The sequence below is a fragment of the Kaistia geumhonensis genome, from assembly GCF_030815145.1.
Lineage (GTDB): Bacteria > Pseudomonadota > Alphaproteobacteria > Rhizobiales > Kaistiaceae > Kaistia > Kaistia geumhonensis.
Genome location: NZ_JAUSWJ010000001.1, coordinates 1,128,235 through 1,182,878, shown reverse-complemented (window position 1 = coordinate 1,182,878; position 54,644 = coordinate 1,128,235). Strand labels below are relative to the sequence as shown.

The window sequence follows — 54,644 nt, the reverse complement described above, 5'->3', positions numbered from 1 at the left end:
CATGCGCGAGCACCGAGAGCGCGGCGGCGCCATGGAGGGCGCTCGGCGTCTCGCGGTAGACGACGGCGACGATCTCGGCGATCGTCCGGTCGCCCTTCTCGATCCGGGCGAGGATCGCCGCTTCGCGCAGCCGCCGATGGGCCCGGAGCGCCCGCACGAAAGCGGGCGCATCGGCGATCGGCGCGCCGTGTCCGGGCAAATAGATCGTCTCCGGGCGGCCGCCGAGCCGCTCCAGCGAGGCCATGTAATCGGCCATCGAGCCGTCGGGCGGCGCGACGACGGTGGTCGACCAGCCCATGACGTGATCGCCCGAAAAGAGCATGTCGGTGCCCGAAAGGGCGAACGCCATGTGGTTGGCGGCGTGGCCGGGTGTCGCGACCGCTTCGAGCCGCCAGCCTTCGCCGGCGATGATGCCGCCGTCGGCAAGCGTGACATCCGGCGCGAAACGCTCGTCGGCGCCGGCGTCGAGCGTCGCGTTCTCGCCCGCGCGCGGCGGGCGGGCGAAACGGTGCGCGCCGCCGGCATGGACGGGCGCGCCCGTTGCCGCGACAAGTCGTGGAACGCCGGCCGAATGGTCGCGATGGGTGTGGGTGACGATGATCGCCTCGATCGTCTCGCCGGCGGTCGCCGCCAGCAGCGCCTCGATATGCGCCGGGTCGTCGGGGCCGGGGTCGATCAGCGCGACGCGGCCGTGGCCGACGATGTAGCTGTTGGTCCCGCGGAAGGTGAACGGGTTGGCATTGCCGGCCGTCACGCGGCGGACCAGCGGCCCGAGCGGCACGGCGCGGCCCGTCTGCGGGTCGAAGTCGCGATCGAAGCAGATATCTGACATGCGATGCAGTTAGCGGCGGCGGCCGGCCGCTTCAACCGCGCGAACGGCAAAAGGCCGCGCCGGAGAGCCGGCGCGGCCAAGAAATCTATCGGTTATCCAGCCGAAAGCGAGGCTGGATCAGGACGCCTGCTTGGCGGCGATCTTCGCGACATGGGCGCCCTGATAGCGGGCCGCCTCGAGCTCGATGGCCGAAGGCTGACGCGAGCCGTCGCCGCCGGTGATCGTGGAGGCGCCGTAAGGCGAGCCGCCCTTGATCTCCTCGACGCCCATCTGACCCTGAAACGCGTAGGGCAGGCCGACGACGATCATGCCGTGATGGAAGAAGGTCGGGATGAAGCCGAGAATGGTCGACTCCTGGCCGCCATGCTGCGTGGCCGAGGAGGTGAACACCGAGCCGACCTTGCCGGTCAGCTTGCCCTGCGCCCAGAGGCCGCCGGTCTGGTCCCAGAAATTGCGCATCTGCGAGGCGACCGTGCCGTAGCGCGTGCCGGCGCCGACGATGATCGCGTCATACTGGTCGAGCTCCGAGGGGCTCGCGACCGGGGCCGCCTGGTCCATCTTGTAGTAGGAAGCCTTGGCGACGTCGTCGGGCACCAGCTCGGGGACACGCTTGATCACGGCCTCGGCGCCAGCCGAGCGAACGCCCTCTGCGACGGCCTCGGCCATCTTCTCGATATGGCCATAAGCCGAATAGTAGAGCACCAGAACCTTGGTCATCAGTATCCCCTCGTGAAATGCGGTGCCGTCTACATCGTGCGAACGGCCGGCCGGGGAAAGCGCTGTTCGGGTGAACAGTCTGTCGTCGATTGTCGATGAACGCCTTATGACGGTGTTTCGCCGGCCTTCGGGCCTTGCGGGGGCGGGGCATTGTCCTATGCTCCGGCGCGGGAGCGAAGCGAGCCGGAGGAAACATGCTCGACAAGGATTTCGTGGTGCTGGACGAGCGGTTCCGCCGCTATGCGATGGGCAATGTCCATATCGAGAAGCTGTGGACGGGCAGCCGCTGGGCCGAGGGTCCGGCCTATTTCGCCGCCGGCAAGTATCTCATCTGGTCGGACATCCCGAACGACCGGCTGCTGCGCTATGACGAGACGGACGGCTCGGTCTCCGTCTTCCTCGCGCCCTGCAACAATCATAACGGCCACACCGTCGACCTCGAGGGCCGACTCATCTCCTGCGAGCATCGCGGCCGCGCGGTGACGCGCATCGAGCATGACGGCTCGCGCCGCATCCTCGCCGACCGCTTCGAGGGCAAGAAGCTCAATTCGCCCAACGACGTGGTCGTGAAGTCGGACGGTTCGATCTGGTTCACCGATCCCACCTACGGCATCGACGGCGAATATGAGGGCGACTTCGCCATCTCCGAGATCGGCGCCTGCAACGTCTATCGCATCGATCCGGTGAACGGCTCTGTCTCGGCGGTTATCACCGACATGGTCCGCCCCAACGGTCTCGCCTTCTCGCCGGATGAGAAGCTGCTTTACGTCGCCGACACCGGCCTCACGCACAAGGTCGGCTGCTCGCCCGATATCCGCGTCTATCCGGTGGCGTCCGACGGGCGCAGCGTGGGAGCGGGACGGCGCTTCGCGACCTGCGATGCCGGCCTGTTCGACGGCTTCCGCGTCGATATCCACGGCAATGTCTGGAGCTCTGCCGGCGATGGCGTTCATTGCTTCGCGCCGGACGGCACGCTGATCGGCAAGATCAGCATTCCCGAAGTGGTCGCGAATGTCTGCTTCGGCGGCCGCAAGCGCAACCGCCTGTATATCTGCGGCACGACCAGCCTCTATTCGGTCTATCTCAACACCCAGGGCGCGCTTCGCCCGAAGGTTTAAGGGCGGCGCTTCACTTGAGGGGCTGGAAGGCCCTCCTCTCCATCTCTCCCCCACAAGAGGGGGGAGAGGGCGGGCCTTGCGCTGCATCGACGGTGTCGCGCAAAGGCCTGGATGCGCTGCGTCTTTGAAAGCCGCGGCGCCGCCCTGTCCCCCCGAGGGACAGGGAAGCGGCTCCCTCCCGTCCGGCCCCGAACGCTCGCCCCTTCAGTGCGCCTCGTGCAGGCAGGCGGCGTGGTCGCCGAGCACCTCGATGACACGGCAATCGGCGACGCGGCCATGCGCGCCCTCGTCGACCATGCGCTTGACCTCGCTCCTGAGCGCGGTGAGGCGGGCGATCTTCTCGTCGATATCGGCAAGATGCAGCCGCGCGATGGAATCGACATCGCCGCAGGAGCGGTCGGGCTGGTCGGAGAGATCGATCAGCTGCCGGATCGCCTCGACCGAGAAGCCGAGATCGCGCGCATGGCGGATGAAGCGCAGCCGGCGCACCGTCGCCTGGTCATAAGATCGCCGGTTGCTCGCCGTGCGGTCGGCGGCCGGCAGCAGGCCGACTTCCTCATAGTAGCGGATCGTCGGAACCTTGACGCCGGTCGCCTTGGCGACGGCGCCGATCGAGATTGCGCGCATCGGTGATCTTCCCGCTTGATCCTCTAGTCGCTGGAGCATTTAGCCTCTCTGCCGACGAATGCAAGGGAAGCGAGGCTCGCGATGAACGCGCCGCTCACGACGGAAGAGCGCTACCGCATCGGTGGCATGGACTGCGCGGCCTGCGCCGCCAAGATCGACCGCGCCGTGCGGCGGATCGACGGCGTTGTGGAGGTCAGCGTCTCGGTGGCCGCCGGCACCATGACCGTGTCGCGGCGGACCGAGGCCGCCATCGCCCCGGCCGTGACGCGCGACGTCGCAGCGCTCGGCTACCGCGCGTCGCTGATCGGCGGGACCGAGCCGGCCCGGCGCGCTGCCGCGCACGACCATCACGATCACGATGATCATGATCATGCCGGCCACGACCGTGCGGATCACGACCATGCGGGGCACGATCACGCGGGTCACGATCACGCCGCTCCGGCCGCGGATGCCATGCCGGCCGGCCTGCACGGCCATGACGACGAGGACGAGGACGGCGTTGCCTGGTGGCACACGGGCAAGGCGCGGCTGACGATCGCCGCCGCGCTGGCCTTCGTGCTCGCCTGGGCCGTCGTCGCCGCCATGCCGCAGTTCGGCCACTGGCCCTTCGCGCTCGCCATGCTGGTCGGCCTTGTGCCGATCGCCCGCCGCGCCTTCATGGCGGCTCGGTTCGGCTCGCCCTTCTCGATCGAGACGCTGATGACGATCGCCGCCGTCGGCGCGGTCGCGATCGGCGCCAGCGAGGAGGCGGCGGTGGTCGTCGTCCTGTTCCTTATCGGCGAGATGCTGGAAGGGGCCGCCGCGCGACGCGCCCGCTCCAGCATCCGAGCCCTCTCCGAGCTCGTTCCCGAGACCGCGCTGGTCGAGGCTGATGGCGCAACGAAGAGCGTCGCCGCAGACAGCCTCTCCGTCGGCGCGCTGATCATGGTCCGGCCCGGCGACCGTGTCGCGGCCGATGGCGTCATTCTCACCGGCAGCAGCGCACTCGACGAGGCGACCGTCACCGGCGAGAGCGTGCCGAAGCGGAAGGGCGTCGGCGACACGGTCTATGCCGGGACGATCAATATCGACGGCGTGTTGCGCGTCGAGGTGACGGCGGCAGCCAGGGACAACACGATCGCGCGCATCGTCCGCCTCGTCGAGGAGGCGCAGGAGGCGAAGGCGCCGACCGAGCGCTTCATCGACCGCTTCTCGCGCATCTATACGCCGGCCGTTCTGCTGGTCGGCGCTCTGGTTGCGATCGTTCCGCCGCTGTTCTTCGGCGCCGGCTGGGATGAGTGGATCTACAAGGGGCTGGCGCTGCTGCTGATCGGCTGCCCCTGCGCCCTGGTGATCTCGACGCCGGCGGCGATCGCGGCCGGCCTCGCATCGGGCGCCCGGCAGGGCCTGCTCATGAAGGGCGGCGCCGTCCTCGAACAGCTCGCCCGCATCGATCGCGTCGCCTTCGACAAGACCGGAACGCTGACGCTCGGCCGTCCCGTGGTCAGCGAAATCGTGCCGCTCGGCAGCGAGGCCGAGGCCGATGTCCTCGCCCTCGCGGCGGCGCTTGAGGCCGGCTCCAGCCATCCGCTGGCAAAGGCGATCCTGACGCGTGCCGCGGAGGCAGGCGTCGCGATCCCCGAAGCGCTCTCGGTCACGGTCGTTGCGGGCCGCGGCGTCGAAGGCGTGGTCGCGGGCAGGCGCCTCTTCCTCGGCACGGCCGCCGCCGGCGAGGGCAGGGAGGCGCTCGACGCGTCCGCCCTCGCGAGAGCCGATACCCTCGCCGCGGCCGGCGACAGCGTCTCGGTGCTGGTCGCCGATGGCCGGGCGCTGGCGCTCGTCGCCGTGCGCGACGGCGCGCGGCCTGACGCGACCGAGGGCCTCGCGGCGCTGAAGACGCTCGGCGTCTCGGCGATCATGCTGACGGGCGACAATCTCCGGGCGGCGGAGCGGGTCGGCCGCGACATGGGCATCGAGGTGCGGGCCGAACTGCTCCCGGCCGACAAGCAGCGTATCGTCGCCGACTTGCGAGCCGCAGGCTTCCACGTCGCCAAGGTCGGCGACGGCATCAACGATGCGCCGGCGCTCGCCGCGGCGGATGTCGGCATCGCCATGGGCGGCGGCACAGATGTCGCGCTGGAGACCGCCGACGCGGCCATCCTCAACAGCCGCGTCGGAGACGTGGCGCGGCTCATCCGCCTCGCACGCCGCGTGATGCGCAAGATCCACGAGAACATTGCCATCGCGCTCGGCCTCAAGGTGGTGTTCCTGGTGACGACGCTGCTCGGCATCACGGGTCTCTGGCCGGCGATCCTCGCCGATACCGGAGCGACGGTCCTCGTCACCATCAACGCTCTGACGCTGCTCGGCCGCAGGCGGGAGGGCTGAGCCCCGCCCTTGCGCCGGCCGAGACGGTGGGGAGACTCGCGGCATGCAGCATCCTGTTCTTCCGATTCGTCTCCTGCCGGCCCTTCTCGCCGCCAGCCTCGTCGCGGCTTCCGGGGCGCTGCCGGCGCGGGCTCAGGATGCCGCCGCCCCGAAGCCCGGATGGGCCGCGAGCTGCGTTTCGGCCGCGCGCGCCGCGGCACCCGACTGCGAGGTGACGCAGCGCGCCGTGCTCTCGGGAAGCGGCCAGCTGGTGGCCTCTGTCACGGTCCGCGTTCCCGCCGACACGCGGCGGCCGGTCATCATGATCCGCCTGCCGCTCGGCCTTTCGCTCGAAGGCGGTGTCACGATCGATGTCGACGGAGCGGGCGGGCGGTCCCTGCCGCTCCAGACCTGCGATCCGGGCGGATGCTATGCGGGCGCGCCGTTGCCGTCCGACTTCGCCGCAGCCATGGTCGCGGGCAAGACGCTCGATCTCGTCTTCTCCGGCCTCGACAAGACGCCGGTCCGCGTCGCGCTTCCGCTCGGCGGGTTCGCATCTGCTTTCGACGCCATCAAGTAATTCTTAACCAAGATTACCGATTGTCGGGGGGTCGATTCACCCGGACCGCCCCCCGTGTCACGCATGAGCGACTCGTTTGACGAGCTTGAACCGCCGGATCCGCGCTCGACTCTCCACAGGGTCGTCGAGGGCTTGACGGTCGTCGCCCTCGTGGTGGCGGTCATCCTCTGGCAATCCGACGGCACGCTGATGGCGGCGCGCACCCTGCTCGGCATGGATGGCGATGCGCAAGCCGAGCCGTCGGCGACGCTGGTCGCGATGTCGGTCCAGCCACAGCCGATCCAGCCGCAATCGTCCGATATCCGCCTCGTGAAGCATGTCGCACCAGCCGTTTCGACACCGGATATCGATCCGGTGGCGACAGGCTCCGTCGCCGCCGCGACGGCGACACGGCCCGCCCGGCCGATCACGCCTCCCGATGTGCGGCCCTTCCCGGCGCAGCCGGCGCCGGATCCGGTCCGCCTCGTCACGCCCTCGGTGGCGCTGCCGCCGCCCCCGCTGACGCCGCGCGGCTGGACGGCCGCCTGCGACCGCCCGGAAGCGAGCTTCTGCACGGCCTCGCAGAGCCTCAGCCAGCCCGACGATCCGCTCGTCGAGACCTCCTGGACCATCGAGCACAGTGCTGGCGGGCTCTTTGCCATCTGGACCGCACCGACCGGCGTCATGGTCGACCGCGGCATGACGCTGATCATGGGCGACGGCCGGCCGAAGACCGTGCCCTTTACCGCCTGCGGGGCCCATTCCTGTGAAGTCCGCGCCCGGCTGGCCGGCGACTTCGTCTCGCTGCTCCGCCGCTCCAGCCGGATCTCGACCGAAATCGTTCTGAAGAACGGCAAGACCGTCAGCTTCGACTTCTCCCGCGAGGGCCTCGACGCGGCGCTGGCGAAACTCGGCGTCTGAACCATCGTATCCCGGTCACGTTGAACCTCCATGCTTACTGGGCATGAAACCCATGCTTCATGGAGGAGGATCAACCATGGCCGATCTCGAAGAACGCGTGCGTGAACGGGCCTATCATCTCTGGCTCGCCGCCGGCTCGCCCGAAGGCCGAGCGGAGGAGTTCTGGGCTGAGGCCGAGCAGATCGAAGGCGGCCATGTCGAGCCAGAGATGCCCCCCGCCGGACCGCATGCCCGTCCCGATCTCGTCAATCAGGATGCCACGATCGGCAGCGGCATGATGCCGGACGCCGAGGACGAGGACGGCAACCAGGGGCCGACCGGCTGACGGAAGCCGCCTCTCACTGGCACGAAATCTGCTTTCGACAATCCGGCGATCTATCGATGGATCGCCGGATTGCCGGGCTTTGTCGACAATAGCATGCCTGGCCGGACAGCCGAGCTTGTCGCGCGGCAGCGGAAGGATGCGTGACCGTGCCTCAATCTTCGTCGCTTGCCCATATCGATGTCGGCGCCATCCTGGCCAATCCCGGCAAGGGGGCGGCGAGCGGCCCTGCGCGGATCAGCATCGAGGACGGTCGCATCGCAGCCGTAACGCCGCTGGGAGGCGCCAAGACCGGGACCATGGCGATTGCCGCGCCCGTCAATGCCCATGACCATGGCCGCGGCTTGCGCACGCTCGCCTTCGGCGCCGTCGACGATGGCCTCGAAGCCTGGATTCCGACGCTGTCGCGCGAGCCGAAGCTCGATGCCTATCGCCGCGCGGCCGTCGCTTTCGCGCGCATGGCCGAGGGCGGAATTTGCGCCACCAACCACAGTCACGGCCCGCAGGACGAGAGCCGCATCCTCGAGGAATGCGAGGCGGTTTCACGCGCGGCCGCCGATGTCGGCATCCATGTCGCCTTCGCGGCGCCGTTCACCGATCGCAATCCGCTCGTCTATGGCGATCAGAAGACGTTTCTCGCCGCCGCCGACCCGGCGCTGCGGCCGCGGCTGGAAGCGCGCCTCGGGCCGCCGAAGGAGGTGAAGGCCTATCTCCGCCGCGTGGAGGAGATGGCAGCGTTCGAGCATGAGCGCTTCTCCATCCAGTATTGCCCGGTCGGCGCACAATGGGTGTCGGACGCCTCGCTCGCCGCGATCGCCGAGGCCTCGGCGGTGAACGGCCGGCGCATCCATATGCATCTGCTCGAGACCCGCTATCAGCGCGAATGGGCCGACCATGCCTATCCGGACGGCATCGTCCGCCAGCTCGACGAGATCGGCCTGCTGTCGCCGCGCCTCTCGATCGCGCATGGCGTCTATCTGACCGCCGATGAAAGCGCGCTGCTCGCCGAGCGTGGCGTGATCGTCTCGGTGAACACGTCCTCCAATTTCCGCCTGCGCTCCGGCATCGCGCCGGTCGCGGACTTCATCGGGGCCGGCACGCGCTTCGGCGTCGGGCTGGATGCGCAACCGCTAGACGACGACGACGACATGCTGCGCGAAATGCGGCTCGTCTGGCTCAATCACCGCGGCTTCGGCCTCGACGACGTGCTGACGGCGGCGCGGCTGTTCGAAGGCGCGACCGTCGATGGCCGCCGGGCGGTGATCGGCGAGGACGGCGGCGGGCGGATCGCGCCGGGCGCGCCGGCCGATATCCTTGAACTCGACTATGCCGCCATGACGGCGGATGTGCTCGCGGCCGATGCCGATCCGACCAATGTCCTGCTGACGCGGGCGACGCGGAAACATATCCGCCGCCTGATCGTCGGCGGGCGCGTAATCGTCGCCGATGGCCGCTGCGTCACCGTCGATCGTCCCGCGCTGGAGGCCGAGCTGATCGGCGAGGCGAAGCGCTCATGGAACGCCGTGCCGCCCGACGACGCCGCCACGGCGGCGATGAAGCGCGCCGTCCGCCGCTACTACGGCTGCGGCTGCCATTTCGGCGCCGGCCTCCGCTGAGGGCAGGGCGCCGGGGCCCTATGCCTGGCCGACGAGGTCCGGCCGCAGCCGCGCCACGGCTGCTTCGAGATCGTCATAGTGGCTGATGACGATGTCCGGTCCGAGTTCCGTCACCGGCACGGGGGTGTAGCCGAAATCGACGGCCACCACGGGGATCGCGGCGGCCTTGGCCGTGTCGATATCCGTCCGCGAGTCGCCGACCATGATCGCCGCCTCGGCGACGCCGCCGGCGCGGCGGATGGTCTCGGTGAGGGCGATCGGGTCGGGCTTCCTCGCCAGAAACGTATCGGCGCCGCAGATGGCATCGAAGCGATCAGCAAGGCCGAGTTCAGAGAGCAGCTTCAGCGAGAGATGCTCGAGCTTGTTGGTGCAGACCGCGAGCAGCCAGCCGCGCGAAGCGAAGGCGTCGAGCGCCGCGACGACGCCGGGGAAAGGCCGGCTGCCGACGGCGATATTGGCCGCGTAATGCGCGATATAGTCGTCGAACATGCGGTCGATGAGCGCCGCCTCGCGGGTCGCGCCGTTGGCGGCGAGGCCGCGCTCGATCAGGACGCGCGCGCCGTGACCGACCATCGGCACAGCGTCGGCATAGGGCACCGCGGCGAGGCCCTCGCGCTCCAGGATGACGTTGAGCGTGGCGACGAGATCGGCGGCGGTGTCGACCAGCGTGCCGTCGAGATCGAAGACGAGAGTGGGGCGCATCGGGCGTCGGGTCCTTTCCGAAAGGAGCGCGAGCATAGCCGCGACCATCGCGGCGGCAAGGGCAGAGCGGAAGGGAGCGCGGACGTTGGCGCGGCCCGGACCCCGTGCTAACACACGGCTCCGGCACGCCGGGTGCGACGAGGCGGAGGCGAGGGCGAGGATGACCGACACCGACGATCTGAAGCGGCAGGCGGCGCTGGCGGCGCTCGAGCATGTCACGAACGGCATGAAGCTCGGCATCGGCACCGGCTCGACGGCCGTCCATCTCGTCCGCGGCCTCGGCGAGCGCGTGCGCGGCGGCCTCCATATCGTCGGCGTCCCGACATCGGAGCGCACCGCGAAGCTCGCCCGCGAGGAGGGCATTCCGCTGACGACGCTCGACGAGACGCCGCATCTCGATCTCACCATCGACGGCGCCGACGAGCTCGACCGTTCGCTGCAGCTCATCAAAGGCGGCGGCGGCGCGCTGCTGCGCGAGAAGATCGTCGCCGCGGCATCCGACCGCATGATCGTCATCGCCGATGGCTCGAAGCTCGTCGACCGGCTCGGCGCTTTCCCGCTGCCCATCGAGGTCAACCATTTCGGCTTCGGCGCGACCCTCCACGCCATCGAGGCGGCGGCGCATCGCCTCGGCCAGCAGGTGACGCTGAAACGGCGCCTCGCCGCCGACGGCGCCCCCTTCGTCACCGATGGCGGCCACGCCATCGTCGATGCATCTTTTGGCCTCATTCGCGAGCCAGAAGCCATGAGCCTTGCCCTGGCGGCGATTCCGGGGGTGGTCGAACATGGTCTCTTCATCGGCCTTGCGACTGCTGCCGTGATCGCCCGTCCCGATGGCGTCGTCTGGTTGGGCGCCTGAACTTCTTCGCCCCGAAGGGAGCCGGTTTCATGACTTTCATCCGCACGTCGTTCCGCGCCGCCGTGGTCGCGCTCGGCCTCATGGTCGGCTGCGTCGCCGCCGCGAACGCCCAGGAAGTGACCGAGTCGCATCTGAAGGCGGCCGTCGCGGCCGTCCAGGCTGCGAAGACCTCGAAGGGCTTCGACAATCTGCTGCCGCTGCTCTCGCAGCAGGTGCAGAACCGCCTGATCCGCCTGCGTCCCGACCAGCACCAGCTGATCGGCCAGGTCGTCGAGCAGGAGGCGCTCGACCTCGTGCCGCGCCGCAACGATCTCGACAACGACGTCGCGCGCATCTGGGCGAAGTACTTCACCGAGGACGAGCTCAACGCGATCACCGCCTTCTACAAGAGCCCGGCCGGCGCCAAGCTCGCCGATATCGGCCCGAAGGTCGTCGCCGAGACGCTGCAGTCCGTGAAGGGCTGGTCCGATCGCATCGGCGAGGAGCTCTACGAGAAGTCGCGCGAGGAGCTGAAGAAGAAGGGCGTCGATCTCTGATCGGCTGCGCAGTCTGAAAGCCTGAAGGGGCCCGCATGCCGATGACGGAATTCGACGTCGACCTGTTCGTGATCGGGGCGGGTTCGGGAGGCGTGCGCGCCGGCCGCATCGCCGCGCAGCACGGCGCGAAAGTGATGGTGGCCGAGGCGGACCGCGTCGGCGGCACCTGCGTCATCCGCGGCTGCGTGCCGAAGAAGCTGTTCGTCTATGCCTCGCGCTATGCCGAGGAGTTCGAGGACGCCGCCGGTTACGGCTGGACGATTCCCGAGGCGCCGCGCTTCGACTGGCCGACCCTCGTCGCCGGCAAGGACCGCCAGATCGACGCGCTCAATGCGGCCTATATCCGCAATCTCGGGCGCTCCGGCGCGGAGCTGGTCCAGACGCGCGCCACGCTCGAGGGGCCGCATGCGGTGCGCCTCGGCGACGGTCGCCTCGTGACGGCGAAGGTGATCCTCGTCGCGACCGGTTCGACGGCCTATCGCGATCCGGCGCTGAAAGGCCATGAACTGGCGATCACCTCCAACGAGGCGTTTCACCTGCCGAAGCTGCCGGAGAAGATCGTGATCGTCGGCGGCGGCTACATCGCCGTCGAGTTCGCCGGCATTTTCCACGGCCTCGGCGTCGAGACGACGCTCCTGCATCGCGGGGACAAGCTCCTGCGCGGCTTCGACGACGATCTTCGGACCGGTCTCGCCGAAGCGCTGGAGAAGAAGGGCATCCGCCTCGTGCTGGGCGACCAGCCGGTCGCGATCGAGAAGGACGGCGACGGCCTCGTCGTGCGCACGAAGGGCGGCCTCTCGCTCGAGGCGGGCGAAGTCATGCTCGCCACCGGCCGCAAGCCGAACACCGAGGGCCTCGGCCTCGACCGTGCCGGCGTCGAGACGGACGGCGCCGGGGCGATCACGGTCGACGAGCATTCGCAGTCGAACGTGCCGTCGATCTATGCCGTCGGCGACGTCACCAACCGCATCAACCTCACGCCGGTGGCCATCCGCGAGGGCCATGCCTTCGCCGATACGCTGTTCGGCGGCCGCGACGTGGTTGTCGATCATCTCGGCGTGCCGAAAGCGGTGTTCTCTCAGCCCGAACTCGGCAGCGTCGGCCTCACCGAGGCCGAGGCGCTCGACGAATTCCCGGCCGTCGACATCTACAAGACCAGCTTCAAGCCGCTGAAGAACGGCCTCTCGGGCCGCGACGAGCGGATGATGATGAAGCTCGTCGTCGACGGCACCAGTGGCCGCGTGCTCGGCTGCCACATCCTCGGCCATGACGCGGCCGAGATGATCCAGATGGTCGCGATCGCCGTGAAGCTCGGCGCGACCAAGGCGCAGTTCGACGCCACCATGGCGTTGCACCCCACCGCCGCCGAAGAACTCGTCACCATGCGCGAGCCCTCCGTCCGCCACCGCCGCTGAAGAGCCGCGGCGGTTCACTCTCCCATCGGGAGAGAGCGGACCAAAGGTCCGGGTGAGGAGATTGCCCTCACCGGATACGCCGTAATTCCCCATTGGCCGCGTTCGGCGCGCTGACCTCTCCCTGAGCAAGAGGTGAAGAACGGCGCTGCCTCGGATCGCGGCCGTAACGCTGCGGCGGATTTCCGCTTGTGAATCCCGCTCCGACGGATCAAAGAACGCCGATCCCCGAACGAGAACCGGCGCCAAGGCCGGGAGTGAAACAATCATGACTGCAGTTGCCGCCCCCGGCCGTCGCCTGCTCGACGGCCGCGACTACAAGACCCTCGCTTTGTCCGCCCTCGGCGGCGCGCTCGAATTCTACGACTTCATCATCTTCGTCTTCTTCGTGACCGTGCTCGGTCACCTGTTCTTCCCGCCGGAGATTCCGGAATGGGTGCAGCAGTTGCAGGCCTTTGGCATCTTCGCCGCCGGTTATCTGGCACGGCCACTCGGCGGGCTCGTGATGGCGCATTTCGGCGACAAGCTCGGCCGCAAGCGCATGTTCACGCTGTCGATCCTGCTGATGGCGCTTTCTACGCTCGGCATCGCCGTGCTGCCGACCTATGCCTCGATCGGCATCGCGGCGCCGATCCTCCTGCTCACCATGCGCGTGCTGCAGGGCGCGGCGATCGGCGGCGAGGTGCCCGGCGCCTGGACCTTCGTGTCCGAGCATGTCCCGGTCCATCGCATCGGCCTCGCCTGCGGCATCCTCACCTGCGGCCTCACCGCGGGCATTCTGCTCGGCTCGCTGATCGCGACCGCCGTCAATGTCGTGTTCACGCCCGACGAGGTGATGGCCTATGGCTGGCGCATCCCCTTCGCGCTCGGCGGTGTCTTCGGCCTCGTTGCCGTCTATCTCCGCCGCTGGCTCGACGAGACGCCGGTGTTCCGCGAGCTGAAGGCGGCGAAGGCGCTCTCGGCGGGCCTGCCGCTCGGCGAGGTGCTGCGCGCGCACAAGGGCGCCACGATCCTCTCGATGCTGCTGACCTGGATGCTGTCGGGAGCGATCGTCGTGGCGATCCTGATGACGCCGACGCTGTTGCAGACGCTCTACAAGATCCCGGCCGGCGAGGCGCTGACCGCCAATTCGATCGCGACCCTGTTCCTGACGGTCGGCTGCGTGCTTGCCGGCCTCACGGTCGACCGCATCGGCGCCGGCCGCTTCTTCACCTTCGGCAGCGTCTTCCTCGGCGCCGCGACCTTCTACTTCTATTCCTCGGTCGCAAGCGACGCGTCGAGCCTCTTCCTTCTCTCGGCGCTCGCCGGCTTCTCAGTCGGCGTCATCGGCGCGGTGCCCTATGTGCTGGTCAAGGCCTTCCCGCCGGCCGTGCGCTTCACCGGCGTCTCCTTCGCCTACAATATCGCCTACGCGATCTTCGGCGGGCTGACGCCGCTGCTCGTCACGGTGGCGCTCAAATCCGACCCCATGGCGCATGCCCACTACCTGGTCTTCCTCTCGGTAATGGGCGTCGGCATCGGCCTCTATCTCTGGGCGAAGGACCGCCACTGACCGCGCCAGGAAACGGGTGTTGCCGCGATCAACCTGGCGGCATCCTCCGCTGGGCGATCAGCGAGCGACGAGGCGAACGATGACGACGACGGTGGCGTTTCCGGCAGGGGCGCGGCTCTATGCAGTGGCGACGACCGGCATCTATTGCCGGCCGGATTGCGCGTCGCGGGCGCCGCTGCCGAAGAATGTCCGCTTCTTCTCCGATGCCGCCGGCGCCGAGGCGTCCGGCTATCGCGCGTGCCTCCGCTGCCGGCCGGACCGCGCGGCCTGATGGTCCGCGTCATGCCCTTGCCGCCCGACTACCGGGCGGCGGAGGTCCTCGCCTATCACGGCCGCGACCCGGCGAGCCTTTCGGAGCGCGTCACGGGCGCGCGGATCGAGAAACCGCTCGTCGTAGACGGCGGGCCGGTGCTCGTCACGCTCGAGATCGCCGGCGACGAGGCGCGGCTCTCGGCCGACCGGTCGCTGTCGGACGCGGCCGAGGCGGCCATCGAGACCATGGCGCGGCGGATGCTGGGCCTCCTGTCCGACCCTGACGCCTTCGAGGCGCATCCGGCCTCCGCGGCGCTGGTCGGTGCGCGTCGGGGACTGCGGATCCCGCTGACCGCCACCGTGTTCGAGGCGCTTTGCTGGGCGGTGATCGGGCAGCAGATCAACCTGACCTTCGCGGCTGCGCTTCGCCGGGAGATGGTCGATCTCGCGGGCATCCGTCACGCGCCGAGCGGGCTCGTCGCCCATCCGGGTCCCGCCGAGGTGGCGGCGATCGATCCGGCGGCGCTCGCATCGCGGCGGTTCTCCCGTGCCAAGGCGCGCTATCTCACCGGCGTCGCCGCGGCCGTTGCGGCAGGCCAGCCGGATCTCGATGCGCTGGCGGGCAAAGAGGCCGGCGTTGTCGAGGCCGCTCTCGTCGCCTTGCCGGGCATTGGCCCGTGGACCGCGCGCTATGTGCTGCTGCGCGGTTTCGGCCATGCCGATACGGCGCCGATCGGCGATTCCGGCCTCGCCACGGGCCTCCAGCGCCTGCATGGGCTTGATCGCCGTCCGACGCCGGCCGAGCAGGAGGCCGCGATGCGGGCCTTCGCACCGCATCGCAGCCTCGCCACGGTTCATCTCTGGGCGTCGCTCGCCGATCAGGCGACGCCGTCCGGCACGAAGTCGAGGAAGCCGGTCACGCGGCCGATCCGGCCGTCCGAGACGGTCGCGAAGTCGGTCCCGCCCGCCAGCGCCGGGCCGCCCCCGTGAGCAAGCTCCCAGCTGAAGCGCAGGTTGGATCCGTAGCCGTCCGCCTTTCCGGCGAGACGGAAGGAAAGACCCGCGAAGCGTTCCTGCATGGCGCCGATCAGCGCGTCGAGCCCGTCATGGCCGGAGACGCTGGCGAGGGGATCGGCATAGCTGGCGTCGCCCGTGAAGGCCTCTGCGATGAGACGGCGCCGCTCGGCCGGATCGGTGGCGTTCCAGGCGGCGATATAGCGGGCGGCGAGCGTGGCGGCGTCCGGGGTGGCGGTGGTGTTGACTGTCATGATGGGTCTCCGGGGTTGGGCCGGTCACTGGCCGGCTGCGACGCTCCTGACGGTGCAGCAGGGGCCGCGAGCGGTCGATTACCTCCGAGGTCATTGGTCCGCCGCGGCCGGCGGGCTAGGTTTCGCACCGGGGAGGAGCCCATGAGCCTGTCGCAAACGTCGTTCGGGGAGGAACTGAAGGAGTGGCGCCGTCGCCGGCGCCTGTCGCAGATGGAGCTCGCCGGAGAGGCGGGCCTCTCGACGCGGCATCTCTCCTTCCTCGAAACCGGCCGTTCGCAGCCGAGCCGCACCATGGTGCTGCGCCTCGCCGAGGAACTCGCCCTCCCGCTCCGCGAGCAGAATCTCCTGCTCGTCGCCGCCGGCTATGCGCCCGTCCACCCGGCGCGGCGGCTCGACGATCCCGGCCTCGGTGCGGCGCGGGAGGTGGTCCGCCGCATCGTCGGCGGCCACATGCCCTACCCGGCGCTCGCGGTCGACCGGCACTGGACCATGCTCGAGGCGAACGCCGCCGTCGGGACGCTCGTCGAGGGAGTCGATCCCGCGCTGCTGGTTTCGCCGGTCAATGTGGTGCGGCTGTCGCTCCACCCCGGCGGCCTCGCGCCGCGCATCGTCGATTTTCCGGCATGGCGCGGCCATATGCTTCGCCGCCTGGCGCATGAGGTCGATCTGACGGGTGACGCGGTTCTGGCCGATCTTCTCGCCGAGATGGAAGCGCTGCCGCGACCGCTCGCTCGCGAACGACCGAGGGCCGGCGAACTGGCCGGCATCGCCGTGCCGCTGCGCCTTCGCCATGGCGATGGCGAGCTCTCGTTCCTCTCGACGACCACCGTCTTCGGCGGCCCCGCTGACGTCACGCTTTCCGAAATCGCCATCGAGGCCTTCTTCCCGGCCGGCGAGGAAACCGCCGCCCGCATGCGCGCGCTCGCCGCGGCGTGATGCGGCGCAGCAACGGCTTCGATTGGCGGGGCGGGGGAGGGGCGTGTATAAGGCTGCACCTTTTTGAGAAGCGGACGGCAGGGCGCTCGGGCGCCGAAGCGGCCGGACGCCGTGTGGAGCCGACCATGACCAAGACGAGCTGGAGCCCCGCGAGCTGGCGGGAAAAGCCCATCCAGCAGGTGCCGGATTATCCCGACCAGGCGGCGCTGGCCGCGGTCGAGGCCCGCATCGCCAGCTATCCGCCGCTGGTCTTTGCCGGCGAGGCGCGGCAGCTGAAGAAGGGGCTGGCGTCCGTTGCGCGCGGCGAGGCCTTCCTGCTGCAGGGTGGCGACTGTGCCGAGAGCTTCGCCGAGCATCACCCCGACAACATCCGCGATTTCTTCCGCGTCTTCCTGCAGATGGCGGTGGTGCTGACCTTCGCCGGCCAGATGCCGGTGGTGAAGGTCGGCCGCATCGCCGGCCAGTTCGCCAAGCCGCGCTCGGCGCCGATGGAGAAGATCGGCGACGTGGAGCTGCCCTCCTATCGCGGCGACAACATCAACGGCATCGAGTTCACGCCGGCGGCCCGCATCCCCGATCCGCGCCGGGTCGAGGACGCCTATCGCCAGTCCGCCGCGACGCTCAACCTGCTGCGCGCCTTCGCGCAGGGCGGCTATGCCAATCTCGAGCATGTGCATCAGTGGATGCTCGGCTTCGTGAAGGACAGCCCGCAGGGTCATCACTATCAGGAGATCGCGGACCGCATCTCCGAGACCATGGCCTTCATGCGCGCCTGCGGCATCAACCCGGACACGACGCCCTCGCTGCGCTCGACCGAGTTCTTCACCTCCCATGAGGCGCTGCTGCTCGGCTACGAGCAGGCGATGACGCGCGTCGATTCGACGAGCGGCGACTGGTACGCCACCTCCGGCCACATGCTGTGGATCGGCGATCGCACGCGCCAGGTTGACCACGCCCATGTCGAATATATGCGCGGCGTGAAGAACCCGATCGGTCTCAAATGCGGTCCCTCGCTCACCGGTGACGGCCTGCTGCAGCTCATCGACGCGCTCAACCCGGACAACGAGCCGGGCCGGCTGACGCTCATTTGCCGCTTCGGCGCCAACAAGGTCTATGACCACCTGCCGCAGTTGATCCGCGCTGTCGAGCGCGAGGGCCGCTCCGTCGTGTGGTCCTGCGATCCGATGCACGGCAACACGATCAAGGCCGTCACCGGCTACAAGACGCGGCCCTTCGACCTGATCCTGAAGGAGGTTCGCACCTTCTTCGAGGTCCATCAGGGCGAGGGGACGTTCCCGGGCGGCATCCATATCGAGATGACGGGCAAGAACGTCACCGAGTGCACGGGCGGCGCACGCGCGATCACTGACGAGGATCTCTCGGACCGCTACCACACCCATTGCGATCCGCGGCTCAACGCCGACCAGTCGCTGGAGCTCGCCTTCCTTGTTGCGGAGCTGCTGAAGAAGACCCGCGTCGCCGAGTATCGGCTGGTGGCCGCCGGTGGCCTCTGAGGCGCATCGCGGTTCCTGCCTCTGCGGCGCGGTGCGCTACCGCGTTGCCGGAGCGCTCGAGCCGGTGATTGCCTGCCACTGCACGCAGTGCCGCCGGCAGACGGGGCATTTTCTCGCCTCGACGAATGTCGCGGTGGCCGATCTCGCGATCGAGGGCGAGGAAAGCGTGCGCTGGTATCGCTCGTCCGACGTCGCCGAGCGCGGCTTCTGCCGCACCTGCGGTTCGGTGCTCTTCTGGCATCGTCCGGGCAGCGACCGGATCGCCATCGCGATGGGCGGCTTCGAGACGCCGACCGGGGTGGTGATCGGCGCGCATATCTTCGCGGCCGACAAGGGCGACTACTACGAGATCGGGGGCGATGCGCCGATCCATGCCGGCGACGACTGAGCGCGCGAGCCGCTAGGCGGCGCCGGCCGCGAGCGGCTCCAGCATTTCCGCCGCCTCGATGGCGATCCGCGGGTCGATGCCGTCCTCGATGCACCAGGCGGCCGATAGGCCCGCATGGGCGAAGGCGAAGCCGAGCACGCGGGCGGGATCGAGCGCGAGTTCCTCCGAGACGATCGCCGCGAGACGCTGCGCCCGCGCGCGGTCGAGCACCAGCCGATCGACGCCGGCCGGGTTCAGGAACAGATTGGCGACGTCATAGGCGCGCTCGCCTGCGACGCCTTTCGGATCGATGGCGAGCCAGCCGCGCGGCGAATCGAGCACGTTCTCGTGGTGCAGGTCCCCATGCAGCACCACGCTCTCGCGCGAGGTCTCGACGAGCCGGCGGGCGCGAGCGGCGCAGCGGGCGAGAACGGGATGCGCCGGCGGGGCCTCGTAGAGGGCGCGGAAGCGCCGCGTGAGGGTCGGCAATTCCGGCGGCGGCGCGGGGCGTGGGGCATGTAGCGCCTTGGCGGTTGCGGCCATGATGCGGATCGCGTCCTCGTCTCCACCGGTGACCGCCATTGTCGTCAGCGAGCGCCGCCCGATTGCGCGCTCCATCAGGAGCGCATCGCCCTCGGCCGCGACGACGCGGACGGCGCCGTCGCCGGCGAACCAGCCGAGCGCCGCGATGCCTGGGCCTTCGTCGCTCGTGGGTTTCAGCATCTTGAGCATCGTCGGCTCGCCGTCCTGCAGGACGGGAAGCAGGTTGCTGGTCGGCGTCTCGATCGACGCGCCATCGGCGACGAGCCGCCAGCGCACCATCCATGGCGCAAAAAGGGCGGCGGCGTCGCCCATGTCAGGCCGCGCCTTCGACGACTGCGCCCCGCCCCGGCCGCGCGATCATCAGCGCGAGCAACGCGGCGACGACGCCGGTGGCACCAGCGATCATGAAGGCGTCGAAATAGTTGCCCTGCTCGGTGCGCAGCCAGCCGGCGAGGAACGCGGCCGAGGCGGCGCCGAGCTGGTGGCCGGCGGCGATCCACCCGAAGACGACCGGCGCCTTGCGGTCACCGAAGGCTTCGTTGGCGAGGCGCACGGTCGGCGGCACCGTGGCGATCCAGTCGAGGCCGTAGAAGACGACGAAGATCGACAGGCTCCAGACCGAGAAATCCGAGAAGGGCAGGTAGATCAGCGAGAGGCCGCGCAGCCCGTAATAGACGAAGAGCAGCTTGCGCGGATCCACGCGGTCGGTCAGCCAGCCCGACGCGGTTGTGCCGACCAGATCGAAGATGCCCATCATGGCCAGCATGCTCGCCGCCTGCACTTCCGCGATGCCCATGTCGCCGCAGAAGGCGATCATATGCGTGCCGACCAGGCCGTTGGTGGTGAAGCCGCAAACGAAGAAGGTAGCGAAGAGATACCAGAAGGTGCGGGTGCGCGAGGCCTCGACGAGCGCGCGGATCGCGTTCGCGAAGGGATTGCCCGTCGTCGCCGGCTGCTGCGGCTCCGCGCCCGTCGCGCCATAGGGCAGCAGGCCGGCCGCCTTCGGGCTCTCGGGTACGAGCAGCAGCACGATCGGGATGAGCAGGGCGGTGATGGCTGCGATGGTGAGCACGACCGCCTGCCAGCCGCCCCAGGCCGCGAGCGCCGCGAAGCCCGGCAGGAAGATCAGCGTTCCCGTCGCGGTCGAGGCCGAGAAGAGGCCCATCATCAGGCCGCGATTGGAGACGAACCAGCGATTGACGATCGTCGCGCCCATCACGAGGGCGACTGCGCCCGAGCCGATGCCGGAGAGGACGCCCCAGAGCGTGATGAACTGCCAGGGCGCCGTCATCATCGAGGACAGCGCCGTCGAGATCGACATGAGCAGCAGGGCGCAGACGAGCGTGCGCTTCAGCCCGAAGGTCTGCATCAGCGCTGCCGCAAAGGGGCCGGCGAGGCCATAGAGGAAGATGCCGATGGCCGCGCCGAGCGAGATCGTCGTCCGGTCCCAGCCGAGCGAGGATTGCAGCGGCAGCATGAGCACGCCGGGCGCCGCCCTGAGGCCGGCGGCGGCCAGGAGCGACAGGAAGATGACGCCCGCGACGACGAAGGCGTAGTTCTGGCCGAAGGGCCGCTTTACAATGGCGCTCATGTGACTCACCGGTCCGTATCGTGCTTGGATGTTACGTACCGGTCTGTTACATTGCAAGGGGCAGGCGCGGCGAAGGAGCACGATGAGCGGCACACCGGATCAGGCGGCGGAGAAGCGTGGTGCGACGAAGCCGCGGGCGGCCGAGCGCATCCTCGACGCGGCGCGCAGCCTGTTCTATCGCGAGGGCATCCGCGCCGTCGGCGTCGACGAGATCGTCGAGCGCGCCGGCGTCACCAAGCCGAGCCTCTATCGCAGCTTCCCTTCCAAGGACGAGCTGGCGGCCGCCTATCTCCGCGACTACGAGGACGGCTTCTGGCACCGTTTCCAGGCGGCGGTCGACGCGCATCCGGGCGATCCTCGCGCGCAGATCGTCGATTATTTCGGTCGCGTCGGTGGCCGTCAGGCCGAGACCGACTATCGCGGCTGCGCACTGACGAATGCCGCTGTCGAGTTTCCGGAGCCGGATTCGCCCGCCCGCGCCGTCAGTGAGGCCAACAAGCGCGAACTGCGCCGCCGCCTCGAGGCGATGGCGACCGACATGCGCGCGCGCGACCCGGCCGAACTCGCCGACGGCCTGCTGATGCTCTTCGAGGGCGCCAACGCCGCGGGCCAGATCTTCCGCTCCGACGGCCCCGCCCGCTCGCTCGCTGCCATCGCCGACCGCCTGATCGCCGCCAGCATCGACGGCTGATCGGCACCACGTCGGCGCGTCATCGCTACAGCTCAACGCGAATAGGTTGACGCGCGCAGCGCGCCCCTCTCCATCTCTCCCCACGAGGGGGGGAGAGGGGCTGCCGAAGCGCGGCATCGAGCATGGTCGCCGCTCTTGCCGCCGTCCCTCCGGTCGAGAGCCATGGTTGCGCGCTCCGAGGGGGATGGCTAAACCGCTGCCAACCTGGAAAGAACGCCGAGCCCATGTCCGACCATCCCGTCACGGTCCGCTTCGCGCCGTCGCCGACCGGCTATCTCCATATCGGCAACGCCCGGCCGGCGCTGTTCAATGCGCTCTATGCGCTTCGCCATGGCGGCCGCTTCGTGCTGCGGCTCGACGATACCGACCGCGAGCGCTCGGAAGAACGCTTCGCCGAGGCGATCCTGCGCGACGTCGCCTGGCTCGGCATTACGGTCGACCGGCTGGAACGGCAGTCCGGGCATGCTGGCGCCCATCGGGCGGCCGCCGAGGCGCTGAAACAGTCCGGCCGCCTCTATCCCGCCTATGAGACGGCCGAGGAGCTCGACTATCGCCGCAAGCGGCAGATGGCCCACGGCCTGCCGCCGATCTACGATCGCGCCGCGCTGAAGCTCACCGAGGCGGACCGGGCGCGGCTGGAGGCGGAGGGGCGCCGGCCGCACTGGCGCTTCCGCCTCGACGAGACGGCGCGTCTGGTACGCTGGACCGATCTCGTGCGCGGCGAGGAGACCGTCGACATTGCCTCGCTGTCCGATCCGGTGCTCATCCGCGAGGACGGCACCTTCCTCTACACGCTGCCCTCGGTCGTCGACGACATCGCCTTCGGCATCACGCACATCATCCGCGGCGACGACCACGTCACCAATACCGGCGTGCAGATCCAGCTCTTCGAGGCGCTCGGGGCTGCGGCCCCGGTCTTCGGCCATGTCAATCTGCTCACGACCGCGAGCGGCGAGGGGCTCTCGAAGCGCACCGGCGCGCTGTCGCTCGGCTCGCTGGCCGAGGCCGGATACGAGCCGATGGCGGTCGCCTCGCTCGCCGTGCTGCTCGGGACTTCGGCGCCAATCGAGCCGGCTCGAGACCTCGCCGCGCTCGCGGCGATGGTCGATCTCTCCATGGTCTCGCGCTCGCCGGCCCGCTTCGATCCCGCCGATCTCGACGGTCTCAATGCGCGGCTGGTGCATGCGCTGCCCTATGAGGCGGTCGCGGAGCGACTGGCGGCGATGGGGATCAGCGGCGGGGAGGCCTTCTGGAACACCGTCCGCGGCAATCTGGTGCGTGTCGCCGATGCAGCCGGCTGGTGGAGCATCGTGACCGGGCCGCTGCCGCCGTCCGGGCCCGCTGCCGAAGACGCACCGTTCCTCGCCGAGGCCGAGCGGCTGCTGCCGTCCGAGCCGTTCGGAGCGGAGACATGGAAGCTCTGGACGGAAGCTCTCAAGGCGTCGACGGGCCGCAAGGGGCGGGCGCTCTATATGCCGCTCCGCCGCGCGCTCACCGGTCTCGACCACGGGCCGGAACTCGCCGGCCTGCTGCCGCTCATTGGGCGTAGTAGTACGAAGGACCGACTCGCCGGACAGGCCCGCCCGACGTCACCGTCGGCACCGGGGTCGTGAGCGACGCCACCGGCGTCGCGATATTGGGCTTGCCGATTTCGCCGGGGTCGAACTGGCCGCGGCGATTGGCGAGCGTCTCCGGATCTTCGCCCTGCTCGGGCCGGGCGCCCGGCACGGGCGCCAGCGCCGCCGAATAGGGGCCGATCGCCGCCGGGCTGTAGCCTCCCGCGACGATGTCGAGCGCCGAGGACTTGCCGCAAGTGCAGCCGGGATTGTAGCTCGACCGATAGGCGAAGGCGTTGGGCAGGTCGGCATAGGGCGACTTGTCGACCGTCGAGAGCGCCCGCGTCGAATCCTGGCCCGGATTGCGATGGGCGTAGAGCACGACCTCGGTGCCCGGGCACATCTGCTGGCAGACCTGCTGGTCCGTCATGAAATTGCCGGCGCGGGTCGTGTAGCTGATGGGGAAGTAATAGCCGTCGCAGGTGCGGACGCAGAGCGTGCGGTAGGTGCCGCCGCCGAAGCCGAGATCGTAGCCGCTGCTGCCATAGTCGTCCTGCCGAGCGACGTCGCGCGTCACCGGCCGGGCCGGAACCACGGCCACATCGGTCTGCCGCGGCAGCGGATCGGGATTGAACAGGCGCTGCAGGAAGCCGCGCTGCTGCGGCTGTGCGACATAGCTCGCATATTGCGGGCCGCAGTTGTTGGCGCCGAGCTGCCGCAGGATGGCCTCGCGCGAGGCTCCCGAGCCGCCGCCCGAGCTGCGGCTGCCGCGGTCGAGCTTGGCGAGATTGGATTTCATCTTGCCGATGGACGAGACGAGTGCGCGGCATTGCGCCGAGCCGGACTGGTCGCGCACGAACAGGCCGCCCCCGAAGCAGCCGGCCCGCCGGGCCTGACCCTCGGCCGAGGCGATCGCGGCGCGCTGCTTGCTGGCGGCGCCGTCGAAGGCCGCGGCGCGCGAACTCTTCTTCTGGAGGCTCGAGAGCTGCGCCTCGAGCGCGCGGCAGGCCGGCGAGGCGGCCTCGGCGACACCGGCGAGGGCGAGAAGAACGATGGCCGCTAGCGCGACGCGGGGAGGCATACTCGGAACACGCATCGTCCGGTCTCTTCGGGGCGGCTTCACAAAGGGCGGCGGAGCAAGAATGCTCTTACCATAGCGAAGCGCGATGGTCACTTGTGTGACGGCGTTCACCCACCGGCCATGCACGGCAGTGTTGCATTCTTGCGCGTGATGGCGGCCATCTAAAGCTTTGAGTGGTCAAGCACTGCCCAATATGCCTATTAGGCGATCATTCCGCGCTCCCCCGGCGCGCCTGCACGCCCGAGATTGCCATGACCGCCCCGACCGCCACATTCGCGCGGCAAAACCTTCTACGCCCCTGGATCGACGAGGCCCGCGCGACGATCGCACTGGCCCTGCCGCTCATCCTCACAAATCTCGCGCAGACGGTGATCAACGTCACCGATATCGTCTTTATCGGCTGGCTCGGCTCGCGCGAACTCGCCGCCGGTGCGCTGGGGACGAACCTCTATTTCGCCATGCTGATCTTCGGCATCGGCATGATCTCGGCCGTCTCGCCGATGATCGCCAGAAAGCGCGGCGAGAAGCGGCATTCCGTCCGCGCCGTGCGCGACATTGTCCGCCAGGGTTTCTGGATGGCGCTGGCCATCACCGTTCCGTTCTGGCTGCTGCTCTGGAACGCCGAGCCGATCCTGCTCGCCATCGGCCAGGAGCCGGATCTCGCCCGCGAGGCCAGCCACTACATGCGCGGCCTGCAATGGGCCATGCTGCCGATGCTGCTCTATCTCGTCCTGCGCTCCTTCGTGGTCGCGCTGGAGCGGCCGGCCTGGTCGCTGGTGATCGGCGTCGCCGGCCTGCTCGTCAATGCGCTCGCTGTCTGGGCGTTGGTGTTCGGCGAGTTGGGGTTGCCGCGGCTCGGCATTCTCGGCGCCGGGATCGGCTCGACCATCTCGGCGCTGACCATGTTCGCCGGCATGGCCGTCGTCTGCGTCGTCCATCCGCGCTTCCGCCGCTACCGCATCTTCGGCCATTTCTGGCGCTTCGATTTCGCCAAGTTCCGCAGCCTCGTCGCGCTCGGGCTGCCGATCGGCGTCGCCGTCGCGCTCGAGGCGACCGTGTTCAATGCCGCCGTCTTCGTCATGGGGCTGATCGGGGCCGACTCGGTCGCGGCGCATGCGATCGCCATCCAGTTCGCGGCGGTCTGCTTCATGGTGCCGCTCGGCTTCTCGCAGGCGGCGACCGTCCGCGTCGGCTATGCCTTCGGCGCCGGCAACCGCGAGGCGATCACGCGCGCCGGCTGGACCCCCTTCGCGCTCGGCACCGCCTTCATGTGCTGCACCGCGCTGCTGATCTTCTCCGTCCCCGAGGTGCTCGCGGGCATCTTCATCGACCGCCACGACCCGGCGAATGCCGGCGTGATGGCGCTCGCGGTCTCGTTCCTCGGCATCGCCGCGCTGTTCCAGGTATTCGACGGAGCGCAGGTGATGGCCGCCGGCATGCTGCGCGGGCTGCACGACGCGCGCGTTCCGATGATCTATGCGGCGGTCGGCTACTGGTGCATCGGGCTCGGCATCGGCCTCTCGCTTGCGTTCGGCTTCGGTTTCGCCGGCCTCGGCATCTGGATCGGCCTCCTGTCGGGCCTGGCGGCGACCTCGGTCATGCTGGTCGGCCGCTGGATGCGGCGCGACCGTCTGCTGCGCGGCCTTCCGGCGTAAAAGCACTCCCGCCGGCCGGCGGCGTGCCTATATAGCCGTCGGTCTCAACAGGGGAGATGCCCATGCGCCGCCCGCTCGCCGCCATCTGCGCCGCCGCCGTCCTCGCCGCCTTCGGGGCGGTTCCGGCGCTCGCCGATGGACCGGACCTCATCTTCAAGGAATCGACGACCTTCAAGTGGGTCACCCCCAACGACAAGATCGCCGTCTACGGCGTCGACGATCCCGAGGTCGAGGGTGTCGCCTGCCACTTCGCGGCGCCTGAGCGCGGCGGCGTCTCGGGCATGCTCGGCCTCGCCGAGGAGACCTCGGACATCTCTCTCGCCTGCCGGCAGGTCGGCCCGATCAGCTTCAAGGAGAAGATCGGCCAGGGCGACGAGATGTTCCGCCAGCGCCGTTCCTTCTGGTTCAAGAAGATGCAGATCGTGCGTGGCTGCGACTCCAAACGCAACGTGCTGGTCTATCTCGTCTATTCCGACAAGCTGGTCGACGGCAGCCCCAAGAACTCGATCTCCAGCGTCCCGATCATGCCGTGGGGCACCGCGCCGGCGCCGCGCTGCGGCGACTTCGTGGACTGATTCCGGCAGGAGGCTCGCGGCGGAAGACGCGGTCCGGGGAGCGCCCGGCCGCGCTTCCCTTGCGGACTGCCGCGAGATTCACTAACCCAACCGGGAGACGATCCGAAGGACCATGCCGATGAACGCCCATGCCCGCCCTGCCGACCCGAAGAAGCTGATCGCCGGCGCGACCGGGGATTGGGAGGTGGTGATTGGCATGGAGGTGCATGCGCAGGTCCTGTCGAACGCGAAGCTGTTCTCCGGCTCCTCGACCGAATTCGGCGGCGCGCCGAATTCGCATGTCAGCCTCGTCGACGCGGCGATGCCGGGCATGCTGCCGGTGATCAACAGGGAGTGCGTGGCGCAGGCGGTGCGCACCGGCCTCGGGCTGAAGGCGGCCATCAACCACCGCTCGGTATTCGACCGGAAGAACTACTTCTATCCCGACCTGCCGCAGGGCTATCAGATCTCGCAGTACAAGCAGCCGATCGTCGGCGAGGGCGAGATCACGATCGACCTCGAGAGCGGCGAGACGATCACGATCGGCATCGAGCGGCTGCATCTCGAGCAGGATGCCGGCAAGTCGCTGCACGACCAGCACCCGACCATGAGCTTCGTCGACCTGAACCGTTCGGGCGTCGCGTTGATGGAGATCGTCTCCAAGCCCGACCTGCGCTCGTCGGAGGAGGCGAAGGCCTATCTCGCGAAGCTGCGCACCATCATGCGCTATCTCGGCACCTGCGACGGCAACATGGACGAGGGCTCGATGCGCGCCGACGTCAATGTCTCCGTCCGCCGCCCCGGCGAGCCCCTCGGCACGCGCTGCGAGATCAAGAACGTCAATTCCATCCGCTTCGTCGGCCAGGCGGTCGAATACGAGGCGCGGCGCCAGATCGCGATCATCGAGGATGGCGGCACGATCGACCAGGAAACGCGGCTCTACGACGCCAACAAAGGCGAGACCCGCTCCATGCGCTCCAAGGAAGAGGCGCATGACTATCGCTACTTCCCCGATCCCGATCTTCTGCCGCTCGTTCTCGACGAATCCTGGGTGCAGGAGATCGCCGCCTCGCTGCCCGAGCTCCCCGACGCGCTGAAGGCGCGCTTCGTCAAGGATTATGGCCTCTCGGCCTATGACGCTGGCGTGCTGGTGCTCGAGAAGGACGTCGCCGAGTTCTACGAGGCGGTCGCGAAGGGGCGCGATCCCAAGATCGCCGCCAACTGGGTGACGCAGGAACTCGCCGCTCGGCTCAACCGCGACGGGCTCGACATCACGTCGAGCCCCGTCTCGGCGGCCCAGATCGGCGCGATCATCGACCTGATCGCCGACGGCACCATTTCCGGCAAGATCGCCAAGGACCTGTTCGAGATCGTCTGGAGCGAGGGCGGCGATCCGAAGGCGATCGTCGAGGCGCGCGGGCTGAAGCAGGTGACCGATACCGGCGCCATCGAGAAGGTGGTCGACGACATCATCGCCGCCAATCCCGAAAAGGTGGAGCAGGTCAAGGTCAAGCCGACGCTCGCCGGCTGGTTCGTCGGCCAGATCATGAAGGCCTCGGGCGGCAAGGCCAACCCGCAGGCGGTCAACGAAATCTTGAAGCGGAAGCTTGGCCTCGAGTGAGCCGCGGCCGCCGCCCGGCCTTGCGGGCCGGCGGCGATTGCGGGATGCTGATGTTACCGTCCGTTACCGTCGGCCCCTGGCCGGCACCATCCCCTGCCGGCACGCTGCCGGCATCAATTCCGCGAGCGAGGCAATCATGGCGGCAGAGCAGGTGAAGCCGATCGAACTCCATTTCTGGCCGACCCCGAACGGCAAGAAGATCTCGATCATGCTCGAGGAACTCGGCGTTCCCTACGAGATCAAGTTCGTCAATATCGGCAAGGGCGACCAGTTCAAGCCGGAATTCCTCAAGATCGCGCCGAACAACCGCATGCCGGCGATCATCGATCCCGAGGGGCCGGGCAACGCGCCGATCTCGGTGTTCGAGTCGGGCGCCATCCTGCTCTATCTCGGGCGCAAGTTCGGGAAGTTCTATCCGCAGGACGACGAGCGCGCGCGCGTCGCGGTCGAGGAATGGCTGATGTGGCAGATGGGCGGCTTCGGCCCGATGCTCGGCCAGCGCAACCATTTCTCGGTCTATGCGCCGGAACGCATCCCCTATGCGACCAAGCGCTATCAGGACGAGACGCACCGTCTCTATGGCGTTCTCGACCGTCGCCTCGCCGGCAACGAATATGTCGGCGGCGCCGCCTATTCGATCGCCGACATGGCGATCTTCGGCTGGGCGGCTGGCTGGGAGACGCAGCAGTTCGACACGACCGAATTCAAGCATGTGAAGCGCTGGATCGATCTCCTGAACGCGCGTCCGGCCGTGCAGCGCGGCATGGCGATCAAGGCGCCCGTCGATCCGGTCAATCTTGCCGACGACAAGGAAGCGCAGAAGATCCTGTTCGGCCAGCGCGCCCGCTGAGCCTTCCGCACGAAGAGATGACGGCGCGTCGCGGGACGCGCCGTTTTTTCTTGCCGGGTTTTTTTCAGAAGCGGACTTTGGCGAAGGTCGCGCGGTGGTCCGAGGGCCAGGGCGTGACGACGATGTCGGCCTCCGGCGTCTTCTCGCCGAGAATGCCGGCGGAGACGACTTCGAGCCCCTTCGCCTTTGCCAGCGCGAAATCGATGCGGTCGTGATGGTCGTCCTTGTCGGTCGGGCTCGTCGTCGGGGTCCAGGTGAGGCCCGGCTTCGCCACCGGATCCGGATAGACGGCCCGGAATGTGTCCACGAAACCGCGCGCCTCGATCGCCTTCTCAGACGGATAGGGAACCGCGAGCGGCTGCAGGCCGGCCTGCACGGTCGCGTCCACCCAGTCGTGATGCGAAGGCTCGTTGAAGTCGCCGAAGACGAAGGCGACGTCGGCTGGGCCGGCGGCGTCCATGTCGGCGAAGAGCAGCGCGAGTCCGGGACCGCGGGTCGCCTCTGCCGCCTTGACCAGCTCGTCGGCGGTCTTCAGGACCGGATAGGGGCCATAGTCGATGCCGAGCGCCTGGTAAGGCTGGTAGGGTGCATCCGTGAGATGGATGTTGAAGACGTCGACGCTGCGGCCGTCGATCGTAAGGCGGGCGCCGGTGCGGTTCGGCGTCAGCGGCCCGATCGGGACGCGGGCGAGGATGGCATTCGCCCACAGCGCCGGGCTCTCGGCGCCCTGGTCGACGAACTGGTAGCCGAGCGCGGCGGCGATCCTGGCGGCGACGCTCTCGCCGGCGGGCGGGCAGCTCTCGGCGGTGCAGGGCACCGATTCGGCGCGGCTTTCCTGGATGCCGACGATGTCCGGGTTCACGGCCCGAATGGCGGCGACGGTCTCCTCTATCCCCTTGCCGTCATTGGCGCCGCCGCCGCGGATGTTGAAGGAGAGAACCGTGAGTTCCGTGGCGGAGGCTCCGCTTCCGGCGGCGAGCAGGACGACGAGAGCGGCACCCATCGTGCGGGCGCGAAAATCGAACAATCCGGTCATGAAGGTGTTTCCCCGAGGCTGTTGCCCAATGGCGGCGGGGAGCCTGCGATCACAGCGATGTCGGGCCGATGACGGCGGCGCGGTTGAGTTTTCGACCCGGCAAACATACTATGAATGCGGCGCAGAGGCGCGACCAGGGAGGGGTGTGGCCATGCGCGGCGTCCAGGATACGAGCCGAGCGCTCGCGACGACAGGCCGCGAGCGGACCGGCAGCCTGTCCGACATGGTCGCGAGCACGCTCGGGCGCCGGATAGTCACCGGCCAGTATCAGCCGGGCGACACGCTGCCGACCGAGCCCAAGGTGCAGGAGGAGTTCAAGGTCTCGCGAACGGCCGTGCGCGAGGCGATCCGCCTGCTCTCCGCCAAGGGGCTGACCGTGTCGCGGCCGAAGATCGGCACCCGCGTGCGACCGCGCTCCGACTGGAACATGCTCGACCCCGACGTGCTGCACTGGCAGATCGACCCCTTCCCGAGCGACGAGTTCATTCATTCCCTGTTTGAGATGCGCGAGATCATCGAGCCGGCCGCGGCGGCGCGGGCCGCCGAGCGGGCGACGGCCGAGGAGATCGAGGCGCTCGCCAAGGCCCTCGACGGCATCCGCAGCCGCGACCGCGGCAGCGCCGACCAGATCAAGGCCGATCTCGCCTTCCACATGATCGTGCTGGAGGCTTCGCACAATCCGCTGCTGCGCTCGGCCGGCGGCATGATCGAATCCGGCCTCGTCATCTCGTTCTCGCTCGGCTGGCGCACCGTCATGGGCGATGACGCCGTCCTTCAGCACCGTGACGTCTACGAGGCAATCCGCGAGCGCAATGCCGACGGCGCCTTTCTCGCGATGCGGCGGCTCTTGCGCAACGCCAAGGGCAATGTGTTCGATTCCATATGGGTGGGCCGCCGCGGCGAGGCGGAAACTGAAATCGGCTGATGGCTCGTGCCATCGGCAGCCGGCTCCGGCCGGATCAATCCTGTGATCAATGCCGGCGCAAGCATGCCGCCGGCGCATGAAAGGCGAGAAGGAGGAAGCGATGCGACTGATTCAGATCCTGACGGAAGGCGGCGAGCGCGCCGTGGTGGCGACGACCGGCCCGGCCGGCGCCGAGAGCTCGGCGATCGTTCCCGGCCATCGCACTGTCTATGATCTCGCGCGCGCGGCGATCGCGGCGCGCAGCAGCATCGAGGCGGTGGTCGAGGCGGCCGGCAAGGGCGAGAGCGTCGATCGAGCGGCGCTTTTGGCGTCCGGCCGTGTGCTGGCGCCGATCGATCATCCCGATCCGGCCCATCTGCTCATCACCGGCACGGGCCTCACCCATCTCGGCTCGGCCTCGGCCCGCGACGCGATGCACAAGACGGTCGCCGCCGCCGAGGAGACGCTGACCGATTCGATGAAGATGTTCCGCATGGGCATCGAGGGCGGCAAGCCGGCCGCCGGCAAGGTCGGCGTGCAGCCGGAATGGTTCTACAAGGGCGACGGCGCGCTGCTCGTCGGTCCGGGCCAGCCGCTGACGGCGCCGTCCTTCGCGCAGGACGGCGGCGAGGAGCCGGAGGTCGCCGGCATCTACATCATCGCCGACGACGGCCGCCCGTTCCGCATCGGCTTCGCGCTCGCCAACGAGTTTTCGGACCATGTGATGGAGCGGGTGAACTATCTCTACCTCGCCCATTCCAAGCTGCGTCCCTGCTCGGTCGGCCCGGAGCTTCTCGTCGGTGCGCTGCCGGACGACGTCCGCGGCCGCTCGCGCATCCTGCGCGACGACAAGGTGATCTTCGACGAGCCCTTCCTGTCTGGCGAGGCGAACATGTCGCACACGCTCGCCAATCTGGAGCATCACCACTTCAAGTATGACTTCTTCCGCCGTCCGGGCCAGGTGCATGTGCACACCTATGGCACGGCGACGCTCTCGGTCGCCTTCGGCATCCGCACCGAGCCGGGTGACGTCTTCGAGATCGAGTCGGAGGCGTTCGGGCTGCCGCTCAGGAATGCGCTCGCCTATGCTCCGGAAGAGAGCGTGACGGTGACGGCGCTCTGAGCGCCCGCCAACCTGCACCACAAGGGCCGGTCCTGCCGGCCGAGCGCCGCTCCGACCCTCGGGGCGGCGTACCCTTTACAAGCCAAGGTAGTCGAGGATTTCCGATGACCGAACTTCACAAGAACTATATCGGCGGCGAATGGGTGGGCGGCGATGCGCGGCCCAACATCAACCCGTCCAACACCAATGAGGTGGTCGGCACCTTCGCGCAGGGCACCGCCGAGGACGCCCGCGCCGCCATCGACGCCGCGCAGGCCGCGTTCAAGACCTGGTCCCAGTCGGGCATCCAGCAGCGCCACGACATCCTGAAGGCGACCGGCGACGAGATCCTCGCCCGCAAGGAGGAGATCGGCCGCCTGCTGTCGCGCGAGGAAGGCAAGACGCTTCCCGAGGGCATTGGCGAGACCATCCGTGCCGCGCAGATCTTCCACTTCTTCGCCGGCGAGACGCTGCGCCTCGCGGGCGAGGTGCTGCCCTCCGTCCGTCCGGGCATCGACGTCCAGATCACCCGCGAGCCGATCGGAGTCGTCGGCCTGATCACGCCCTGGAACTTCCCGATCGCCATTCCGGCCTGGAAGATCGCGCCGGCGCTCGCCTATGGCAACACGGTCGTCATCAAGCCGGCCGACCTCGTGCCGGGCTGCACCTGGACCATCGTCGACATCCTGGTCCGCAACGGCCTGCCGAAGGGCGTGCTCAACCTCGTCATGGGCCGCGGCTCGGTCGTCGGCCAGGCGATCCTCGAATCGCCGAAGGTCAACGCGCTGTCCTTCACCGGTTCGGTCGGAACCGGCAAGAAGGTCGCCGAGGCCTCGATCGCGGTGATGCGCAAGTTCCAGCTCGAGATGGGCGGCAAGAACCCGACCGTCGTTCTCGACGACGCCGATCTCAAGACCGCGGTCGAGACCACCGTCAACAGCGCCTTCTTCTCGACCGGCCAGCGCTGCACGGCCTCCTCTCGCCTCATCGTCACCGAGAAGATCCACGACGCCTATGTCGAGGCGATGGTGAAGCGCATGAAGGATCTCGTCGTCGACGACGCGATCAAGCAGGGCACCAATATCGGCCCGGTCGTCGACCAGAGCCAGCTCGACCAGGACGAGAACTACATCAAGATCGCCAAGGAAGAGGGCGGCGAGCTCGCCTTCGGCGGCCGTCGCATCGAGCGCGACAATCCGGGCTTCTTCCTCGAGCCGGCGCTGTTCACCGGCACTACGCCGGAGATGCGCATCAACAAGGAAGAGGTATTCGGCCCGGTCGCCAGCGTCATCAAGGTCAAGGACTATGAGGAGGCGCTCGCCGTCGCCAACGACACCGCCTTCGGCCTCTCGGCCGGCATCGTGACGACCAGCCTCAAGCATGCCTCGCATTTCCGCCGCAACGCGGAGGCCGGCATGGTCATGGTCAACCTGCCGACCGCCGGCGTCGATTATCACGTGCCGTTCGGCGGCCGGAAGGGCTCCAGCTACGGCCCGCGCGAGCAGGGCAAGTACGCCGCCGAGTTCTTCACGACCGTGAAGACCGCCTACACGCAGCCCTGAGCGACAGAGGGGCGCCTCCGGGCGCCCCCGACCTCTGCCGAAACGAAAAAAGCCCGGGCCATGGCCCGGGCATTGTCTTTGGGGGAATGGGCCGGCGGTCAGCCCTGCAGGTAATCCAGCGGGTTGACCGGCTTCGAGCCCTTGCGCAGCTCGAAGTGCAGCTGCGGCGCGCTCACATTGCCGGAGGTGCCGGCGCGCGAGATGATCTGGCCGCGCCGCACCGTGTCGCCGCGCTGCACGAGGATCGCGCTGTTGTGGGCATAGGCCGAGACCCAGCCGTCGGCGTGGCGGATCAGCACGAGCTGGCCGTAGCCCTGCAGCTCGTTGCCGGCATAGATGACGGTTCCGGCCTCGACAGCCTTGATCGAGGTGCCTTCCGGCACCGCGAGATTGATGCCGTCATTGCGCTCGCCGGTCGGGCCGGAGCCGAAGGAGCCGATGATGCGGCCGCGCACCGGCCAGCGGAAGGACGTGCCGTTGGCGGAGGGCGCGTCGGCGACGGCGGCCGTCTCGGTATTGCCCGAGGCCGGCGCATAGGCGGTCGGCTGCGGCTTGGCGGCTGCGGCGGCCATTTCCTTGGCGGCATCGGCAACCGCGGCCTTGTCGGCCGGAGCGGGTGAGATCGAGGCGGTGGTCTCGGGCGCATCGGCGCCCGGCGCGGCCTGCGCGACCGGCTTGGCGGCGTCGCCTTCCTCGCCCTTCGGCGTCTCGGGCTTGCGGACCGGCTCCGGACGCATCGCGACGGTGCTGGTCGGGCTGTGGCCCGGGATCTTGATCTGCTGTCCGCTCCTCAGCGCATCGTTGGCGCCGAGATGATTCAGCGCCGCGATCTCCTTCGGACTCACATTGTAGAGCCGGGCGATCTGATCGACGGTCTGGCCGGGCGTGACGGTGTGGAGGCCGGAGAGCGAGGTCGACGGATCGGTCGTCGCCACCTTCTTCTCGTCGGCGACCGCGACTGCGGGCTTTGCCGCGCCGCCGGCGACGCCATAGGTCGGGATGGTGATGCGCGTGCCGATGCCGACCGCCGAGGGGTCGGCGATGTTGTTGACGCGGGCGAGTTCCTTGACCGGGACGCCATAGCGCCGGGAGACCGAGGACAGGGTCTCGCCGGGGCCGAGCGTGACGACGGTGCCGCTCGCCGCGTTCCAGCCGGGCTTGCCGGTCGCGGCCGGCGTGGCGGCGGCCGTCTGCACGGGCTCGATCGGGCGGTTCAGCGGCTGCGGCTGCGCGGCGGTGGCGACCGGGGCGGGGGCGACGCCGGGCAGCAGCGCGTCCTGACGGGACGAGCCGGCCATCTGCGTGCTCTGCACGGGCTGCGACGACACGTCGGCGACCGGCGCCGGCATGGGCTGGTCGTCGCCGCCGATGATGGCTTTCTGGTTGGCCGTGCTTCCGGTGAAGGCCGGGATCCCGAACCGGGTCGAGTCACCGCTGCACGCCGCCGTCAGGCCGGCGAGAAGAGAGATGGCCGCAACCTGGACGAAGAACCGCGAACGGGCAGGGGAAACGCTTTTACGCATCGGTGGCAACTCGCGACGCAACGGACAATCGGTATCGGCGAGTAAAGCCCGGTAACGTTGACAAAGGCTTAAGCGGACCGGAAACGCTGCGAAAAAGCCTCGGAATCGCCGTGGGATGGGCGGTGCCGTCTCCCTTTCAGAGCCGGATCGCCTTGCCCTGGATCAGCGGTACGAAGCGCACCTCGCAGATGTCCGAGCGCTGGAAGTTGCGCTCGACGCGCTGGAACCGAGTCAGCATCTGCGTCCCGTCGGCGGGGCCGATCGGCATGATCATGACGCCGTTCGGCGCCAGCTGGTCGATGAGGTAGCGTGGCGGCTCGGGGGCCGAGGCCATGGTCACGATGCGGTCGAAAGGCGCCCGCTCCGACCAGCCATGCATGCCGTCGCCATGCACCGCGGTGATGCTGTCGCTGCGGATCGCGGCGAAGCGCGCCCGCGCCGCCTCGGCCAGCGTGCGGAAGCGTTCTATGGTGTAGACATGCCGGCTCATCATCGAGAGCACGGCGGCGAGATAGCCGGAACCTGTGCCCACATCGAGGATGCGCTCGCGCCCGGTCAGCGCCAGCGCCCGCAGCATCACGGCGATCAGGATCGGCGGCGTGTTGGTCTGCCCGCAGGCGATCGGCTGCGGCCGCTCGGCGAAGAGCGGGCCATGCCGTCCCTCGCCATCGAGGAACAGCGCGCGCGGCACGGATTCCATGGCGGCGAGGATCTGCCGGTCCATGATGCCCATCTGCCGCAATGTCAGCAGGAATTCCGCGATCGGCACGAACGGGGTCATATCGACCTCCGGCCGCGGATCGAACCTCACTGCTCCGAGTGCCATACGCTACACGCCCTCGTTCTCGCAGTGACGAGTGATGCAACGCGGGTGGTAAACGCGGCCTTAGTGCCCGAGCGGTTTTGTGACCTCAGTGTCCGGCGAAGAGCGCGCCGAGCTTCGCGAGCTCGTCATGGGCGGTCAGGTCGAGCCGGAGCGGCGTCACCGAGATCGCGGAATGCGCGATGGCGTGGACGTCGGTCCCCTCGCGATGCGCCTCGGCGCCGCGCTGGTACTTCAGCCAGAAATAGGGCTGGCCGCGCCCGTCCTCGCGCTCCTCGATGGTGAGGCCATGGCCGACCGTGCCCTGCACCGTGACGCGCACGCCTTCCACCGCGTCCGGCAGGCAGGAGGGGAAGTTGACGTTGTAGAGGACGCCGCGCGGCGGCGTTTCGCGCACGAGCCGGTCGAGGATGGCCGGCGCATGGCGCTCGGCTGTCTCGAAGGGGATCGTCCGCTTGCCGTCGACCGAGATCGAGGCCTGGCTGAGCGCGATCGAGGGAATGCCGAGCAGCGTCCCCTCGATGGCACCGGCCACCGTGCCCGAATAGGTCACGTCGTCGGCGGCGTTCTGGCCGGCATTGACGCCGGAGAGCACGAGGTCCGGCAGCCCGCCGAGGATGCGCCGCACCGCCATGATGACGCAATCGGTCGGCGTGCCGCGCAGCGCATAGGTCCTATCGTCGACCTCGCGCAGCCGAAGCGGCTCGGAGAGCGTCAGCGAATGGGCGAGGCCGGACTGGTCGGTCTCCGGCGCCACCGTCCAGACATCGTCGGAGAGCTGATGCGCGATCCGCTGGAGCACGGCGAGGCCCGGCGCGTGGATGCCGTCGTCATTGGTCAGCAGGATGCGCATCGCGGTCTCCGTTCAGGCGTCGAGCTTTTCGAGTCCGCCCATATAGGGGCGCAGCGCCGGCGGAATCGTTACGCTGCCATCCTCGTTCTGGAAGGTCTCCATCACCGCGATCAGGCAGCGGCCGACCGCCGTGCCGGAGCCGTTCAGCGTGTGCACGAAGCGCGTGCCCTTGGCGTCGCCCGCGGGACGGAAGCGCGCATTCATGCGCCGCGCCTGGAAATCGCCGCAGACCGAGACGGACGAGATCTCGCGATAGGCCTTCTGGCCCGGCAGCCAGACCTCGATGTCGTAGGTCTTCTGCGCGCCGAAGCCCATGTCGCCAGTGCAGAGCGTCACCACGCGGTAATGCAGGTCGAGCTTCTGCAGCACGGCCTCGGCGCAGCCGAGCATGCGCTCATGCTCGGCGATCGAGGTCTCCGGCGTGGTGATCGAGACGAGCTCGACCTTGTCGAACTGGTGCTGGCGCAGCATGCCGCGCGTATCGCGTCCGGCCGAACCCGCCTCCGAGCGGAAGCAGGGCGTCAACGCCGTGAAGCGCAGCGGCAGCTCCTTCTCCTCGAGGATCGCCTCGCGAACCATATTGGTCAGCGGCACCTCGGCGGTCGGGATCAGCCAGTGCTGATCGCCGGCCTTGAAGAGGTCCTCGGCGAATTTCGGCAGCTGCGCGGTACCGTAGAGCGCGTCGTCCCTGACCAGCAGCGGCGGCTGCACTTCGGTGTAGCCATGCTCGGCCGTGTGCGTATCGAGCATGAACTGGCCGAGCGCGCGCTCGAGCCGGGCGAGGCCGGCCTTGAGGATCACGAAGCGGCTGCCTGAGAGCTTCGCCGCCGTCTCGAAGTCCATCAGCTTCTCGGCGACGCCGATCTCGAAATGCTCCTTCGGCTCGAAGCCGTAGAGCCGCTTTTGGCCGGACATCGATTTCTCGACATTGTCCTTCTCGTCGCGGCCGTTCGGCACGTCGTCGAGCGGGACGTTGGGCAGCACGGCGAGCGCATCGGCGAGCGCCTTGTCGAGCCGGCGCTCGTCTTCCTCGGCATGGGCGAGGAAGTCCTTGATGCCCGCGACTTCGGCCATCAGCGTCGCCGCCGTCGCCTCGTCCTTGGCGGCCTTCGCCTTGCCGATCTCCTTCGATGCCGAATTGCGCCGTTCCTGCGCCGACTGCACCTTCTGGATATGCGCGCGGCGCTCCTCGTCGATGCCGAGGATGATCTCGGCGGCCGGCGGGGCACCGCGGCGCGTCAGCGCGCGGTCGAGGGCTGCGGGATTGTCGCGGATCCACTTGATGTCGAGCATGGGAACGGTCTCGGCTGCTGCCGGCGGCGCCACGCCGCGGCGCCACACCGATAGAGCCGATGCGCCGAGGGATCAACCCGCCGGGCCATTTCCTCGAGGCGCGGGGCGGACGGTCACGCACATGGCGTCATGCCCGGGTCCACCGCGGGCATGACGACCGCCTCGATGCCGGAGGGAGCCCGCTATGCCGGTTCCAGCTTCTTCGTGCGGCGGGCGCGCGGGGCCGGCTTCGCGTCGTCCGCTGCCTCGGTCTTCGGGACGCGCTTGGCCTTGGCGGCGGGCTTGTCGGCCTTGGTGCCGGGCGTGGCGGCGGGGCCGTGGATGATCTCGGTGCCGAGGATCTTCAGGCATTCGCGCATGAAGGCCGCGAGCCCGGTCCAGCCCTTGGCCGAGACCATGACGCCGTCGACATAGGCCTCGGTCGGTCCGACATCGATATACGTGCCGCCGGCGAGGCGCACTTCCGGCTCGCAGGCGCCGAGCGCCGCGACCTTCTTGCCCGTCACCACGCCGTCGACCGCGACCAGGATCTGCACGCCGTGGCAGATGGTGAAGATCGGCTTCTGCGCCTCGTGGAAGTGGCGGACGATCGCCTGCACGCGCTTGTCGGTGCGGATGTACTCCGGTCCGCGGCCGCCGGCGCAGTAGACGGCGTCGTAGTCGGCCGGATCGACCTTCGAGAAGGTCTTGTTGATCGTGAAGTTGTGGCCGAGCTTCTCGGTGTAGGTCTGGTCGCCCTCGAAATCATGCAGCGAGGTGCGCAGCGTGTCGCCGGTCTTCTTGTCCGGGCAGACGACGTGGACGGTATGGCCGACCGCCTCCATCCCCTGCTGGAAGACGAAGATCTCGTATTCCTCGGTAAAATCGCCAACCAGCATCAGGATCTTCTTGCCGGGCATAGCGCTTCCTCCTTCCCGTGTTGACGCTCCGCCGCCTGTCGCGGTCTTCGGCGTTTTCGGGATGATGCGCATCGCAGGGCGCGAATGACAACCAGGATTTGCAGCGCCCGCGGCCGCCCGCCTCACGCCGGCTTGTGATGGGCGTGCCAGTGCCAGGCGATGTCGATGCGGCGCGGGATCCAGACCTTGTCCTTGGAGGCGACATAGTCGACGAAACGGGCGAGCGCCTGCGCGCGCGCCGGCCGGCCGACGAGGCGGCAATGGAGGCCGACATTGAGGAGCTTCGGCGCGCCAGCCGCGCCTTCCTCGTAGAGCATGTCGAACGCGTCCTTCAGATAGGTGAAGAACTGGTCGCCCGAGTTGAACCCCTGCGGCGTCGCGAAGCGCATGTCGTTGGTGTCGAGCGTATAGGGGATGATGAGATGCGGGCCATGCGGCCCCGCCACCCAATAGGGCAGGTCGTCGGCATAGCTGTCGGAGGTGTAGAGGAAGCCGCCTTCCTCCATCAGGAGCCGCAACGTGTTGTCGGACGGTTTGCCCTGGTAGAAGCCGAGCGGCCGCGAGCCGGTGATCTCCGTGTGGATGCGGATGGCGTCGATAATGTGCCGCCGCTCCTCGGCCTCCGGGAAATCCTTGTATTCCAGCCATCTGAGGCCGTGGCTGGCGATCTCCCAGTCCGCTTCCTTCATCGCGGCGACCGCTTCGGGATTGCGCTGCATCGCGAGCGTCACGCCATAGCAGGTGACGGGGATGCCGCGGCTCGAAAACAGCCGCCACAGCCGCCAGAAGCCGGCGCGCGAGCCATATTCGTAGATCGATTCCATGTTGAGGTTGCGCTGGCCCGGCCAGGGCTGCGCGCCGACGATCTCCGAGAGCAGCATCTCGGACGCCTTGTCGCCGTCGAGGATGTTGCTCTCGCCGCCTTCCTCGTAGTTGACGACGAACTGCACCGCGACATGCGCGCCGCCGGGCCATTTCGGATCGGGCGGCGTGCGGCCGTAGCCGATGAGGTCGCGCGGATAGGCTGTCGTCATGATGCTCTCGCGGCAGGTGTCGGGCCCGCTCATTCTGGGGAGTGTCGCGGCCCGAGACAAGGCGGGCGGCCAGTGGCGTCTTTACGCTCGGTTAACCCTGACAGCGCAAATTCGGGGGGATGGGGCCGCAGGATGCTCCGGACGAGGGAGAGCGCCGATGCAGCATGCCCCGCGTGACTTCGAGGCCGAGACGCTCGCCGCCGACGATCCGCGCTTCGTCGCCGCCCTCGATCTGCAGATCGCGCAGATGCGTCGCCTGCTCGATCTCATGGCCCCGGCCTCGGGTGCCGAGGCGCTCCGCGCCGTCCGCGAGGCCTTCCCCGAAATGCCGCTCGTCGAGCGCGCCCGCGCCGTCGCCGGCTATCGCGAGTAGAATTCCCGCTGTCTTCTAGACGTTGCCGCGCCGCGCCGCACGCCAGAGCAGCCATTGCGTGCGCCATTGCGGCAGCTCGGCCGGCTGGTTGAGCGCATCGAAGCCGCGCTTTTCCATGATCGCGAGGAGTGTTTCCACGAGCGCGACCGGCAGGAAAGCCGGCAGCACGGCGCGGTCGAGCGCGGGGATCAGCGCGCGGGACCTGGCGAGATGGCTGCGCGCGAGGGCGCGGAGATCGGCAAGCACGGCCGCGACTTCGGGAGTCAGTTTTCCTGCGAAGACGTCCTCGGCCTTCGCGCCATGCTTCGCCATGAGATCCGCAGGGAGATAGAGCTGCCGCCGCCGCGCATGCCAGGGGAGGGCGCGCAGCAGCCCGGTGATCGCCTGCGCGACGCCGGCATGGCCCGCGGCATCGGCGCTCTTCGGATCGCGCCCGCCGACGAGGATCATCGCGCCGCACTGGATGAGCGCCGACGCCGTCTCGCCGGCATAGCCCTCGAGATCGGTGACGCTCGGCATCGGGTCGTCATAGAGGTCGAACACCCGCGCATCGATGAGGTTGACGAGCGCGGCGCGCGGCAGGCCGGCCAGCGAGATCGTCTCGATCAGCGCGGCGGCCAGCGGGTTGCCGGCGGCGTCGCCATGCGGCTTGCCCTCGATGAGATCGCGCCACCATTGCAGCCGCACCTCGCCCGGCAACGGATCGCGCACCTTCTCGCGCACCCGCGCCACGTCGAGATTGAAGGCGTGAAGGGCGAAGAGATGCCGTCGTTCGGCCTCGGGGGCGAAGAGGTCGGCGAGAAAGCGCTCGCGGTCGTCGCGGCGCAGCTCGTCGGCGGCATAGGCGAAGGCGTCCATCGACGGTCCGGCGCTGTCTCGGGGAAATGAGGCGGATGCAGCCTAGTTAGGGTGCGAGGAGCGCCGCCGCCACCGGCCGGCCTTCCGCAAGCAGGATATTGTAGGTCCTGACCGCCGGTCCCGTCGCCATGACCTCGACGCCGATGCCCGCCTCGCGCAGCGCCTGGCGGAGCCCCGGCGCGATGGCCGCGATGTCCGCGCCGGTGCCGATGATGAGGACGTCGATGGCGTCGCGCTGGTCGAACACCGCCGCGAGTGCCTCGGCGTCGATCTCCGACACCGTCTTCGCCGGCCAGCCATGGATGCCGCTCGGCAGGGCGAGGATCGAGCCCGGATGGGCCATGTCGGCGAAGCGAAACCCAGCCTCGCCGCCATAGGCGTCGATCGGCACCTGCTGCGGCAGGTGTTGGTCGCGCGGGACGACCGCGTCGGGCCGGCGGGTGATTGCCATGGCGCGCCTCGCGCCTCAGGCCTTCTGCGGCTTGGCGTCGGCGTCCTTCTTCTTCTCGTCGAGCGCGTCCTGCCGGAGGCCGAAATAGATCAGCACCGGCGCGGCCACGCAGATCGACGAGAAGATCGCCGCGATGACGCCGAAGATCATGGCGAGCGTGAACGCCCGGATGACCTCGCCGCCGAAGATGTAGAGCGACAGCAGCGCGATGAGGGTCGTCATCGTGGTGATGACGGTACGGCCCAGCATGTCGTTGATCGCGCGGTCGATGAGGTCGCCGAGCGAGATCTTCTTGTATTTGCGCAGCGTCTCGCGGATTCGGTCATAGACGACGACGGTGTCGTTCAGCGAATAGCCGACCGTGGTCAGGATGGCGGCGAGCGAGGTCAGGTTGAACTCGTGCTGCGTGACCACATAGAAGCCGAAGGTCATCACGACGACATTGGCCGCCGAGATGATCGAGCCGACCGCGAACTGCCATTCGAAGCGGAACCACACATAGACCGCGATCGCCGCGAAGGTGACGATCATCGCGATGGCGCCGTTGAAGGCGAGTTCGCCCGAAACGCGCGGTCCCACGATCTCGGTGCGGCGGAACTCGGCCTCGTCGCCGATCGTCGCCTTGATCTTGGCGATCGCCTCCTGCTGCGCCGCCTCGCCGCCCGGCTGCTGGCCGATGCGGATGAGGACGGAGTTGTCGTCGCCGATCGTCTGCACCTGCACGTCGCCGATGCCGAGACCGTTGAGCTCGCCGCGGATCTTGCCGAGGTCGGGCTTGGCATCCTTCGTCTGGATCTCGATGACCGTGCCGCCGAGGAAGTCGATGCCGTAGTTGGGGCCGACGGTGAAGAACAGGATCACCGACATGATCGACAGGAACGCGGCGACCGGGAAGGTGAACTTCCGCATCCGCATGAACGGGATGGCGGTGTTGTCCGGAACGAGGCGAAGATGGCGCATGGACGTGTCCTTTCTTCGCGTCAGAGCGAGATCTTGGTGGGACGACGCCAGCGCACCCACAGCGCGACCATGAGCCGCGTGAAGGTGAAGGCGGTGAAGATCGTCGTGGCGACGCCGATGGCATGCGTCACGGCGAAGCCGCGGATCGGTCCGGATCCCAGATAGAAGAGCACGATCGCGGCGATGAGCGTCGTGACGTTCGCGTCGAGGATGGTGCCGAGCGCGCGGTGGAAGCCGGCATCGATGGAGGCGATCGCGGATCGTCCGGATCGGAATTCCTCACGGATGCGCTCGTAGATGAGCACGTTCGAATCGACCGCGGTGCCGACGGTGATGATGACGCCCGCGATGCCGGGCAGCGACAGCGTGGCGCCGAGGATCGTCATGATGCCGAAGATCATGATGACGTTCACGATCACGGCGATGTTGGCGAGCCATCCGAGGAAGCCGTAGGTCATCACCATGAAGGCGCAGACCGCGACGGTGGCGATGATCGAGGCGATCTTGCCGGCGCGGATCGAATCGGCGCCGAGGCCGGGGCCGACATTGCGCTCCTCGACGATGGTCAGCTTCGCCGGCAGCGAGCCGGCGCGCAGCAGGATCGCGAGGTCGTTGGCCGACTGGATCGAGAAGTTGCCGCTGATCTGGCCCGAGCCGCCGAGGATCGGCTCGCGGATGACGGGAGCCGAGATGACCTTGTCGTCGAGCACGATGGCGAAGGCGCGGTTGACGTTCACCTGCGTCACCTTGCCGAAGGTCTGCGCGCCGCCCGTGGTGAGGCGGAACGACACGACAGGCTCGTTGGAGCGCTGGTCGAAGGTCGCCTGCGCGTCCGTCAGGTCCTCGCCGGTGAGGAGCGGCGCCTCTTCGAGGATGTAGTTGACGCCGGGGCTGTCGAGCGCCGGCAGGACGATCGTGCCCGGCTTGCGCTGCGGCTCCGCCTGCCCGGTCTGGAACGATCCGTCGACGAGATGGAAGGTGAGCTGCGCCGTCTGGCCGACGAGGTTCTTCAGCCGCTCGGGATCGCCGAGGCCGGGCGCCTCGACGAGGATCCGGTCCTCGCCCTGGCGCTGGATCGACGGCTCGACGGTGCCGAGCTGGTCGATACGCCGCGCGATGACCTCGATCGACTGGTCGACGATCGAGCGGACGCGCTGCGTGAGGCCGGCCTGCGAATAGGTCATCTGCACGAGGCCGTCCGAACCGACCGAAAGGTCGAACTCGTTGACCGCGGTGCCGCCGAGCAGCGAATTGCTCAACGGGTTGCGCAGCGGCTCCAGCCGCTGGCGCACGAGATCGAGCTGCGACAGGTCGCGGATGCGCAGTTGCACACCCTGTCCCTGCACGCCGAGGCCCGAATAGCCGATGCGCGGATCCTCGAGCATCGCCGTGCGGATCTCGGAGACGAGGGTGCGCAGCCGACGCTGCACATAGTCCTGCCGGTCCACCTCATAGAGGAGATACGCACCACCCTGGAGGTCGAGGCCGAGCACCAGCTGCCGCTTGGGCATCCAGCTCGGCCAGGAATCGACCGTCTCCTTCGAGAACAGGTTGGGGACGGCTGCCAGGATCCCGACCAGGACGACGGCCAGGATCGCGATCATCTTCCAGCGGCTGAAGTGAAGCATGAATGGTGCGTTCCAGAAGGAGGTCGGCCGTTGAACCGGCCGTTATGAAGGCGAGGGTTACTCGCCTTCCTTGACCGGCTCGCCCTTGGCGCGCACATCGGCGATGGCGGCACGCGAGACGCGCACGCGGACATTCTCGCCGACTTCGAGCAGGAGCTCGCCATCGTCGACGACGCGGGCAATCTTGCCGATGAGGCCGCCGGTCATCACGATCGTGTCACCGCGGCGGACGTTCTTGATCATCTCCTGATGCTGCTTCGCCCGCTGACGCTGCGGACGGATCATCAGGAACCACATGATGGCGAAGACGAAGATGAACGGGACGAACTGGATCAGCATTTCCATGCCGCCCGGCGCGGCGGCGCCTGCGGCTTGTGCGTAGGCCTGGCTGATGAACATCGACTTTCCCTATGCCTCGGCGGTCCGGATGGAACGCATCGATTGAGCGCGTCGTTTGCGCCGGCCTTCACATAGGGAGAGACAACGGCTCGCAAAACGGCGCGGACTATAGCGGCGCTCCGGGGCTTTGCAAATGCAGCCGCCGCCGTGGTACCGCAGGCGGCCTTCATCCCCTTTCGACCCCCATAAATCAAGGAGCGTTCGCGACATGGGAGACGTCACGAGCGACACCGGCCTTTCCGCCATCGCAAGCCGCCTCGACCGGCTCATCGCGCTCATCGAGCGGGCCGTGCCCGCGCCACGCCCGCCTTTCGACCTCGACGTCGCCGACGCCTTCGTCTGGCATGCGGCCAGCGCCAGCCTGCAGCCGGTCCCGCGCGTCAACCGCGTCGCCATGGCCCTGCTGAAGGGCGTCGACCGCGTGCGCGACATCCTCGTCGACAATACGGAGCGCTTCGCGCGCGGCCTGCCGGCCAACAATGTGCTCCTCTGGGGCGCGCGGGGCATGGGCAAGAGCTCGCTGGTCAAGGCGGCGCAGGCCGAGGTCAACCGCGATCCCGCGCGTCTCCCCGGCGGCCATCCGGTCAAGCTGATCGAGATCCACCGCGAGGATATCGACAGCCTGCCCGAGCTCATGAGCCTCCTGCGCGGCAGCGAGCGCCGCGTGATCCTCTTCTGCGACGATCTCTCCTTCGACAACGACGACACCTCCTACAAGTCGCTGAAGGCGGCGCTGGACGGCGGCGTCGAGGGCCGGCCGGACAATGTCGTCTTCTACGCGACCTCGAACCGGCGCCACCTGCTGCCGCGCGACATGATGGAGAACGAGCGCTCGACGGCGATCAATCCGCACGAGGCGGTGGAGGAGAAGGTCTCGTTGTCCGATCGCTTCGGCCTCTGGCTCGGCTTCCACAAATGCAGCCAGGACGATTATCTCGCCATGGTGCATGGCTATGCCGCGCATTTCGGCCTCGATGTCGATCAGGCCGAACTCGACCGCGATGCGCTGGAATGGGCGACCACCCGCGGCGCCCGCTCCGGCCGCGTCGCCTGGCAGTTCATCACCGACCTCGCGGGAAGGCTCGGCGTTCCGATCGCCGGCTGACGGGGGAGGGCGGCTGGCTGTCGGTGCGGGCGGCTTCCGTTCGTCCTCGGTCATCATTCTCCGAAAGGACCGGCTGCCATGCGCTTTCTCTGCCTCGTGATCGTCGATCCCACACGCTTCGAGGGCCTGACGGCGGCCGACCATCAGGCGATCACCGACGAGTCGCTCGCCTATGACGGCGAACTCGCGGCGCGCGGGATCCTGATCGCCGCTCATGCGCTCGGCGAGCCGCCGACCGCGACGACGATTCGCGTGCGAGGGGAGGAGACCTTCTATACGGACGGCCCCTTCGCCGAGCTCAAGGAGCATGTCGGCGGCTTCATCCTGATCGATGTCCGCGACCGCGCCGAGGCGATGGCCGTGGCATCGAAGATCCCGATGGCGCGCTATGGCGCCATCGAGGTGAGGGAGATCCGGGTGCTCAGCTGAGGCTCACTCGGCCGCCTCGGCCACGGCGCCGGCGAGCCATGCGGCCGCATCGGCGCGGGCCCGGGCGGTCAGCGCGTGCTTCTTGGCCAGCGTCTTCTCGCTGCCGCGCAGCCGCTTGCCCGGTTCCTTCGGCACGGTCACCGGCGGGAACAGGCCAAAATTGACGTTCATCGGCTGGAAGGAGCGATTGCCGCCCTCGTCGGCCGAGAGATGGCCGCCCGTGATGTGACCGAGCAGTGCGCCGAAGGCGGTGGTCGGCGGCGGCAGCGACGGTGCCTCGCCGAGGCGTTCGGCGGCAGCGAAGCGTCCGGCCAGCAGCCCGATCGACGCCGATTCGACATAGCCTTCGCAGCCGGTGATCTGGCCGGCGAAGCGCAGCCGCGGCATCGCCTTCAGGCGCAGCGAGCCGTCCAGCAGCTTGGGCGAGTTGAGGAAGGTGTTGCGGTGCAGCCCGCCGAGCCGCGCGAACTCGGCGTTCTGAAGGCCGGGAATCATGCGGAAGATGGCGGTCTGCGCGCCATATTTCAGCTTCGTCTGGAAGCCGACCATGTTGTAGAGCGTGCCGAGCGCATTGTCCTGGCGCAGCTGCACGATCGCATAGGGCTTCACCGTCGGATCGTTCGGATTGGTGAGGCCGACCGGCTTCATCGGACCGAAGCGCAGCGTCTCGCGGCCGCGCTCCGCCATCACCTCGATTGGCAGGCAGCCGTCGAAATAGGGCGTCGAGGCTTCCCACTCCTTGAACTCGGTCTTCTCGCCGGCGATCAGCGCGTCGACGAAGGCGTTATATTCCGCCTCGGTCATCGGGCAGTTCAGATAGTCGGCGCCGGTGCCGCCCGGTCCCGGCTTGTCGTAGCGCGACTGGAACCAGGCGATGCTGCGGTCGATAGAATCGAAATGCACGATCGGCGCGATGGCGTCGAAGAAGGCGAGCGAATCCTCTCCCGTCAGGCCGCGCACGGCATCGGCGAGCGCCGCCGAGGTCAGCGGGCCGGTCGCGACGATGACATTGTCCCAGTCCTCCGGCGGCAGGCCGGCAATCTCGCCGCGCTCGATGGTCACGAGCGGATGCGCCTCGAGCGCCGCGGTGACGGCGGCCGAGAAGCCGTCGCGGTCGACGGCGAGCGCGCCGCCGGCAGGCACCTGGTGCCGATCGCCCATCGCCATGATGAGCGAATCCGCCATGCGCATCTCGGCATGCAGCAGTCCGACGGCATTCGCCTCGGCATCGTCGGAGCGGAAGGAGTTGGAGCAGACCAGTTCGGCGAGGCCGTCGGTCTTGTGGGCGTCGGTGGCGCGGACGGGCCGCATCTCGTGCAGCACGACCGGCACGCCGCGCCGCGCGATCTGCCAGGCGGCTTCCGAGCCGGCGAGCCCGCCGCCGATGACATGGATGGGACGCAAGGCGCCCGCGGAGAGATCGTTCGTCGTCATGGCGCGGACATTAGGCTCGCGGCGTCACCACGACAACAGCCGTCCGGACAAAGAAAAACGCCCGCCGGGGAGGAGATCGGCGGGCGTTTCTCAGAAGGGGCGGCGACGCGGGGAGGAGGTCGCGGGCCGCCTGATCACGGAGACGAGGGAGGAGGTTCGTCGCCGCGAAGCTTAATTCTCAGTAACCGGCAACCGCCTTGCGGGCGACCTGGTTGATGTCGGCACGGTTGATGCCGAGGTCGGCCAGTTCACGCTGGGTCAGGCGGGAAAGCTCGTTCTTCGTCTCGCGATACTTGAGCCAGGTCTTGTAGCTGTTGATGAGGTTCATCGTGGTCATCCTTCAAACTGATCTCTGGGCCGGCGAACGGGGTGGGGTTCTTGCCTCGCCCTTGTTGACCCCAATCTAGGGATGGACCGCTTTTATGTGCAGACCGAAAAAACGCATGGCTGGGCTGCGGTTGATGCAAGGCAGCATTAACGCCCCCAACGATTGTGCAGCGCATCATTCATCTGTGTGGCAGAGTCGCGGCCGGCAAGGGACGCGGTCGCTTTGACCACCGAAAAGAAGGAAAACCCGCATGCCTTCCTCGAACCGGCAATCCCTCAGCGAGATTGGACGACGCCTCGTCGACGATGTCGCCGCGCGCCATGGCTTCGACGCCGAGGCCGTGATCGTCCTTCTGGCGGCGCTCGCCGCGGGCGGCGGCAGGCAGGCGCAATTCGATCATCCCGCAGTCGGCGGCATGGGACAGTGGAACGCCGGCGGCATGATCATGATCGGCGACATGTTCAACAATGCGCTGAAGACGCGCGTTGCCGCCGCGCTTGACGATCTGGCGGAAGGACTCGCCTCGGGCGGGGTTTTCGAGGCCGTCCCCGCGCCGACGGCCGGGGAGCGCCGCGACGGCCGCGAGGCGGCGCCGCTGTTCGCGCCGGGCGCCGGCTTCTCGCCATGGCCGGCGGAACTCGGGCGCCCGGCGGCGAGCGGCGCGCAGAACGACCTCCACTATGCCTATTTTCCCGACAGCCGGCGCCTCGCGATCCGCAAGGGCGGACATGTCACGCTCTACGATACGGCCGACCACGCGATCGGCGGCGTCTCGCAGCAGCAGGGCACCGGCGCGGACGTCTCCTTCACCAGCCAGCACGGCACGGTGCGCCTCTCCGATCTCGCGGTGATCGGCCGTCCGCCCGTCGCGGAGGACAAGCCCCTTTCGGAAGCGGTGCCAGCCGAATCGCCGCGCGCCGGCGCCTCTCCGGACCTCTCGGGCGACATCCTGGCGAAGATCGAGCGTCTCGCCGCGATGCGCGACCGCGGCATCCTTTCGGATGAGGAGTTCGCCGCCAAGAAGACCGAGCTTCTGGCACGGCTGTGAGATCCCTCCTGAAACGATTGAAATTTCTGCGCGACGCGGTCGGCCGGTGATTGTGGGACCGGTATCAACTGTGCCACTGTCTGCCCGAGACGTCTGTCTCCGCGGTGAGGGTTAGGAGGACCCGATCCGTGCAGAGGGCCGCGCCGAGGCACCGGCGGCTGCGCGCTCCCCCACCGCGCCGGACACCAACGAGAAGAATTGTTTCGGGAGGATCTTTCCGTGTTCAAGAAGCTGACCCTCGCTTTGTCGGCGCTCGTCATGGCCATTGCCATGCCGCTCGCCGCCGAGGCCAAGACCTTCTACTGGATATCGCATGGCTCGGTGGCCGATCCGGTATGGACCTACTTCCTCGCCGGCGCCAAGCAGTGGGCGACCGACACCGGCAACACCGTCAACACCTCGTTCCACGAGGGCAACGTCGCCTCGCAGCAGGAGGCCGTCCGCGCCGCCATCGCCGCCAAGGCCGATGGCATCGTCACGACCAGCCCCGATCCGGGCAGCCTGGTCGAGGTCGCCAAGGAAGCCAACGCCGCCGACATTCCGATCATCAACTTCAACACGCCCGACCCGCAGGCCAGCTTCGACGCCTATGTCGGCGGCGACAATGTCGTGTTCGGTCGTGGCTGGGCGCAGTATCTGGTCGACAAGGGCCTGGTGAAGAAGGGCGATTTCGTCTGGATGCCCGTCGAGATTCCCGGCGCCACTTATGGCGTGCAGGAAGAGGAAGGCATCAAGAGCGTGTTTGAGCCGCTCGGCATCACCTATGAGGTGACCGAGGCCAAGCTCGATCAGGCCGAAGCCATCAACCGCATGGTCGATTACCTCACCGCCAACCGGCAGAAGGTGAAGGCGATCATCGGCCTCGGCGACCTCGTCACCGGCTCGATCAAGCGCGTCTTCGACCAGGTCGGCGTCAAGCCGGGCGAGATTCCGGTCGTCGGCTGGGGCAATTCGCTCGATACCACGCAGGAAGTGCTTCAGGGCTATGTGAACGCCGCCCAGTGGCAGGACCCGCAGGCGACCTCCTATGTCGCCCTCTCGCTCGCCAACATGGCCGCGAGCGGCATTCCTCCGGGCTTCAACGTGATCACCGGCGCCCTCTACGAGAAGGACACCGCGCAGATCTACGACGACATCCTGTCGGGCAAGTAATCGCACGGTAGATCCAGGGTTCGGCGCGTCGGTCGTCTGGCCGGCGCGCCTCCTTCGCCCCCGCTTGCGGGACGGCCAGCCGTCCTGTCACGTCAGACCCTCAGCATCGGCGCCCCGCTCGTGGAAAAGCACAGCTTCGTCCAGCGACTTATCGCCCGGCCGGAATTCGGGCCGCTCGTCCTCCTCCTGGTCGAGCTGGCCGTCTTCTGGTCGATCAATCATGAATTCCTCTCGGTCGGAAACATCAGCAACACGCTGAGCTTCACGGTCGAGCTCGGTCTCATCGCGCTGGCGATGACGCTGCTCATGACGTCCGGAGAGTTCGACCTTTCGGTCGGCTCCGTGTTCGGCTTCGCGCCCGTCGTGATGTGGACACTGTTCAACACCGGCGCCGCCTCGCTCGAACTCGCCTTCCTCGTGGCGATGCTCCTGGCCGCCGTGATCGGCTGGGCCAATGGCTGGTTCGTGACGCGCATCCGCATCTCGTCCTTCCTCGTGACGCTCGGCATGCTGCTCGTCGTGCGCGGAACGGCGCTCTACATCTCCGACGGCTTCCCGCAGCGCACCTGGAATTCGGGCGAGCAGTGGCTGGCCGATATCCTGGTCGGGTCGTTCTATATCGGCTCGTTCCGCCTCTATGCCTCGCTGTTCTGGTTCATCGGCTTCGCCGTCGTGCTCGGCTATCTCTTGACCGGCACGCGCGTCGGCAACTGGATCCAGGCGTCGGGCGGCAATCCGGGCGCGGCGCGCGCCCGCGGTGTCAATGTCGACCGGGTGAAGGTTGCCCTGTTCATGCTCTCCGCCATGCTGGCGGCGCTGGCCGGCATCATCTCGTCGATCCGCACCTCGTCCGCCAACCCCAACAGCGGCTCGGGCTACGAGCTCGAGGTCATCGCGATGGTGGTGATCGGCGGCACGGCGCTGACGGGCGGGCGCGGCACCATCATCGGCACTGTGCTCGGCGTGTTCATCCTGCGCGTGATGCGCAACGGCATCGTCCTGATCGGCGTGCCGGGGCTCGCCTACAACATCTTCATCGGTGCGATCATCCTCGGGATGATGACACTCCATTCCTGGCTGGAACGCCGGCATCAGTCGGGGACCTGAGGATCATGGCCGAACCCCTCATCCGCATGGCGAGCATCCGCAAGGCCTATGGTCGTGTCACGGCGCTCGATGGCGTCGACTTCCACGTGAACGAGCGCGAGATCGTCGGCCTGCTGGGCGACAACGGCGCCGGCAAGTCGACGCTCATCAAGGTGCTGTCCGGCGCCGTTCCGCTCACGAGCGGCGACATCTTCGTGCGCGGCAAGAAAGTCAATTTTCGAGCCACCAACGACGCCATCGCCGCGGGCATCGAGACGATCTACCAGGACTCCGCGCTCGTCACCCAGCTGTCGATCGCGCGCAACCTCTTTCTCGGCCGCGAGCCGCTCAAGGGGCCGCGCTTCCTGAACCGGATGGACCAGGACCACATGAACGCGGTGGCGCGCGATCTGCTGAAGCAGGTCGGCATCACCAAGAACATCCCGCCGACGACCCCGATCGGTTCCCTGTCGGGCGGCGAGCGCCAGGCGGTGGCGATTGCCCGCGCGATGTATTTCGACAGCGATCTCATCATCCTCGACGAGCCGACCAACAATCTCGGCGTGGCCGAGACGCAGGGCGTGCTGTCCTTCGTCCGCAACGCGCGCGACTCCGGCCATTCCTGCATCTTCATCGCCCACAACATCCACCACGTCTTCCAGGTCGTGGACAGGATCGTGGTCATGCGCCGCGGCAAGGTGGTCGCCGACGACATCGACCCGAAGACGACCAGCGTCGCCGCGGTCGAGGCGGTGATCACGGGCATGAACGAGCCGGGAGCGACGCATCACTGAGACGGCGCGGCACCAATCTGGCCTGCGCCGTCGCATCGCGGCGCACCTTCTGCTAAAGTTCGCCCGAACCGACTCGTCGCCCGCGCCGCGGCGGTCCAACGCAATGCCGCAACCGAGAAGCGTTCCGATGAAGCACGCCTATCCCGCCATCCTCGCACTCCTCGCCGCCAGCGTCCTCGCCGGCTGCCAGTCGACCGCGCCGACGCAGGTCTCCGTTCCGCCGGCGGCCTCGGCCAACGAGCCGCTCGCCTGGGTGCGCAAGGACGGCCAGAGCGGCCGCGCCAATCCGGCACTTGCCGACCAGTTCGCGACCGATCGCGCCGCCTGCGTCCTGCCGCCCGGCGACAATGCCGCTCTGCGCGCCGCCGAGGCCTGCATGTCGGCCCGCGGCTATGTGCTGGTGCCCGCCGCTCAGGCGGCTGCCACCGCCGCCCAGTTCCGCAAGCAGGCCGGTTACTCCTGACCCCTGCTGCCACCCCCTGCGAGGCGGGCGCCCGCGCCCGCCTGTGCCGTCTGCAACCAGAAGCGGCGGCTAGAGATTTCGCAACCATATCTCCGGTTGAAATAGATTCGGAAACCCTCCATTAGCTGGCTGTCGGCCAAGTTGCCGACTTTGTCGTCAGAGGTGAGGTCGCCGTCGTGCGGCCTGCGGCAAGAGACCAGCGATGATGCGCCAGGATTGGGCCTCTGGAGCGGCTTCCATGTCTGAGTCGGCGGGCGATCTGTCGTCGCTGGCCAGGCGCCGCAAACAGATCGTCATGATCGTGATTGCGGCCGGCGCGCTGGTCTTTCTCGGGCTCTGGGCCTTCGAGACGAGCGCCGGCCTCATCAAGCCCAGCGATCAATGGGCTTACCCGATCGTCATCATCTTTCTTTGCGTGAACCTGCTGGGCGTGGCCGCGAAGCCGTGGTTCCAACCCTATGCGGAACTCGCCTGCTATTTCGGCGTCGCGTTCTATCTCGTCGCGCAGGTGGTCCTTTTCGCCCTCGGGCCCCCGGAAGAGAGCATCTACGACGTCGCCAATACCCTGCAATGGATGCCGGCGCTCTATGTCGCCGCCTTCATGTTGCTGTCGCGACGGCGCGCGGTCGCGGCCGCCTCGGTGACATTCCTGCTTTCGGCTCTGGCGCTCGGGATCGCGGCTCTCGATGCCTCCGAGGAGGGGGATCTCAGGGTCAGCGCCCTTCTTGTCAATGCGGTGGTCGCGCATCTGCTCACGCTGCTCCTGCTGTCGCTCGTGGCGATGCTGCGGCTGGAGTTCGACCGCGTCTCCCGCCACGCGCGCAGCATGGAGGACGCTGCGAGGACCGACCCCCTGACCGGCATCGCCAACCGGCGCGCTCTCGAAGAATGGATGCAGGCCTTCGAGGACCATGACGACCACAAGTCGGCTGCCCTGGTCCTGTTCGATATCGACCACTTCAAGTCGATCAACGACCGGCATGGCCATCTCGTCGGCGACGAGATCCTCGTCACGACGGCACAACTGATCCGCAGCCAGTTGCGGCCGATCGACCGGGTCGGCCGCTGGGGCGGCGAGGAATTCCTGGTCATCCTCGACAATGTCACGATGACCAATGCGCTGCGCTTCGCCGACCGGGTCCGCCATCTCGTGACGATTTCCGCTCATCCCGTAGCCGGCTCGATCACCATCAGCGCCGGCATCGCGCTGTGTTCGCCGGGAGAAGCGGTGGCGGAGACGTTCCGCTCTGCCGACGCCGCCCTCTATGCGGCGAAGAGCGGCGGACGCAACCGCGTCTCCGATCGCGCCTGACCGCCTATTCGGCCGCTTCGGCCTTGCGCCGCTTGCGCGCCGCCTTGGCCTTGTCGAGCACCGGCTTCAGGAAGCGGCCGGTATAGGAACCGGGCACCTTCGCGATCTCCTCCGGCGTTCCGATGGCGACGATCTCGCCGCCGCCGTCGCCGCCCTCCGGGCCGAGATCGATGATCCAGTCGGCCGTCTTGATGACCTCGAGATTGTGCTCGATCACCACGACGGTGTTGCCCTGGTCGACCAGGCTGTGCAGCACTTCCATCAGCTTGGCGACGTCGTGGAAATGGAGGCCGGTCGTCGGCTCGTCGAGGATGTAGAGCGTCTTGCCGGTCGCGCGCCGGGACAGCTCCTTGGCGAGCTTCACGCGCTGCGCCTCGCCGCCCGAAAGTGTTGTCGCTTGTTGACCAACTTTGACATAACCGAGTCCAACCTCGTCCAATGTCTCCATTTTGTCGCGGATTGCCGGCACGGCCTGGAAGAACTCGCGGGCCTCCTCGACCGTCATGTCGAGCACGTCGGCGATCGACTTGGCCTTGAATTTCACGTCGAGAGTCTCGCGGCTGTAGCGCTTGCCCTTGCAGACCTCGCAGGTGACGTAGACGTCGGGCAGGAAGTGCATCTCGATCTTGATGACGCCGTCGCCCTGGCAGGCTTCGCAGCGCCCGCCCTTGACGTTGAACGAGAAGCGGCCCGGCCCGTAACCCCGCGCCTTCGCCTCCGGAAGTCCCGAGAACCACTCGCGAATCGGCGTGAAGGCCCCGGTATAGGTGGCGGGGTTGGACCGCGGCGTCCGGCCGATCGGCGACTGGTCGATGTCGATGATCTTGTCGATGAACTCGAGTCCCTCGATACGGTCATGCTCGGCGGGGTGGAGATGCGCGCCGTTGAGATGCCGTGCCACCGCGGCATAGAGCGTATCGATGAGGAAGGTCGACTTGCCGCCGCCCGAGACGCCGGTGATGCAGGTGAAGGTACCGAGCGGGATATCGGCCGAGACGTTCTTCAGATTGTTGCCGCGCGCCCCGACGACGCGGATGCGCCGGTCCTTCCTGATCGGACGGCGCTTCTCCGGAACCTCGACGCTGAGTTCGCCTGAAAGATATCGACCCGTCAGCGAGGCCGGATCGGCCATGATCTCCGCCGGCGTTCCCTGCGCCACGATCTGCCCGCCATGGACGCCCGCCGCCGGTCCGACAT

55 protein-coding genes and 1 pseudogene (2 of these 56 only partly in view) are annotated in these 54,644 nt (G+C 68.1%); 33 read left to right on the top strand and 23 right to left on the bottom strand.

The window, feature by feature from the left end:
* Positions 1-832, bottom strand: partial view of an MBL fold metallo-hydrolase gene (locus QO015_RS05595; protein ID WP_266280939.1) — the 5' portion only. The gene continues 86 nt to the left of window position 1, outside the view; 832 of the gene's 918 nt are visible here — the first part of the coding sequence; the start codon lies at positions 830-832; its stop codon lies beyond the left edge, outside the window.
* Between the two features lie 117 nt (positions 833-949).
* A complete protein-coding gene (wrbA, locus tag QO015_RS05590; RefSeq protein ID WP_266280940.1) occupies positions 950-1,549 on the bottom strand; it encodes an NAD(P)H:quinone oxidoreductase type IV in 600 nt (199 codons plus the stop codon).
* Between the two features lie 194 nt (positions 1,550-1,743).
* Here wrbA and QO015_RS05585 point away from each other — a divergent pair, with 194 nt between their 5' ends.
* On the top strand, positions 1,744-2,667 hold the full coding sequence (locus QO015_RS05585; protein WP_266280941.1) for an SMP-30/gluconolactonase/LRE family protein: 924 nt from the start codon (positions 1,744-1,746) through the stop codon (positions 2,665-2,667).
* 204 nt (positions 2,668-2,871) lie between these two features.
* Here QO015_RS05585 and QO015_RS05580 read toward each other — a convergent pair whose 3' ends face one another.
* Positions 2,872-3,294, bottom strand: a complete 423-nt coding sequence (locus QO015_RS05580) for a MerR family transcriptional regulator (RefSeq protein WP_266280942.1) — start codon at positions 3,292-3,294, stop codon at positions 2,872-2,874.
* Positions 3,295-3,375: 81 nt separating this feature from the next.
* Here QO015_RS05580 and QO015_RS05575 point away from each other — a divergent pair, with 81 nt between their 5' ends.
* The 5 genes from QO015_RS05575 to QO015_RS05555 all read left to right on the top strand — a co-directional run bounded on the left by QO015_RS05575 (position 3,376) and on the right by QO015_RS05555 (position 9,058).
* Positions 3,376-5,661 (top strand): heavy metal translocating P-type ATPase, encoded by a 2,286-nt coding sequence (locus QO015_RS05575; protein ID WP_266280944.1) that lies wholly within the window; start codon positions 3,376-3,378, stop codon positions 5,659-5,661.
* 43 nt (positions 5,662-5,704) lie between these two features.
* Entirely contained in the window at positions 5,705-6,220 is a 516-nt protein-coding gene (locus QO015_RS05570) for an invasion associated locus B family protein (RefSeq protein WP_266280946.1), read from the top strand.
* Between the two features lie 63 nt (positions 6,221-6,283).
* A complete protein-coding gene (locus tag QO015_RS05565; RefSeq protein ID WP_266280947.1) occupies positions 6,284-7,120 on the top strand; it encodes an invasion associated locus B family protein in 837 nt (278 codons plus the stop codon).
* A 76-nt stretch (positions 7,121-7,196) separates the two neighbouring features.
* A complete protein-coding gene (locus tag QO015_RS05560) occupies positions 7,197-7,445 on the top strand; it encodes a DUF2934 domain-containing protein (protein ID WP_266280948.1) in 249 nt (82 codons plus the stop codon).
* A 146-nt stretch (positions 7,446-7,591) separates the two neighbouring features.
* Positions 7,592-9,058 carry an amidohydrolase family protein gene (locus QO015_RS05555; protein WP_266280949.1) on the top strand — a complete coding sequence of 489 codons (1,467 nt, stop codon included), beginning with the start codon at positions 7,592-7,594 and terminating at the stop codon, positions 9,056-9,058.
* An 18-nt stretch (positions 9,059-9,076) separates the two neighbouring features.
* Here QO015_RS05555 and gph read toward each other — a convergent pair whose 3' ends face one another.
* On the bottom strand, positions 9,077-9,760 hold the full coding sequence (gene gph / locus QO015_RS05550) for a phosphoglycolate phosphatase (RefSeq protein ID WP_266280952.1): 684 nt from the start codon (positions 9,758-9,760) through the stop codon (positions 9,077-9,079).
* Between the two features lie 160 nt (positions 9,761-9,920).
* On the opposite strand from gph, the gene rpiA reads away from it, so the two are divergent.
* The 6 genes from rpiA (at position 9,921) to QO015_RS05520 (ending at position 15,361) form a co-directional block, all read left to right on the top strand.
* Complete coding sequence (gene rpiA, locus QO015_RS05545; protein ID WP_266280954.1) at positions 9,921-10,619, top strand: ribose-5-phosphate isomerase RpiA; 699 nt, start codon at positions 9,921-9,923, stop codon at positions 10,617-10,619.
* Between the two features lie 29 nt (positions 10,620-10,648).
* Positions 10,649-11,155 (top strand): DUF2059 domain-containing protein, encoded by a 507-nt coding sequence (locus tag QO015_RS05540; RefSeq protein ID WP_266280956.1) that lies wholly within the window; start codon positions 10,649-10,651, stop codon positions 11,153-11,155.
* A gap of 41 nt (positions 11,156-11,196) precedes the next feature.
* Positions 11,197-12,570, top strand: coding sequence for a glutathione-disulfide reductase (gene gor / locus QO015_RS05535; RefSeq protein WP_266282448.1), 1,374 nt, complete (start codon positions 11,197-11,199; stop codon positions 12,568-12,570).
* Positions 12,571-12,835: 265 nt separating this feature from the next.
* Positions 12,836-14,119 carry an MFS transporter gene (locus QO015_RS05530; RefSeq protein WP_266280957.1) on the top strand — a complete coding sequence of 428 codons (1,284 nt, stop codon included), beginning with the start codon at positions 12,836-12,838 and terminating at the stop codon, positions 14,117-14,119.
* A 79-nt stretch (positions 14,120-14,198) separates the two neighbouring features.
* Positions 14,199-14,390 carry an Ada metal-binding domain-containing protein gene (locus tag QO015_RS05525; protein WP_307288865.1) on the top strand — a complete coding sequence of 64 codons (192 nt, stop codon included), beginning with the start codon at positions 14,199-14,201 and terminating at the stop codon, positions 14,388-14,390.
* Complete coding sequence (locus tag QO015_RS05520; RefSeq protein WP_266280959.1) at positions 14,390-15,361, top strand: DNA-3-methyladenine glycosylase family protein; 972 nt, start codon at positions 14,390-14,392, stop codon at positions 15,359-15,361. Before QO015_RS05525 ends, QO015_RS05520 begins: the two co-directional genes overlap by 1 nt.
* Here QO015_RS05520 and QO015_RS05515 read toward each other — a convergent pair.
* Positions 15,250-15,639 carry a nuclear transport factor 2 family protein gene (locus QO015_RS05515; protein WP_266280961.1) on the bottom strand — a complete coding sequence of 130 codons (390 nt, stop codon included), beginning with the start codon at positions 15,637-15,639 and terminating at the stop codon, positions 15,250-15,252. The two genes, QO015_RS05520 and QO015_RS05515, sit on opposite strands and share 112 nt — an antisense overlap.
* Positions 15,640-15,780: 141 nt before the next feature.
* On the opposite strand from QO015_RS05515, the gene QO015_RS05510 reads away from it, so the two are divergent.
* From QO015_RS05510 to QO015_RS05500, 3 genes are all read left to right on the top strand, one after another.
* Positions 15,781-16,575 (top strand): helix-turn-helix domain-containing protein, encoded by a 795-nt coding sequence (locus tag QO015_RS05510; protein WP_266280963.1) that lies wholly within the window; start codon positions 15,781-15,783, stop codon positions 16,573-16,575.
* Between the two features lie 125 nt (positions 16,576-16,700).
* Complete coding sequence (locus QO015_RS05505) at positions 16,701-18,089, top strand: class II 3-deoxy-7-phosphoheptulonate synthase (RefSeq protein WP_266280965.1); 1,389 nt, start codon at positions 16,701-16,703, stop codon at positions 18,087-18,089.
* A complete protein-coding gene (locus tag QO015_RS05500; RefSeq protein ID WP_266280967.1) occupies positions 18,079-18,477 on the top strand; it encodes a GFA family protein in 399 nt (132 codons plus the stop codon). Before QO015_RS05505 ends, QO015_RS05500 begins: the two co-directional genes overlap by 11 nt.
* 12 nt (positions 18,478-18,489) lie before the next feature.
* Here the strand turns inward: QO015_RS05500 and QO015_RS05495 are convergent, their stop codons facing one another.
* The gene (locus QO015_RS05495; protein WP_266280970.1) at positions 18,490-19,311 is read right to left on the bottom strand and encodes an aminoglycoside phosphotransferase family protein; all 822 of its coding nucleotides are present in this window, start codon (positions 19,309-19,311) and stop codon (positions 18,490-18,492) included.
* Between the two features lies 1 nt (position 19,312).
* Complete coding sequence (locus tag QO015_RS05490; RefSeq protein ID WP_266280973.1) at positions 19,313-20,590, bottom strand: MFS transporter; 1,278 nt, start codon at positions 20,588-20,590, stop codon at positions 19,313-19,315.
* 82 nt (positions 20,591-20,672) lie between these two features.
* On the opposite strand from QO015_RS05490, the gene QO015_RS05485 reads away from it, so the two are divergent.
* On the top strand, positions 20,673-21,281 hold the full coding sequence (locus QO015_RS05485) for a TetR/AcrR family transcriptional regulator (RefSeq protein ID WP_266280975.1): 609 nt from the start codon (positions 20,673-20,675) through the stop codon (positions 21,279-21,281).
* A 224-nt stretch (positions 21,282-21,505) separates the two neighbouring features.
* Complete coding sequence (locus tag QO015_RS05480) at positions 21,506-22,894, top strand: glutamate--tRNA ligase (RefSeq protein WP_266280978.1); 1,389 nt, start codon at positions 21,506-21,508, stop codon at positions 22,892-22,894.
* Here the strand turns inward: QO015_RS05480 and QO015_RS05475 are convergent.
* Entirely contained in the window at positions 22,818-23,933 is a 1,116-nt protein-coding gene (locus tag QO015_RS05475; RefSeq protein WP_266280979.1) for a DUF2865 domain-containing protein, read from the bottom strand. The two genes, QO015_RS05480 and QO015_RS05475, sit on opposite strands and share 77 nt — an antisense overlap.
* Positions 23,934-24,169: 236 nt before the next feature.
* Between QO015_RS05475 and QO015_RS05470 the strand changes: the two genes are divergently transcribed.
* From QO015_RS05470 to QO015_RS05455, 4 genes are all read left to right on the top strand, one after another.
* Positions 24,170-25,573: an MATE family efflux transporter gene (locus tag QO015_RS05470; RefSeq protein WP_266280981.1), complete on the top strand. Its 1,404-nt coding sequence runs from the start codon at positions 24,170-24,172 to the stop codon at positions 25,571-25,573.
* 62 nt (positions 25,574-25,635) lie between these two features.
* Positions 25,636-26,148: a CreA family protein gene (locus QO015_RS05465; protein ID WP_266280984.1), complete on the top strand. Its 513-nt coding sequence runs from the start codon at positions 25,636-25,638 to the stop codon at positions 26,146-26,148.
* Between the two features lie 118 nt (positions 26,149-26,266).
* On the top strand, positions 26,267-27,748 hold the full coding sequence (gene gatB, locus QO015_RS05460) for an Asp-tRNA(Asn)/Glu-tRNA(Gln) amidotransferase subunit GatB (protein ID WP_266280985.1): 1,482 nt from the start codon (positions 26,267-26,269) through the stop codon (positions 27,746-27,748).
* Positions 27,749-27,884: 136 nt separating this feature from the next.
* Positions 27,885-28,598: a glutathione S-transferase N-terminal domain-containing protein gene (locus tag QO015_RS05455; RefSeq protein ID WP_266280986.1), complete on the top strand. Its 714-nt coding sequence runs from the start codon at positions 27,885-27,887 to the stop codon at positions 28,596-28,598.
* A 64-nt stretch (positions 28,599-28,662) separates the two neighbouring features.
* On the opposite strand, the gene QO015_RS05450 is transcribed toward QO015_RS05455, so the two are convergent.
* Positions 28,663-29,634: an endonuclease/exonuclease/phosphatase family protein gene (locus QO015_RS05450; RefSeq protein WP_266280987.1), complete on the bottom strand. Its 972-nt coding sequence runs from the start codon at positions 29,632-29,634 to the stop codon at positions 28,663-28,665.
* A 151-nt stretch (positions 29,635-29,785) separates the two neighbouring features.
* Here QO015_RS05450 and QO015_RS05445 point away from each other — a divergent pair, with 151 nt between their 5' ends.
* The 3 genes from QO015_RS05445 (at position 29,786) to QO015_RS05435 (ending at position 33,202) form a co-directional block, all read left to right on the top strand.
* Complete coding sequence (locus QO015_RS05445; RefSeq protein WP_266280989.1) at positions 29,786-30,559, top strand: FadR/GntR family transcriptional regulator; 774 nt, start codon at positions 29,786-29,788, stop codon at positions 30,557-30,559.
* 100 nt (positions 30,560-30,659) lie between these two features.
* Complete coding sequence (gene araD1 / locus QO015_RS05440; RefSeq protein WP_266280990.1) at positions 30,660-31,661, top strand: AraD1 family protein; 1,002 nt, start codon at positions 30,660-30,662, stop codon at positions 31,659-31,661.
* 104 nt (positions 31,662-31,765) lie between these two features.
* Entirely contained in the window at positions 31,766-33,202 is a 1,437-nt protein-coding gene (locus QO015_RS05435) for an aldehyde dehydrogenase family protein (protein WP_266280991.1), read from the top strand.
* Positions 33,203-33,300: 98 nt separating this feature from the next.
* Here QO015_RS05435 and QO015_RS05430 read toward each other — a convergent pair whose 3' ends face one another.
* From QO015_RS05430 to puuE, 6 genes and pseudogenes are all read right to left on the bottom strand, one after another.
* Positions 33,301-34,725, bottom strand: a complete 1,425-nt coding sequence (locus tag QO015_RS05430; protein WP_266280992.1) for a peptidoglycan DD-metalloendopeptidase family protein — start codon at positions 34,723-34,725, stop codon at positions 33,301-33,303.
* Between the two features lie 136 nt (positions 34,726-34,861).
* Entirely contained in the window at positions 34,862-35,506 is a 645-nt protein-coding gene (locus QO015_RS05425) for a protein-L-isoaspartate(D-aspartate) O-methyltransferase (protein ID WP_266280993.1), read from the bottom strand.
* A 130-nt stretch (positions 35,507-35,636) separates the two neighbouring features.
* Complete coding sequence (gene surE, locus QO015_RS05420) at positions 35,637-36,401, bottom strand: 5'/3'-nucleotidase SurE (protein WP_266280995.1); 765 nt, start codon at positions 36,399-36,401, stop codon at positions 35,637-35,639.
* 12 nt (positions 36,402-36,413) lie between these two features.
* Positions 36,414-37,694 carry a serine--tRNA ligase gene (gene serS, locus QO015_RS05415; protein WP_266280997.1) on the bottom strand — a complete coding sequence of 427 codons (1,281 nt, stop codon included), beginning with the start codon at positions 37,692-37,694 and terminating at the stop codon, positions 36,414-36,416.
* 317 nt (positions 37,695-38,011) lie between these two features.
* A pseudogene (locus QO015_RS05410) lies at positions 38,012-38,593 on the bottom strand (DJ-1/PfpI family protein); the annotation flags it as partial.
* A gap of 122 nt (positions 38,594-38,715) precedes the next feature.
* Positions 38,716-39,627, bottom strand: a complete 912-nt coding sequence (gene puuE / locus QO015_RS05405) for an allantoinase PuuE (RefSeq protein ID WP_266280999.1) — start codon at positions 39,625-39,627, stop codon at positions 38,716-38,718.
* 157 nt (positions 39,628-39,784) lie between these two features.
* On the opposite strand from puuE, the gene QO015_RS05400 reads away from it, so the two are divergent.
* Positions 39,785-40,000 (top strand): hypothetical protein, encoded by a 216-nt coding sequence (locus QO015_RS05400; RefSeq protein WP_266281000.1) that lies wholly within the window; start codon positions 39,785-39,787, stop codon positions 39,998-40,000.
* Between the two features lie 15 nt (positions 40,001-40,015).
* On the opposite strand, the gene QO015_RS05395 is transcribed toward QO015_RS05400, so the two are convergent.
* From QO015_RS05395 to yajC, 5 genes are read right to left on the bottom strand one after another with little or no spacing between them, the layout of a single operon-like run.
* Positions 40,016-40,858, bottom strand: a complete 843-nt coding sequence (locus QO015_RS05395) for a phytoene/squalene synthase family protein (protein WP_266281001.1) — start codon at positions 40,856-40,858, stop codon at positions 40,016-40,018.
* Between the two features lie 46 nt (positions 40,859-40,904).
* On the bottom strand, positions 40,905-41,309 hold the full coding sequence (locus QO015_RS05390) for an Mth938-like domain-containing protein (RefSeq protein WP_266281002.1): 405 nt from the start codon (positions 41,307-41,309) through the stop codon (positions 40,905-40,907).
* A 15-nt stretch (positions 41,310-41,324) separates the two neighbouring features.
* The gene (secF, locus tag QO015_RS05385; RefSeq protein WP_266281004.1) at positions 41,325-42,269 is read right to left on the bottom strand and encodes a protein translocase subunit SecF; all 945 of its coding nucleotides are present in this window, start codon (positions 42,267-42,269) and stop codon (positions 41,325-41,327) included.
* A gap of 20 nt (positions 42,270-42,289) precedes the next feature.
* Positions 42,290-43,897, bottom strand: a complete 1,608-nt coding sequence (gene secD / locus QO015_RS05380) for a protein translocase subunit SecD (RefSeq protein ID WP_266281005.1) — start codon at positions 43,895-43,897, stop codon at positions 42,290-42,292.
* 57 nt (positions 43,898-43,954) lie between these two features.
* Positions 43,955-44,296: a preprotein translocase subunit YajC gene (yajC, locus tag QO015_RS05375; protein ID WP_266281006.1), complete on the bottom strand. Its 342-nt coding sequence runs from the start codon at positions 44,294-44,296 to the stop codon at positions 43,955-43,957.
* A 208-nt stretch (positions 44,297-44,504) separates the two neighbouring features.
* Between yajC and QO015_RS05370 the strand changes: the two genes are divergently transcribed.
* Entirely contained in the window at positions 44,505-45,401 is an 897-nt protein-coding gene (locus QO015_RS05370) for an ATP-binding protein (protein WP_266281007.1), read from the top strand.
* Positions 45,402-45,479: 78 nt separating this feature from the next.
* On the top strand, positions 45,480-45,830 hold the full coding sequence (locus QO015_RS05365; RefSeq protein WP_266281008.1) for a YciI family protein: 351 nt from the start codon (positions 45,480-45,482) through the stop codon (positions 45,828-45,830).
* Between the two features lie 3 nt (positions 45,831-45,833).
* On the opposite strand, the gene trmFO is transcribed toward QO015_RS05365, so the two are convergent.
* Together trmFO and QO015_RS05355 are read right to left on the bottom strand one after the other, a co-directional pair.
* Positions 45,834-47,264 (bottom strand): methylenetetrahydrofolate--tRNA-(uracil(54)-C(5))-methyltransferase (FADH(2)-oxidizing) TrmFO, encoded by a 1,431-nt coding sequence (trmFO, locus tag QO015_RS05360; protein ID WP_266281009.1) that lies wholly within the window; start codon positions 47,262-47,264, stop codon positions 45,834-45,836.
* A 178-nt stretch (positions 47,265-47,442) separates the two neighbouring features.
* Positions 47,443-47,592, bottom strand: a complete 150-nt coding sequence (locus QO015_RS05355; RefSeq protein ID WP_266281010.1) for a DUF1127 domain-containing protein — start codon at positions 47,590-47,592, stop codon at positions 47,443-47,445.
* A gap of 250 nt (positions 47,593-47,842) precedes the next feature.
* Between QO015_RS05355 and QO015_RS05350 the strand changes: the two genes are divergently transcribed.
* The 6 genes from QO015_RS05350 (at position 47,843) to QO015_RS05325 (ending at position 53,447) form a co-directional block, all read left to right on the top strand.
* A complete protein-coding gene (locus QO015_RS05350; protein WP_266281011.1) occupies positions 47,843-48,640 on the top strand; it encodes an SHOCT domain-containing protein in 798 nt (265 codons plus the stop codon).
* 258 nt (positions 48,641-48,898) lie between these two features.
* Entirely contained in the window at positions 48,899-49,792 is an 894-nt protein-coding gene (locus QO015_RS05345; protein WP_370877451.1) for a substrate-binding domain-containing protein, read from the top strand.
* Between the two features lie 120 nt (positions 49,793-49,912).
* Positions 49,913-50,899 carry an ABC transporter permease gene (locus tag QO015_RS05340; RefSeq protein WP_266281013.1) on the top strand — a complete coding sequence of 329 codons (987 nt, stop codon included), beginning with the start codon at positions 49,913-49,915 and terminating at the stop codon, positions 50,897-50,899.
* Between the two features lie 5 nt (positions 50,900-50,904).
* On the top strand, positions 50,905-51,672 hold the full coding sequence (locus tag QO015_RS05335) for an ATP-binding cassette domain-containing protein (protein WP_266281014.1): 768 nt from the start codon (positions 50,905-50,907) through the stop codon (positions 51,670-51,672).
* A gap of 127 nt (positions 51,673-51,799) precedes the next feature.
* Entirely contained in the window at positions 51,800-52,135 is a 336-nt protein-coding gene (locus QO015_RS05330; RefSeq protein ID WP_266281015.1) for a hypothetical protein, read from the top strand.
* A 238-nt stretch (positions 52,136-52,373) separates the two neighbouring features.
* On the top strand, positions 52,374-53,447 hold the full coding sequence (locus tag QO015_RS05325; protein ID WP_266281016.1) for a GGDEF domain-containing protein: 1,074 nt from the start codon (positions 52,374-52,376) through the stop codon (positions 53,445-53,447).
* Between the two features lie 4 nt (positions 53,448-53,451).
* On the opposite strand, the gene uvrA is transcribed toward QO015_RS05325, so the two are convergent.
* A protein-coding gene (gene uvrA / locus QO015_RS05320; protein WP_266281017.1) for an excinuclease ABC subunit UvrA crosses the window boundary here: on the bottom strand, positions 53,452-54,644 show its 3' end. Its footprint extends 1,735 nt past the window's final position; only the last 1,193 of its 2,928 coding nucleotides appear in the window; its start codon lies off the right edge, out of view; the stop codon is at positions 53,452-53,454.

Coding starts and splice junctions, on each gene's coding strand:
- gor (WP_266282448.1), top strand. CDS start 11,197: ATGACGGAATTCGACGTCGACCTGTTCGTGATCGGGGCGGGTTCGGGA.
- QO015_RS05530 (WP_266280957.1), top strand. CDS start 12,836: ATGACTGCAGTTGCCGCCCCCGGCCGTCGCCTGCTCGACGGCCGCGAC.
- QO015_RS05400 (WP_266281000.1), top strand. CDS start 39,785: ATGCAGCATGCCCCGCGTGACTTCGAGGCCGAGACGCTCGCCGCCGAC.
- QO015_RS05395 (WP_266281001.1), bottom strand. CDS start 40,858: ATGGACGCCTTCGCCTATGCCGCCGACGAGCTGCGCCGCGACGACCGC.
- QO015_RS05570 (WP_266280946.1), top strand. CDS start 5,705: ATGCAGCATCCTGTTCTTCCGATTCGTCTCCTGCCGGCCCTTCTCGCC.
- QO015_RS05390 (WP_266281002.1), bottom strand. CDS start 41,309: ATGGCAATCACCCGCCGGCCCGACGCGGTCGTCCCGCGCGACCAACAC.
- QO015_RS05425 (WP_266280993.1), bottom strand. CDS start 35,506: ATGACCCCGTTCGTGCCGATCGCGGAATTCCTGCTGACATTGCGGCAG.
- QO015_RS05445 (WP_266280989.1), top strand. CDS start 29,786: ATGCGCGGCGTCCAGGATACGAGCCGAGCGCTCGCGACGACAGGCCGC.
- QO015_RS05435 (WP_266280991.1), top strand. CDS start 31,766: ATGACCGAACTTCACAAGAACTATATCGGCGGCGAATGGGTGGGCGGC.
- QO015_RS05470 (WP_266280981.1), top strand. CDS start 24,170: ATGACCGCCCCGACCGCCACATTCGCGCGGCAAAACCTTCTACGCCCC.
- QO015_RS05575 (WP_266280944.1), top strand. CDS start 3,376: ATGAACGCGCCGCTCACGACGGAAGAGCGCTACCGCATCGGTGGCATG.
- puuE (WP_266280999.1), bottom strand. CDS start 39,627: ATGACGACAGCCTATCCGCGCGACCTCATCGGCTACGGCCGCACGCCG.
- QO015_RS05515 (WP_266280961.1), bottom strand. CDS start 15,639: ATGACAGTCAACACCACCGCCACCCCGGACGCCGCCACGCTCGCCGCC.
- trmFO (WP_266281009.1), bottom strand. CDS start 47,264: ATGACGACGAACGATCTCTCCGCGGGCGCCTTGCGTCCCATCCATGTC.
- secD (WP_266281005.1), bottom strand. CDS start 43,897: ATGCTTCACTTCAGCCGCTGGAAGATGATCGCGATCCTGGCCGTCGTC.
- QO015_RS05365 (WP_266281008.1), top strand. CDS start 45,480: ATGCGCTTTCTCTGCCTCGTGATCGTCGATCCCACACGCTTCGAGGGC.
- QO015_RS05450 (WP_266280987.1), bottom strand. CDS start 29,634: ATGACCGGATTGTTCGATTTTCGCGCCCGCACGATGGGTGCCGCTCTC.
- QO015_RS05475 (WP_266280979.1), bottom strand. CDS start 23,933: ATGCGTGTTCCGAGTATGCCTCCCCGCGTCGCGCTAGCGGCCATCGTT.
- QO015_RS05430 (WP_266280992.1), bottom strand. CDS start 34,725: ATGCGTAAAAGCGTTTCCCCTGCCCGTTCGCGGTTCTTCGTCCAGGTT.
- surE (WP_266280995.1), bottom strand. CDS start 36,401: ATGCGCATCCTGCTGACCAATGACGACGGCATCCACGCGCCGGGCCTC.
- QO015_RS05510 (WP_266280963.1), top strand. CDS start 15,781: ATGAGCCTGTCGCAAACGTCGTTCGGGGAGGAACTGAAGGAGTGGCGC.
- yajC (WP_266281006.1), bottom strand. CDS start 44,296: ATGTTCATCAGCCAGGCCTACGCACAAGCCGCAGGCGCCGCCGCGCCG.
- QO015_RS05565 (WP_266280947.1), top strand. CDS start 6,284: ATGAGCGACTCGTTTGACGAGCTTGAACCGCCGGATCCGCGCTCGACT.
- QO015_RS05525 (WP_307288865.1), top strand. CDS start 14,199: ATGACGACGACGGTGGCGTTTCCGGCAGGGGCGCGGCTCTATGCAGTG.
- QO015_RS05335 (WP_266281014.1), top strand. CDS start 50,905: ATGGCCGAACCCCTCATCCGCATGGCGAGCATCCGCAAGGCCTATGGT.
- serS (WP_266280997.1), bottom strand. CDS start 37,694: ATGCTCGACATCAAGTGGATCCGCGACAATCCCGCAGCCCTCGACCGC.
- gph (WP_266280952.1), bottom strand. CDS start 9,760: ATGCGCCCCACTCTCGTCTTCGATCTCGACGGCACGCTGGTCGACACC.
- secF (WP_266281004.1), bottom strand. CDS start 42,269: ATGCGCCATCTTCGCCTCGTTCCGGACAACACCGCCATCCCGTTCATG.
- QO015_RS05495 (WP_266280970.1), bottom strand. CDS start 19,311: ATGGGCGACGCCGCCGCCCTTTTTGCGCCATGGATGGTGCGCTGGCGG.
- QO015_RS05350 (WP_266281011.1), top strand. CDS start 47,843: ATGCCTTCCTCGAACCGGCAATCCCTCAGCGAGATTGGACGACGCCTC.
- gatB (WP_266280985.1), top strand. CDS start 26,267: ATGAACGCCCATGCCCGCCCTGCCGACCCGAAGAAGCTGATCGCCGGC.
- QO015_RS05560 (WP_266280948.1), top strand. CDS start 7,197: ATGGCCGATCTCGAAGAACGCGTGCGTGAACGGGCCTATCATCTCTGG.
- QO015_RS05465 (WP_266280984.1), top strand. CDS start 25,636: ATGCGCCGCCCGCTCGCCGCCATCTGCGCCGCCGCCGTCCTCGCCGCC.
- rpiA (WP_266280954.1), top strand. CDS start 9,921: ATGACCGACACCGACGATCTGAAGCGGCAGGCGGCGCTGGCGGCGCTC.
- wrbA (WP_266280940.1), bottom strand. CDS start 1,549: ATGACCAAGGTTCTGGTGCTCTACTATTCGGCTTATGGCCATATCGAG.
- QO015_RS05455 (WP_266280986.1), top strand. CDS start 27,885: ATGGCGGCAGAGCAGGTGAAGCCGATCGAACTCCATTTCTGGCCGACC.
- QO015_RS05480 (WP_266280978.1), top strand. CDS start 21,506: ATGTCCGACCATCCCGTCACGGTCCGCTTCGCGCCGTCGCCGACCGGC.
- QO015_RS05540 (WP_266280956.1), top strand. CDS start 10,649: ATGACTTTCATCCGCACGTCGTTCCGCGCCGCCGTGGTCGCGCTCGGC.
- QO015_RS05345 (WP_370877451.1), top strand. CDS start 48,899: ATGGCCATTGCCATGCCGCTCGCCGCCGAGGCCAAGACCTTCTACTGG.
- QO015_RS05585 (WP_266280941.1), top strand. CDS start 1,744: ATGCTCGACAAGGATTTCGTGGTGCTGGACGAGCGGTTCCGCCGCTAT.
- QO015_RS05330 (WP_266281015.1), top strand. CDS start 51,800: ATGAAGCACGCCTATCCCGCCATCCTCGCACTCCTCGCCGCCAGCGTC.
- QO015_RS05520 (WP_266280959.1), top strand. CDS start 14,390: ATGGTCCGCGTCATGCCCTTGCCGCCCGACTACCGGGCGGCGGAGGTC.
- QO015_RS05580 (WP_266280942.1), bottom strand. CDS start 3,294: ATGCGCGCAATCTCGATCGGCGCCGTCGCCAAGGCGACCGGCGTCAAG.
- QO015_RS05355 (WP_266281010.1), bottom strand. CDS start 47,592: ATGAACCTCATCAACAGCTACAAGACCTGGCTCAAGTATCGCGAGACG.
- QO015_RS05505 (WP_266280965.1), top strand. CDS start 16,701: ATGACCAAGACGAGCTGGAGCCCCGCGAGCTGGCGGGAAAAGCCCATC.
- QO015_RS05325 (WP_266281016.1), top strand. CDS start 52,374: ATGTCTGAGTCGGCGGGCGATCTGTCGTCGCTGGCCAGGCGCCGCAAA.
- araD1 (WP_266280990.1), top strand. CDS start 30,660: ATGCGACTGATTCAGATCCTGACGGAAGGCGGCGAGCGCGCCGTGGTG.
- QO015_RS05485 (WP_266280975.1), top strand. CDS start 20,673: ATGAGCGGCACACCGGATCAGGCGGCGGAGAAGCGTGGTGCGACGAAG.
- QO015_RS05370 (WP_266281007.1), top strand. CDS start 44,505: ATGGGAGACGTCACGAGCGACACCGGCCTTTCCGCCATCGCAAGCCGC.
- QO015_RS05490 (WP_266280973.1), bottom strand. CDS start 20,590: ATGAGCGCCATTGTAAAGCGGCCCTTCGGCCAGAACTACGCCTTCGTC.